This is a genomic window from Kitasatospora sp. NPDC002551, from assembly GCF_040296005.1.
Classification (GTDB): domain Bacteria; phylum Actinomycetota; class Actinomycetes; order Streptomycetales; family Streptomycetaceae; genus Kitasatospora.
In genome coordinates this window covers 1-55,813 of the sequence record NZ_JBEOWI010000011.1, presented here as the reverse complement: position 1 = coordinate 55,813, position 55,813 = coordinate 1, and the positions used below count along the sequence as shown (strand labels likewise).

Genomic DNA, 55,813 nt, shown 5'->3' with positions numbered 1-55,813 from the left:
GCGGCTGGCCGACTGGCGCTCCGGGGCGATCCCTGTGGTGCGCTAGCCACCGATCGTGGTTCGGCTCCCTGCGACAGGAATGGTCCTTGCCGGGTTTCCGGCATAACGTCGGAAACCCGGCGTGTTCGACGTGGGTATCATGCGGCCAACGTCGCTTCAGGATTCGGGAGTTGGCGTATGAGCACACTGGTGGTTTGCCCCCGAGCGCACCCCTCCCGCCCTGGAACGTCTCCGAGCTCACCCTGATTTCTAGGACTCGGGTCCGGTCGATTCAGACGGTGATGAGGGCAGGGGCGGGGCTGAGGGCGGGGGTGATCAGGGCCCAGACGAACTTGCCGACGCCGCCCGCGCGGGGGCAGCAGCCCCAGCGTTCGGCGAGTTCGTTGACGAGGAAGAGGCCGCGGCCGTGCTCGTCGTCGGGGGCGGCGGTGTGGAGGGTGGGGCGGCCGCTGCCGGCGTCGTGGACTTCGAGGCGCAGGCGGGAGTTGATGAGGGCGAAGCGGATCTCGATGAGGCGGTCGCTGGGGGCGTCGCAGTGCTGGACGGCGTTGGCGAACAGCTCACCGAGGAGGAGTTCGGCGATGTCGGAGTAGCGGTCGCCGGTGGGGAGGGCGGAGAGGTACGCGCGGAGGAGTTGCCGGGCGATGGGGGTGGAGGAGGCGCAGGAGTCGAGGCGGGCGGCGAACGAGCGGGGGCGGCAGGAAGCGGGCATGGCGGAGTACCTCGGTGGGGGTGGGGTTGGAGGAGCATCAAGGGGTCGCTTCGGTGCGTAGTGATGTGACTACCCAGGGCGCTTACTGTGGCCTAGCATTGGCGATATCTTCAACCTTTCGGATCGGAAGGGAGAGTCGTCAGCGATCATGAACCGCAAGGAGCTTGACCCCGACTCCTCGCCCACGGCCAGGTTCGGCGTGCTACTTCGCCAGGCCAGGGAGGTGAGGGGCTGGACGCAGGAGCAGTTGGGTGGGCTTGTCGGGTACTCGGCCGTTCACATCTCGGCGGTGGAAACCGGTCGAAAACCTCCAACCAGTCGGTTTGCGAAACGAATTGATGAAGCGTTCGAAACGGACCAGTTCGAGCGGGAGTGGCGTCAGTCCGAACGGCGATTTCTGTTCGAGGGTTTCGACCAGTACACGGTGAAAGAACGGGAGTCCGTGACCGTTCGGATCTTCGAGCTGGACATGGTTCCTGGCATGCTTCAGCACCCGGACTACAGTGCGGCCTACGAGATGGCGCCGGTCCGACGAGGTGAAGCCACACAGGAGCAGGCGGAGGAGCGGCTGAAGGTCCTGGCGGGGCGCCAGCGGCTGCTCGACCGCGCTGTGACGGTCCATGCGGTCCTCGACGAATCGGCTCTGCGGCGCCAAATCGGCGGAACGGCCGTCATGGCCCGTCAGATGAAGCACCTGGAGGACCTGGCGGCACGGCCCCGTGTCATCCTTCAGGTTGCCCCGTGCACTCTGGGCGAGCTGCGCCCCTTCTCGCACTCGGTCACGTTGTTGACCCTGCCCACGCGCACGATGGTCGGGTACACCGAAACGCTCGGACGGGGCCTTCTGGAGCGCGACTCCGAGGTCGTGGCCGGATGGGCCGCCCAGTACGATCGCCTTCAGGTCGACGCCCTCACGCGGCTGGACAGCGTCACCATGATCCGGGAGGCACGGAGGGATTATGAACGGCATGCACAGTAACCACCCGGCCGACGCCGCGTGGCGAAAGAGCTCCTACAGCAACGGGCAGGGCGGATGTGTCGAGGTCGACGACTCGCGCCCCGGAGTGGTGCGCGACTCCAAGGATCCCCATGGCCCGGTGCTCGTGTTCCCTGTGGAAGCTTGGCAGTCGTTCGTTGCGGGCGTTCGAGTCGGCGAGTTCGGCGAGGCCTGACGGAATCCACGAGTCGTCCGAGGCCCCGCCGCCCAAAGCTTTGGGCGGCGGGGCCTTCTCTTGAGGGCTACTTCCGGGCGTTGGTGCGCTTGGTGGGCTCTGCCGTTGTCGGGTCTTCGGGCCAGGGGTGGCGGGGGTAGCGGCCCCTGAGGTCTGCGCGGACGGCGGGGTAGCCGTTGTGCCAGAAGGACGCCAGATCTCCTGTGATGGCGGCGGGGCGGCCGGCGGGGGAGAGGAGATGAACGGTGAGGGGGATTCTTCCGCCGGCCAAGGCGGGAGCGGCCTTCCAGCCGAAGAGTTCCTGCAACTTCACCGCCAGCACCGGGCGGTCGGTGGTGTAGTCGACTCGGATCTTCGATCCTGACGGCACGGTGATGCGCTCGGGGGCGAGTTCGTCCAAGCGGCCTGCCTCGCCGGTGGACCAGGGGAGGAGGCGTTGGAGGGCGGCTGTCGTATCAATGCGGGCCAGGTCGGCGCGGCGGCGGGCGCGGGAGAGTTCGGGTTCCAGCCACTCGTCGGCGCGGTTGAGCAGGGCCTCGTCGCTGACGTCGGGCCAGGGGGCGCCGATGACGGCGTGGAGGAAAGCCAGGCGCTCACGGAGGTTGGAGGGGAACGCCAGGAGGGTGCTGATGCCCTCGCGGGTGAGGCCTTCGAGGAGGGCGGCGCGGACGAGTGAAGGGTCGGGGCGGTTGAGTGGCTTCTCGGCGAGTTCGATGGCTCCGAGGGACTCCACCCGGCGGGAGACGACCTCGCTGCGCCGGGTGTCCCAGTGGACCTCGGCGCGGGTGGTGAGCAGCGGTGCGCCGGCCTGGCAAGCGGTGTCCTCGTCGAGGGCGGCGGCGTGCAGGATCCGCGCCGAGTGCGAGCCGGCCGGGCGGTCGGCGACCGCGACGGCGAGCCAAGAGAGGAAACCCAACGCCGTGCCGGGGGCGAGTTCGGCCGCTGTCCCCGAGGCCATCAGGTAGGGGCTGCGCTCGCCGGGGGCGGGCCGTTCCACCCGGGCGCGGGCGATGCGTTCCGGGAAGGCGAGGGCGACGACCAGGCCGACGGCGGTGGCGTCGGTCAGGGAGGTGGCGGGTTCGTCGGAGGTGGTGCGCAGGAGGCGGCGGACTTCCTCGCGCCAGCGTCCGGCATAGGGGTCGTTGGAGGAGCGGACGAGCCGCCACACCGCGCCCAGGTCATCGCCGAGGGCACGCGGGGGTTCCTCGGAGAGCAGGGCGACGACTTCGGCCGCCCGGCGGGCGCCCACGGCGGGCGCGCCGTCCACCAGGGCGCGGGCGAGGCGCGGGTGGAGGCCGCTCCGGGCGAGGCGGACGCCGCGCTTCGTCGCCCGGCCGTCGGAGGAGACCGCCCCGAGGGCGAGCAGGGTCTCCCGGGCCGCGGCCATCGCCCCCGCCGGGGGCCGGTCGGGCAGGGCGAGCCCGGTGGCGTCCGGGTCGCCCCAGACGGCGGCCTGGAGGGCGAAGGACGTCAGGTCGGCGAGGGCGATCTCGGGAGTGGGGAAGCGGGCGGCGCGGGCGTCCTCGGCCTCGTGCCAGCAGCGGTAGACGGTGCCCGGGGCCTCGCGCCCGGCGCGGCCGGCCCGCTGGCGGGCGGCGGCCAGCGAGGCGCGCACGGTGACCAGGGCGGCGAGGCCGCGCGCGTGGTCGGTGCGCGGTTCGCGCGCGAGCCCGGCGTCGACGACGATCCGTACACCCGGGACGGTGAGCGAGGACTCGGCGACGGCGGTGGCCAGGACGACGCGGCGCTGCGGGGACGGCGTGAGCGCGGCGTCCTGCACGGCCTGCGGGGCGCGGCCGTGCAGGTGGAGGACCTCCGCCGGCACGCCGCCGAGCTGCCCCGCGACCCGGGCGATCTCGCCGACCCCGGGCAGGAAGCAGAGCACGTCCCCCTCCCGCTCGCTCAGCGCCCGCCGGACGGTGGCCGCGACGTGGTCGAGCAGCGCGAAGTCCACCCGGGTGCCGTGCGCGGGGCGCACGGCGCGCGGCGGCGGCGCCCACACCACCTCGACCGGGTGCGAGACGCCGTGCGCCTCGACGACCGGCGCGCCGTCGAGGAGCTCCGCCCAGGCGGCGGTGTCGGAGGTGGCGGAGGCGCAGACGATCCGCAACTCGGGCCGCAGGGCGGCGCGCACGTCGAGCAGGAAGGCGAGCGCGGTGTCGGCGTCCAGGTGCCGCTCGTGGCACTCGTCGAGGACGACGACGTCGACCCCGGACAGTTCCTGGTCGCGCTGGAGGCGCTGCAGCAGCACACCGGTGGTGACCACCTCGACCACCGTGTCCGGCCCGACGCGCCGCTCGCCGCGCACGGTGAAGCCGACCTCGGCGCCCACCGTCGAGCCGAGCAGCCAGGCCATCCGCTGGGCGGCGGCCCGGACGGCGAGCCGGCGCGGTTCGGCGACGAGGACACGGCGAACGGGTCCGGAACCGAGCAGTCCGGCCAGCGCCAACGGCACCAGGGTGGTCTTGCCGGTGCCGGGCGGGGCGGCGAGGACCGCCGCGCCGTGGCCGTCGAGCGCCCGGTGCAGCGCGGGCAGGGCGGTGCGGACGGGCAGCTCGCGCCAGGACGGGTGCACGCGCGTCAGTCCCGCTCGGCGACGAAGATCGCGGTGCCGGGGATGAGCCGGCCGCGCAGCGGCGACCAGCCGCCCCACTCCTGCTCGTGCCCCTGCGGCCACTCGGGCTCGACGAGGTCGAGCAGCCGGAAGCCGGCGGCGACGAGCTCGCGGACCCGGTCGCCGACCGTGCGGTGGTGCTCGACGTAGGTGGCCCGGCCCCGCTCGTCCTGTTCGACGTAGGGGGTGCGGTCGAAGTAGGAGGCGACGGCGGTGAGCCCCTCGACGCCGGGTTCGTCGGGGAAGGCCCAGCGGATGGGATGGGTGACCGAGAACACCCATCGGCCGCCGGGCCGCAGCACCCGGTGCACCTCGCGCATCAGGGCGGCGGTGTCGGCGCTGAAGGGGACGGCGCCGTAGGCGGAGCAGGCGAGGTCGAAGGAGGCGTCGGCGAAGGGCAGCACGGCGGCGTCGGCCTGGACGACCGGCACGGGCGCGGCGCCGCGGGCGAGGTCGATCCGCAGCGAGTGCTGGAGCTGGCGGTGCGAGATGTCCAGGGCGACGGGGCGGGCGCCGCGGCCGGCCAGCCAGCGCGAGCACTGGGCGGCGCCGGCGCCGATCTCCAGGACGGTGCGGCCGGCGACCTCGCCGAGCAGCCGGGCGTCGGCCTCGTCGAGGCCCTCGGGGCACCAGGTGAACCGGTCGTCGCCGAGGAACTCGCCGTGTTCGTCCTGGTATTCGTCGGCGTTTCGGTCCCACCAGTGGCGGCTGGCGCGGCTGCTCTCGCCGGTGCCGGCGGAGCGCCTTACCGCGTCGTCGTCGTCCTCGTCAAGATCAATGGGGTCGGGGAGGGGGGTGCCGGTCACGGTGAGAAGGCCCATCGCGTAGGGTGTCGTCTGCGGAAGCGCCGCTGCCGCGAACCGGACCGAGAGGCCCGGTGTCCCGGCGGTGGCATCCGGGGAAGGGCCTCCCTGCGGCCGCCACCCGTTGAGGTGCGCAATCGGAGGATATGGCCTGTTCCATACCGGGCTCCACCGTCTTGCCGTTTCTGGCGTTGACCGTGCCTGGCCGTCCCCGTATGCTACAAGTTGCGCTGCGGGCCTGCGCGCCTCGGACGGAGCAGGTCGCGCTCGCATCTGTCGAAGACCCCACGGTCGCAAGACGGACGCCGATCTCCCGTTGTCACGGGAATACCGGTGCTCCGTGTTCTTGGCTGTCCGGCTTTCGGTGGGAGCGATACGGGCCCTCCGCGTGGCATTACCTACGACTTTCATGTCCGTACCGGAGCCCTTTTCCTAATGACGAGCCCCACCGACTCCTCCCTCAGCACCACCCCGCAGGTCGCGCTCAACGACATCGGCGACGCCGAGGCGTTCCTGGCCGCGATCGACGAGACCATCAAGTACTTCAACGATGGCGACATCGTCGAGGGCGTCATCGTGAAGGTCGACCGTGACGAGGTTCTCCTCGACATCGGTTACAAGACCGAGGGCGTCATCCCGTCCCGCGAGCTGTCGATCAAGCACGACGTCGACCCGCACGAGGTCGTCGCCGTCGGCGACAACATCGAGGCCCTGGTTCTCCAGAAGGAGGACAAGGAGGGTCGTCTCATCCTGTCCAAGAAGCGCGCTCAGTACGAGCGTGCCTGGGGCACGATCGAGAAGATCAAGGAAGAGGACGGCATCGTCACCGGTACCGTCATCGAGGTCGTCAAGGGTGGTCTCATCCTCGACATCGGCCTCCGCGGCTTCCTCCCGGCCTCGCTGGTCGAGATGCGTCGCGTCCGCGACCTCCAGCCCTACGTGGGCAAGGAGCTCGAGGCCAAGATCATCGAGCTGGACAAGAACCGCAACAACGTGGTCCTGTCCCGCCGTGCCTGGCTGGAGCAGACCCAGAGCGAGGTCCGCCAGACCTTCCTCACCACCCTGCAGAAGGGCCAGGTGCGCTCCGGCGTCGTCTCCTCGATCGTCAACTTCGGTGCCTTCGTGGACCTGGGTGGCGTCGACGGTCTGGTCCACGTCTCCGAGCTGTCCTGGAAGCACATCGACCACCCGTCCGAGGTCGTCGAGGTCGGCCAGGAGGTCACGGTCGAGGTCCTGGACGTCGACATGGACCGCGAGCGTGTCTCCCTGTCGCTGAAGGCGACCCAGGAGGACCCGTGGCAGCAGTTCGCCCGTACCCACCAGATCGGCCAGGTCGTTCCGGGTAAGGTCACCAAGCTGGTTCCGTTCGGTGCGTTCGTCCGCGTGGACGAGGGCATCGAGGGCCTGGTCCACATCTCCGAGCTGGCCGAGCGCCACGTCGAGATCCCGGAGCAGGTCGTCCAGGTCGGCGACGAGATCTTCGTCAAGGTCATCGACATCGACCTCGAGCGCCGTCGCATCAGCCTCTCGCTGAAGCAGGCCAACGAGGCGCTGGGTGCCAACCCGGCCGAGGTCGAGTTCGACCCGACCCTGTACGGCATGGCCGCGTCCTACGACGACCAGGGCAACTACATCTACCCGGAGGGCTTCGACCCCGAGGCCAACGACTGGCTGCCGGGCTTCGAGAAGCAGCGTGAGGAGTGGGAGCGGCAGTACGCCGAGGCCCAGGCGCGCTTCGAGCAGCACCAGGCCCAGGTCATCAAGAGCCGCGAGGCCGACGCGGAGGCCGCTGCCGAGGGTGGCGACGCCGTCGCCGCCGCCGCCGGTGGCTCCTACTCGTCCAGCAGCGACGAGGGCTCCGGCGCCCTGGCCTCGGACGAGGCCCTGGCCGCCCTGCGCGAGAAGCTGGCCGGCGGCCAGAGCTGAAGCTCTGCCCCGCTGGTGCGTGACTAGCGCATAGCGTCATCGATGAACCCCGCTCGGTTTCCGGGCGGGGTTCATTGTTTTCCGGCTTTCATTATTTATTCCTTATCTATGGGATTTTTGTGATTAGGGGCTCATCAAATACGTATGGGCGATTCGGGACCTAGGGCCTACCTTGGGGGGAGTTGCCCGATGGGCCGCTCACCCGGCCCCGCACGCTAGGCACCCCCCGCACATGAGCCTTCGCTCCGCCGTGTCCCCTGCCTCCCCCAGCACGTCCGCCGATCCGCGGGTCGGCGGGCGCCTCGCCGCCCTCGGCCGGTTCTGCTACCGGCAGCGGCGCTGGGTGCTCGGCTTCTGGGCGGTCGTGCTGGTGATAGGCGTGCTGATCGGCGGGCGGGTCTTCGAGGGCTCGGTGGCCGGCGCCTCCTCCTCCGCCTCCGAGGCGGACCGCGGCAGCGCCGTCGTCACCGCCGCCGACCCGGCCAGGGGCACCGTCACCGCCGTGGTGGACGGCCGGCCGGTGGACGACGCGGCCGTCCGGGACGCCGTCACCCGCGCCACCGCCGAGATCGCCGCCCTCCCCGGGGTCTCCTCGGCCACCGACGCCTACGGCCCCGGCCCGGGCGCCGCCGCGCTCCGCTCGGCCGACGGCACCGCGAGCCTGGTCTCGGTGCGGATGGCCGACACCAGCACCTCCGCCCAGACCACCGCCGTCACCGAGCGGCTTTCCGCCATCCAGGCCGACGTCCGGGCCGACGGCGGCAAGGTGACCGTCGGCGGGGATCTGGTGCTCGAGGACGAGGTCAAGAAGCAGACCGAGAAGGACACCCGCTTCGGCGAGATCGTCACCCTGCCGCTCACCCTGATCGTCATGGTCCTGGTCTTCGGCGGACTGGCCGCCGCGAGCCTGCCGGTGATCGGCGCCGTCGCCTCGGTGGGCGGCGCCCTGCTGGCCATGTTCGGCTTCAGCAGGATCATGGACATCGACACCAGCGTGCTGCCGATCGCCACCGTGCTGGGCCTCGGCCTGTCGATCGACTACGCGCTGCTCATGGTGAACCGATTCCGCGAGGAACGCGGCCACGGCGCCACGATCGCCGCCGCCGTCGAGCGGACCGCCGCCACGGCCGGGCGCACCGTCGCCTTCTCCGGACTGACCGTCGCCGTCGCGCTCTCCGGCCTGTTCGTCTTCAGCAGTCCCGTGCTCGCCGCCGTCTCGGCGGCCGGGGTGAGCGTCGTGGTGATCGCGGTCGCCGCCGCGCTCACCCTCATCCCCGCGCTGCTCGGCTTCGCCGGGAGCCGGATCAAGGCCCCCGCCGCGCCCGTCCCCGACGAGGGTTTCTTCAGCCGGACGGTGCGCCGGGTCGGCAAGCGGGCGGTTCCCGTGGCGCTCGCCTGCACCGCGCTGCTGGTCGCCGCCGGTGTGCCGTTCCTGCACGCCGACATGCGCAGCTCCGGCGCCGCCGTGCTGCCCGCCTCCTCGGCCGGCCGGCAGGTCGCCGAGACGATCGACCAGCGCTTCCCGCAGGCCTCCGCCGCCCCGATCACGGTGGTCGTGGAGAGCGGCGCCACCGTCGCCCAGGCCTACGCGGACGACGTGGTGGCCAAGCTGCCGGGCGTCAGCGGCGTGCGCGCCGTCACCCCGGTGAGCGACACCGTCTCCACCATCGACGTGCTGGTGCACGGCGACCCGCAGGGCGGGCAGGCCAAGCAGGTGGTCGAGGAACTGCGCGCCGACCGCGGCGGGCTCACCACCGAGGTGACCGGCGGCGCGGCCTCGGTGGTCGACTTCCAGGACGAACTGCTCACCCGCGGACCGATCGCGCTCGGCCTGGTCGCCCTCGGCACGCTGATCCTGCTCTTCCTGATGACCGGCTCGGTGGTGATGCCGGTCAAGGCCCTGCTGATGAACCTGCTCTCGCTGGGCGCCTCGCTCGGCGCGCTCACCCTGGTCTTCCAGGACGGCTGGTTCAGCGGACTGCTCGGCTTCAGTCCGACCGGCGGGCTGGAGACGTTCATCCCGGTGCTGGTCTTCGCCTTCGCCTTCGGGCTGTCGATGGACTACGAGGTCTTCCTGCTCGCCCGGATCAAGGAGCTGCGGGACAAGGGGCACAGCTGCACCAGGGCGGTGGAGCTGGGCGTCCAGCGCAGCGGGCGGATCATCACCTCGGCGGCGCTGCTGATGGTGATCGTCTTCGCCGGCTTCGCGCTCGGCGACATGCTGATGGTCAAGCAGATGGGCATCGCGCTGGCGGTCGCCGTGGCGGTGGACGCCACCCTGGTGCGCTGCCTGCTGGTGCCCGCCGCGATGAGCCTGTTCGGCGAGTTCAACTGGTGGGCGCCGGCGCCGCTGCGCCGGCTGCACGACCGGTTCGGGCTGAGCGAGCACGTCGAGCTGCCGGAGATCCGGCCGGCGGTGCTGCCGGCCCAGCGGCCCGTCGCGGAGAAGGAGCTGGCCGCCACCGCGCCGTAACCGATCGGGAGTACCGTGCTGAGGCATGCGGATCACCAAGTTCGGACATGCCTGCGTACGCCTGGAGCACGAGGGGACGACCGTCGTGGTCGACCCCGGGGCGTTCACCGACCCCGCCGCCCTGGCGGGCGCGGACGCCGTGCTGATCACCCACGAGCACGCCGACCACTTCGAGGAGGCCCGGCTGCGGGCCGCGCTGGAGGCCGACCCGGGGCTGCGGGTGTGGACCAACCCGGACGTCGCCCGGCAGCTGGACGGGGTGGCCCGGCGGGTCACCGCGGTCGGCGAGGACGACGCCTTCGAGATCGGCGGGATCGGCGTCACGGTGCACGGCGAGTGGCACGCGGTGATCCACCCGGACATCCCGCGGGTGCGCAACCTCGGCTTCCTCTTCGACGGGCGGCTCTTCCACCCCGGCGACGCGCTGACCGTGCCGCCGGACCCGGTGGACACCCTGCTGCTGCCGGTCGCCGCGCCCTGGACCAAGGTCGCCGAGCTGGTCGACTACGTCCGCGAGGCCGGGCCCCGGCAGGCCGTCCCGGTGCACGACGCGGTGCTCAGCCCGATCGGGCTCGCCGTGCACACCCGGCTGCTCGGCCCCGGTGGCCCGGGCACCGGGGCGGAGCTGCGCACCCTGAGCGAGGGGGAGAGCCTCGACCTGGGGTGACCGCGCGGTGAGCCGCGCCGGTAGCCTGGCGCCATGCTGAAGATCGGACTGACGGGTGGCATCGGCGCGGGCAAGAGCGAGGTGTCGCGGCTGCTCGCCGCCCACGGCGCGGTGATCGTGGACTCCGACGTGATCGCCCGCGAGGTGGTCGCCCCCGGCACGGCGGGCCTCGATGCCGTGGTCGCCGAGTTCGGCGAGGGCGTGCTCGCCGCGGACGGCTCGCTGGACCGGCCGGCGCTCGGCGCGGTCGTCTTCGCCGACCCGGACCGGCTGCGGGCGCTGAACGCGATCGTCCACCCGCTGGTCCGGGCGCGGTCCGCCGACCTGGAGGCGGCGGCCGCGCCGGACGCGGTGGTGGTGCACGACGTCCCGCTGCTCGCCGAGAACGGGCTCGGGCCGCTGTACGACCTGGTGGTCGTGGTCGACGCGGCGGACGAGGTGCGGATCGAGCGGCTGGTGCGGCTGCGCGGCATGACCGAGGAGGAGGCCCGGGCCCGGATGGCCGCCCAGGCGGGCCGGGCCGAGCGGCTGGCGATCGCCGACCTGGTGATCGACAACAGCGGCCCGCTGGAGGAGCTCGCGCCGCGGGTCGCCGAGGTGTGGGAGCAGCTCACCGCCCGCCGTTGACCCCGGCCGCCGCGGCCGTCGCGGTGCGGGCGGTCGCGGCGGCGGCGAGGCCGCGGATCACCGGGTGGGCCCGGGTGCCGTCCCCGGCGAGCTCCGGCTGGAACAGCGTGGCCAGGAAGAACGGGTGCGCCTCGGCCGGCAGCTCCAGGATCCGCAGCTCCCCGGAGTCGTCCGCGCCGGTGAACCGCAGGCCGCCCGCGCGCAACCGCTCCAGGTAGGCGTCGTTCAGCCCGTACGCGCAGTGGTAGCGCTCCACCGTGCGCGGCGCGCCGAGCACGCGCTCGGCCAGCGACCCGGGCGTCAGCCGGACGGCCCCCTCGTGCCCCACCAGGGAGCAGCTGAGCGGGACGATCACCAGGTCGGCCTCGCCGGGGTCGTTCTCGCCGTGCGCGGCGGTGCCGATGCCGCAGACGTGACGGGCGTACTCCAGCACCGCGTGCTGGAAGCCGGCGCAGGTGCCGAGGAAGGGGATGCGCCGCTCGCGGGCGGTGCGGACGGCGGCCACCGCGCCCTCCTCGCTGCGGTAGGGGCTGCCGGGGAGCAGCCAGACGGCGTCGAAGCCGTCGAGCGCGCCGGGGGCGGCGGCGTCCCCGGTGGGGATCCAGTAGGCGTCCAGCACGAGCTGGTCGCGGTCGGCGAGCGCGTCCAGCAGGGCGGGGACGCGGGTGTGCGAGCGGACGGCGGCCGAGCGGTCGCCGACCAGGGCGAGGCGGGGGGTGGGGTGCGTCATACGGCTATCCTGACCGGCGGCGCGGGATCAGCGTCAACGATGATTCCTTACTCCTCGATCAGTGGAGCTGATGGCACGTGGAGCCGCAGCAGTTGCGCACCTACGTCACCGTGGTCCGGCTGGGCTCGTTCTCCGAGGCGGCCCGCGCGCTCGGCTACACCCAGTCCGCGGTCTCCCAGCAGATCGCCGCGCTGGAGACGGACCTCGGCACGGCGCTGCTGCACCGGCGCCCGGTCGGCCCGACCGAGGCGGGCGCGCGGCTGATGGAGCACGCCTCCGCGCTGCTGCTGCGGATCGACGCGGCGCGCGCCGACATCGCGCGCCTGGCCGGTGCTCCCAGTGCCCGCCTCACCGTCGGGGCCACGCCGCTGGCGCTCGGGGCGCAGGTGGGGCGTGCACTCGCCGAGGTGCGCCGGTTGTATCCGGCGGTCGACCTGACGGTCCGGGTGCTGGGTCAGGACGCCCTGCCGGCCGAGGTCGCCACCGGCGCCGTGGACCTGGCGCTCGTCGACGGTCCGGCCGCCCCGTCGGATCCGCTCCCGCTGCCCGACGTGGGCCCGCTGGTCACCGTCGCCGTCGCGGAGCAGCCGCTCGCCGTGGCCCTGCCGGCCGGCCATCCGCTCGCCGGACGCCCGGGGCAGGCGCTCGCCGACCTGTCCGCCGCCCGCTGGCTGGACGCCCCGGGCCTCGCCCCGACCGGCGCCCGGCTGCGCGCCGCCACCGCCGTCGACGGCTACCGGCCGGCCGTCCGCTACCTGGGCACCGACGTGCGGGGGCTGCTCGCCCTGGTCGCCGCCGGGCACGGGCTGGCCCTGCTGCCCGCCGCCGTCCTGGCCGACGCGCCGGGCGTGGCGGCCGTCCCGGTCCGGTCGCCCCGGCTGGTGCACCGCACCGAACTCGTCCACGGCGCCCTGCCGGAGGGGCCCGCCGCGCTGCTGGCCCGCCTGCTGGCGGGGGAGCGGGCCGGGGGTGCGGACGGCGTGCGGGAGGGCCTGCCGGGCGGGGATCAGCCGACGATGCGGGCGCCGGGGCAGCAGGGGCCGTCCACCTGGTAGCAGACGTAGCGCAGGCAGCCCAGGCAGACCGAGATGTTCTCCAGCCGCCAACTCTGGCCGTGGCAGGTGCACTCGGCCCGTTCGCGCAGCAGCCTGTCCCAGCCGTCGGCGCCCCCGTTGGCGGCGAAGGCCGCGGCGACGTACGCCGTGGTGGCCGGGTTGTCGTCGGTGGTGCCGCGCCGGGTGGCGTCCAGGTGCCAGCAGTAGAGGGCGAGCAACGCCCGTCCGTCGACCAGGCGGTAGTCGGCCCGCCCGTCGTCCTCCCAGGCCCGGACCAGCCGGGTGACCCGTTCGGAGAACGGGCGCGCTGGGTCGAGGAGGCAGCTATTTCCTTGCAGCCGTGGCGTGTTGGCGGTCATGTGGTCCCCTTTCCGGGGCCCACGGTAGGGCGTCGTTCCGCGAAGTCCTCGACCGGGGTGGAAGGTTGGTGGCGGCTTGTTACGTACACGTGGTGCCGTCGGCGGGCACCACGCCGTCCAGCAGGTACTGGTCGACGACCTGTTTGAGGCAGCTGTTGCCGGTGTCGTAGCCGCCGTGGCCCTGCCCGCGCAGGGTGACGGTCACCCCGACGCCCGTGCCGAGCTGCCGCGCCATCGCGCGGGCCCCCTCGTAGGGGGTGGCCGGATCGCCGGTGTTGCCGATGACCACGATCGGCGCCGCGCCCGGGGCGCTGACGTCGGGGTGCTCGCTCTGCCCGGGCACCGGCCAGGGCCAGCAGGCGGTCAGGCCCCAGGCGGCGAACTCGCCGAACACCGGCGAGGCCTGACGGAACACCGGCAGCTGCTCCTGCACGTCGGCGGAGGTGTAGCGCGGCCGGTCGTCGACGCAGGTGATGGCCCGGTTGGCGGCGATCAGGTTGCTGTAGTGGCCCTGGGCGTCGCGGCCCAGGTAGGCGTCGGCGAGGGCGAGCAGGGTGGTGCCGCTGCCGCCCTGCATCGCCTCCTGGAGGCCGATGGCGAGGGCGTTCCAGCTCGCCTCGCTGTAGAGCGCGGCGGCGATGCCGGTGACGGCGAGGTCCTGGGTGAGCGTGCGGCCGCCGCCGGCGGGCAGCGGGGTGGCGTCCAGGCCCTGGAGCAGGGCGGTGATCCGCTGAGTTCCCCGCTCGCCGCCCGGGCCGGTCGGGCACTCGGCGCCCACCTGCTCGGCGCAGGCCTTCATGAAGTTCTCCAGGGCGAGCTGGAAGCCCTTGGTCTGGCCGAGCGCGCCCTGCAGCGGGTCCTCGGTCGGGTCGACGACGGCGTCCATCACCAGGCGGCCGACCCTGTCCGGGTACAGGTGGGCGTAGACGCCGCCGAGTTCGGTGCCGTAGGAGAAGCCGAAGTAGTGCAGCGTGTCGTCGCCGAGCACCTGGCGCAGCAGGTCGAGGTCGCGGGCGGCCGCGACGGTGTCGACGTACGGCAGGACGCCGGCGGAGTTCTGCTGGCAGGCGGAGGTGTAGGCGGCGTTGGCCTCGTCGAGCGCCCGCACCTCGGCGGTGTCGTCCGGCGAGCCGTCGACGCCGGCCGAGGCGTCCGTGGCGGCGTCGTCCAGGCAGCGCACGCCCGCGCTGTCGCCGACCCCGCGCGGATCGAGGGCCACCAGGTCGTAGCGGGTGTTGAGGTCGGTGTAGTCCTGGGCGAGGGCGGGCAGGGTGGCGACGCCGGAGGCGCCCGGGCCGCCGAAGTTGTAGATCAGCGAGCCGATCCTCGGCTGCCCGCTGTGGGCCCGCATCCGGATCAGCGCGAGGTCGATCGTGCGCCCGTTCGGATCGGCGTGGTCCAGCGGGGCCTTCAGCGCGGCGCACTCCCACGGCGCGCCCGGGGCCTCGCCGCCGCCCTGGGCGGTGGAGGGCGCGGGGCAGGCGTGCCAGTCGAGTTGCTGGCCGGTGAGCGAGGCCGGCAGCGCCGGGACGGTCCGGGCGGCGGTCGCGGTGGTGGCCGGCGAGGCGAGGGTGGTCGCGGGGGTGGACGGTTCGACCTTGGCGGAGCCCGCCGTGGCGCCGCTCTGGCACGCGCCGCCGCCGGCCAGGGCCACGGCCAGTCCCAGTGCTCCGGCGCCGCGGAGGACGGGGTGCATGCGCAGCGCAGGGTGCATGGGGGTTCCGTTCCGAGGCCGCCGGGGTGGGTTCCGCTCCGGAAGCCTAGGCCGCGGCCCGGCGACCCGCCCGCCGGACTGGTCCGTCCGGCGTGGCGAGGGTGATCGCCGCGCGGGGCGGGTTGCCGAAGCCGGGGTGGCTCGTTGTTCCTGCCGTGAGACCTGACTTCGCCGCCCCGGGCGGTTGTGGAGAAACGATTCTGCGCGCCCGGGGGCGGTCATGACGGACGAGGATCCGCGCGTCCCCGCGCAGCGCGGGGCCGAGGGCGGCTGCGCGGTCGCGCTCGATCTGCGCGTCACCGTCTGGCCCGGCCTGACCATCTCCGTTCCCGCCCGGCTGCGCTACCGCACCGCCGACCCGTACGCCGTCTTCCTGGACAACCACACCGACCTCGCCGCGCCGATCACCTGGGTGTTCGCCCGGGAGCTGCTGGCCGCCGGCCTGCTCGGCCCCTGCGGCCTCGGCAGCGTCCGGGTGCGCCCCGGCTCCGGCGGGTCCGCCGGGGCCGCCGGCTCGGTGCGGATCACCCTCGCCGGCGAGGGCGGGAGCGTCGACCTGCACGCCCACGCCGAGCGCGTGCGCGTCTTCCTGGCCCGCACCGAGCGCCTCGTCCCGACCGGGCGGGAACGCGCCCACCTCGACCTCGACGGGCTCCTGCGCCGCCTGCGCGACGGCGGCGCCGCCTCGCCGGGGCCGTGAGGCCCGACCCGCGCGGATGGGCGCCCGGGCACGCCCCGTGTCTGGTTGGCTACGGAGCGGACGCGGTCCTCGCGTCGGTATCCGTCGGCGCGGCGCTGCGGCCCGCCCACGCACACGTCGGGAGAAGAAGTGGCGGACAAGCGGCTCAAGGCCTGGGGCAACAACCGTGCCGGTCAGCTCGGCGACGGCTCCTGGGCCGCCCAGCACACCCGGGCGACCGCCGTGCTCGGGCTGACCGGCACCGAGGTGCTCGGGATCGCCGCCGGCGGGGCCGGTGCGGCCACCGGGCACGGGCTGGCGCTGCTGACTGACCGCACCGTGCGGTCCTGGGGCGCCAACGGCTCGGGTCAGCTCGGCGACGGCACCCTGCTCGGTCACAACGCGCCCGGCCCGGTCCGCCACCTGGTCGACGTCACCGACGTCGCCGCCGGCGGTGCGCACAGCCTGGCCCTGCACGAGGACGGCACGGTGTGGGCCTGGGGCGACAACGCCCACGGGCAGCTCGGCACCGGCAGCGGCACCGGCAGCGGTGTCCCGGTCCGGGTCGCGGGTCTCGACCGGGTGATCGCGATCGCCGCCGGCCTCCACCACAACCTGGCGCTGCGCGAGGACGGCACCGTGTGGGCCTGGGGCCACAACGCCAAGGGCCAGCTCGGCGACGGGACCTCGGCCGGCCGCAGCGTCCCGGCCCGGGTCCCGGGTCTGGGCGCGGTCACCCGGATCGCGGCCGGCGCCCACCACAGCCTCGCCGTGACCGGCGGCACCGCTGCGGGCGGCGGCACCGCCGTGAAGGCCTGGGGCTTCAACGCCGCCGGTCAGCTCGGCGACAACACCACGATCAACCGCTACACCCCCGTGCCCACCCGGGGGAGCTGGTCCGGCGGGGTCGTGCGGATCGCGGCCGGCGGCCACCACAGCCTCGCCGTCAGCGGCGACGACCACCGGCTCACGGCCTGGGGGCAGAACACCTCGGGACAGCTCGGCGACGGCACCACCACCTTCCGGACCACCCCCGTGCCGGTCCCGGGCCTGACCGGCGTGCGCCTGGTGGCCGGCGGCCGGGAGCACACCGTCGTGCTGCTGGCCCACGGCGCGGTCCGCTCCTGCGGGGGCAACGGCTCCGGCCAGCTCGGCAACGGCGGCACGGCCGACAGCAGCACCCCGGTGGCCGCCCTCGCCGACCTGGCCCCGGCCGACCGGATCGCCGCCCCGGTCGGCGGCGACTTCAGCCTCGTCCACTGACGTCCGTACGGGCGTCCGGGGTGCCGGCGGTCTAGCGTCCCGGCGCCGTCTCGGGGCGCAGGGCCCGGACCGCGAACAGGGTGGTGAGGTGCGGCGAGCCGAAGTACAGCGGCACGCTCCCGGTGCGGAAGTAGCCGGCGGCCGGCCAGGAGCCGTCCGGAAGCTGCGCGTCGGCGAGCCGTCGGCGCAGCGCGGGCAGGTCAACGGCGGCGCCCGTGTACTCGCCGGCCAGCACCAGCAGCGCCAGTTCGAGCGCGGTGTCGGCGAACTGGGTGGTCACGTGCTCGACCGCGCGCCGTGCCGGTGCGGCGAGTGCGGGCACCACGGTGGACGCCCGGGCGGCGGCGTGCAGGAAGGCCTCGGGGGAGGCGTGGTACCGGGTGCCGGTGCGCGGGCCGTTCAGGTGCTGCTGGACGTACCGGAGCGTCGCCTCGGCCGCCGGGTGCGGCAACCGGTGCGCCGCGCCCGGCAGGTGGAGGGCGAAGAGGACGTCGGCGGCGATGACGGCGTCGTAGCGGCGGCCGCGCGAGGAGGTGCGGTCGGTGTCCTCCCAGTAGGCCGGTATCGGGCCGTCGTCCGGGCCGATCCGGGTGTCCAGCAGCTCCCGTACGAGGGAGTCCTGTCGGTCCGGTGCGAGCAGTCCGTGCCGGGCGAGCCCGGAGAGCGCGAGCGCGGTGCTGCCGGTGTCGGCGGCGAACGGCACACCGGCCGGGAAGAGGCGGTACCGCGGCCGCTGCGGGTGGGCGTAGGGCTGGAGCTGCCGGGCCAGCGCGGCCACCAGTGCGCGCTCCTCGGGCCGTTCGCCGCCCGGCCGCAGCAGTGCGAGGCCCCACATCGCGGAGAGGCCCTCGCGGTCCGGGTCGAACCCGAGGTCCACCCCGTACCGGGTGAGCAGGTGCCGGCGGGCGTCGGCGCCGGTGAGCGGCGCGCGCAGCTCCGGGTCGGTGCCGGGCCGGGCGGACGGCAGCCCGTCGGGCCCCAGCGCCCCGTGCAGGAAGCCCAGTGCGCGCCCGACGGCGGCCTCCCACGGTGTCTCCTCGGCGGACATCGCGTCCCGTCCCCTCTCGTCGCCTGCTCCACTGGCCGGCCGGCCACCCCGCCCCTACTACTACCCCGGGCCCGCGCCGGCGCAAGCCTCAGCCGGCGGGCGGCCTGCGGAACAGCGCGGTGAGCAGCACGGGCAGGCCGAACAGCGGCGAGCCGGGCTCCTGCGGCACCATCGGGCGGATCTCCGCCTCGGTGAAGCCGCCGAAGATCCAGCGCAGTTCGTCCGGGGTGAAGGCGAGTCCGCCGTCCAGCCGCCCGGTGCGGTAGAGCTCCGCGTCGGGCAGCTCCGAGCCCATCGCGCCGGCCGCGAAGCAGGTCAGCCCGAGGTGCCCGCCGGGCGCCAGGACGCGTTCCAGCAGCGCGAGGTAGCTGATCCGCCGGTGCGGCGGCAGGTGGTGCAGGCAGCCCGAGTCGTACACCAAGTCGTACCGGGCGAGGGGGAGTTCGACGGTGAAGATGTTGCCGTGGTGGAACCGGGGGGAGACGCCCGCCGCCTGCGCGCGCTCGCGGGCCCAGGCGAGGGCGGTCGCGGAGAGGTCGACGGCGTCCACCTCGAACCCGCGCCCGGCCAGGTGGACGGCGTTGCGGCCCGCCCCGCAGCCGACGTCCAGCACCCTTGCGCCGGGGGCGAGCAGGCCGCGGTCGAGGTGGGCGACGAGGTTCTCGTCCGGGGCGTCGACGAAGAACGGCCGGCCGGAGGAGCGGTCGGCGTAGAAGTCGTCCCACCAGTCGGCGGCCCGGTCGGTCCAGCGGTCGGCGGCGGGTGCGAAGAGCCCGTCGAGCAGGGCGAGGACGTCGTCGGTGGAGCGGACGGAGCGGTTCAAGGGCGGCCCTTCCGGGAGGGGGATCGGTACCCCCGAGCCTAGGAGTTCGCGGGCGCGCTCTCACCTCCAAGTGGCCTGCCGCGAAGGGTCTGTGAGGGGTGCTCTCGGTGCGGCCGGCGGCGCTTCGGCGCGTCCCCCGCGGGGGTGGGCCGCAGGGTGGTGGCGCCGTCGCGGACGGCCGGGAAGGGGCCTCCTGACGGCGCGGCCGGGGTGGCGGAACAGGCGGTCGAGATCAAGGTTCGGTCTCGATCCGCGGCTCGGTAGAGTCGGCGGCATGACGGGCGAGATGCTGCGGGTGGTGCTGATCGGCGGGACGTCGCACACCGGGAAGTCGACGCTCGCCCGGGTGGTGGCGGAGCGGCTCGGCTTCGAGTGCCGGTCGACGGACACCCTGGCGCGGCACCCGGGCCGCCCGTGGCCGGTGCCGGGGTGGGAGCTGCCGCCGCACGTCGCCGATCACTACCGCACGCTGTCGGTCGAGGAGCTGATCGCCTCGGTGCTCGGCCACTACGCGCGGCTGCGGCCCCGGATCGAGGAGCTGGTCGCGGGGCGGGTGGCGGACGGCGACGGGCCCGGCCTGGTCCTGGAGGGCTCCGCCCTGTGGCCCGCCGCCGTGGCCGGGCTGGTCGGCCCGGGCACCGCCGCGCTGTGGCTGACCGCCGAGGAGGCCGTGCTCCGGGACCGGATCCGGCGCGGCGGGCGGTACGCGGAGGCGGACGAGGACGGGCGGTACCTGATGGACGCGTTCCTCGCCCGCAGCGTCCGCTACCAGGAGCTGATGCTGGAGGACCTGGACCGGCTCGGACTGGACCGGCTCGACGCCGGGCACGGCCGCACGGCCGAGGAGCTGGCGGACGCCGTCCTCGCGGCGAGGTGCGTGCCCGGGCGTCGCCCGGCAGGCGGGGGTTCGAGGACGGACCCTAGAGGTGCAGGGTGAACGACCCCTCCCCGTGGCGGCGGCCGTTGACCTGAAGCTCCAGCAGGTGCACGCCCGCGTGGTAGCGCCGGGTGCTGATCGGCTTCACGGCGTGCCGGCGGGTGGCCCGCCAGGTCTCGCCGGGGGCGAGCGAGCGGGTGGTGAGCTTGAAGACCTTGGGCGTGCGGCCGCCGTTGGCCTTCACGTGGTGCACGACGTAGTCGACGACCACGCTGGCGGGCTCGTCGTGGGTGTTGGTCACCGCGTACTCGAACACCAGCTCCTCGCCGAGCCGGATCTCGGCGGTGCGCACGTGCGGGCCCTCGACGGTGACCGGGGCGTCGGGGCGGTGCCCGAGCAGGGCCAGCGCCTCGGGGCGGCCGGCCTTGATCAGGGTGCGCAGACCGTGCCGGACCAGCGGGAGGGTGGTCGGCGCCGGGTCGGCGAGCCAGCGGGCGGCGGTCTCGACGGCGGTGGCGGGGTGGTCGCGGCTGATGTCGTTGAGGTGGTTGGCGACCGAGCGGCGGACGTACTCCGAGGCGTCCCGGTACAGCGCGTCCAGCAGGGGCAGGGCGGGCGCCGGATCGGCGATCAGCGCCGGGAGCCGGGGCGCCCACGGCAGCCTCGGCCGGGTGCCCTCGCTGGCGAGGCGGCGCACGTGCGGGTCCGGGTCGGCCGTCCACGGCGTCATGGCGGCCAGCGCGCGCTCCTGGTCGGCGCGCAGGAACGGGCGGACGGCGCTCTCCGAGGTCAGCCGCGGGGTGAGCGCGGCGAGCAGCGCGAGCCCCGGCTCGAAGGCGTCCAGCCCGCGCACGGCGACGGCCTCGCCCACGGGGTAGGTCATCCACCCGGCGAACTCCTCGTCGCGCAGGGCCTCGCGCAGCACCCGCTCGAACGCGGGGTAGCCGGCCGGGAGATCGGCGAGCACGGCGTCGCGGATCGCGGCGACGCGTTGGCCGAAGCCGAGCCCGTCCAGGGACGCGCCGCACGCGCGCAGGGCCTCGGTGCCGACGCCCTGGCCGGCGCGGGCCAGGCACCGGGCGAGTCCGGCGACGGTGTCCGGGTTGAGCATCTCGGCGGCTGAGGGCACGGCGGCGGTCTCCCTGGGCTCGGTGGCGGTGGCCGCGGGCGCTACCCGCTCGCCCCGGCCCGTGCAGCGTGGCACACCCCACCGACATCGGGCGGCCCCCGCCTTGTCGCGCGGTGGATCGGACGGCCGGAAGGGGCGCGACGGTGGCCACCGGTGCACCCGCAACGGCCTCGCGCCGGACGCCTGGCGGCGCGCCCCGGTGGACGGCCCGGGCGGGCGCCGTACGGGGAACCGGAGCCGGGCGACGGCGAGGCCCGCCGCACGGGCCGCCCCACCACCTGGCCGGCCCGGCCGGCCACCCGGCGCACCACCCTGCCGGCCGGCGGCTGACGGGGGCGCCCGAGCTCTGGCGCGCAGGGTCCGTTCCCCGTCGCGGGGAGCGGGCCCGCGGCGTTCAGGAGACGGTCACCCGGCGGTCCGCGTGCTCCGCGGCCAGGGTACCGAGCAGCCGCAGCGCCGTCTCCGACGGGGAGTTCGGCTCCACGGTGAAGGCCACCAGCATGAGCTCCGGCTCCTCGGTCCGCAGGACCTCCTGGAAGAGCGTGAGCTCGCCCACCTGGGGGTGGTGCAGCACATTGGTGAACGAGTCGCAGTTGGCCACCGAGTGGTCCTCCCACAGGGCGGCGAACTCGGCGCTGGAGGAGAGCAGTTCACCGATCAGCGCCCGCACGCCCCCGTCGGCCGGGAACCTCGCCGCCACCATCCGCAGGTGGGCGACCACGGACCTGGCCTTGACCTCCCAGTTGGTGAACAGCGCCCGGGTCGCCGGGTCGAGGAAGATCATCCGGGTCATGTTGGGCAGGCCCTCGTGGTGCCCTCCGAACACCGCTCGCGCCAGCGGGTTCCAGGCGACCACGTCGGCCGTCGGGGAGAGCGCCATGACGGGCACGTCGCCCATCATCGCCATCAGCCGCCTGAGCCCGGCCGGAAGTTGACGGGCCACCCGGGGCGCGCGGCCGGTCGCCGACCGGTTGGGGCGGGCGAGCGCGACCAGGTGGGCGTGCTCGGTGTCGTCCAGGCGCAGCGCCCGGGCCAGCGAGTCGAGGACGGCGTCGGAGACGTTCTGTCCCAGCCCCTGCTCCAGCCGGGCGTAGTAGGAGGCGCTGACGCCGGCCAGTTGGGCGAGCTCCTCCCTGCGCAGGCCCGGCACTCGGCGGCGTTCTCCGTAGCGGCCGAGTCCGCAGTCAGCCGGATGGAGCCTGGCACGGCGGGACTTGAGGAATTTCCCGAGCTCATCCATGAGTCTCATTATGCTGAAAGTAGGACTGCCAAGCCTAGCCTTCCCAGTGAGACGAACGGCAGGTGTCTGGCTAGCCGGCGGGCGATCTCCCACCCTTGCGAGCATGACCACGCTTCCCGACTCGCGGAACCGCATGAGCACCCGGCTCAGGATGACCCTGTTCATCCTGCTGGGCGCGCAGTTCATGCTGTCCGTCGACTTCTCGATCCTCAACGTCGCGCTCCCCCAGATCGGTTCCGGGGTCGGGATATCCTCCGACGACCTGCCGTGGGTGGCGTCGGCGTACGCGCTGCCGGCCGCGGGCTTCACCCTCCTGTTCGGCAGGATCGCCGATCTGTTCGGCCGCCGCCGGCTCTTCCTCGCGGGCATCGCGCTGCTCACCGTGGCGTCGGTGCTCGGCGGGGTGGCGGACAGCGGGGCGCCGCTGCTGACCGCCCGCGTCCTGCAGGGTCTGTCGACCGCGATGGCCACCCCGGCGGCCCTGTCCCTGCTGACCACCTCGTTCTCCGAGGGCGCGATGCGGGAGCGGGTGCTGGGCCTGAACGGCGCGCTGCTGTCCGGCGGGTTCACGGTGGGCGCCCTGGTCGGCGGCACCCTGGTCGGCCTGCTGAGCTGGCGCTGGGCCTTCCTGATCAACGTCCCGGTGGCCATCGCGATCCTGATCTCGACGCCGCGGCTGATCGCCGACAGCCGGGCCCCGGAGAAGGTCCGGCTCGATGTGCCCGGCGCGGTCTCGGTGACGGCCGGTCTGCTCGCGTTCACCTACGGCATCATCGACAAGAGCCTGCTGATCGCCGCCATCGGCGTGGTGCTGCTCGGCGTGTTCTGGGCGATCGAGCTGCGCGCCCCCGCGCCGCTCGCCTCCGTGCGGATCCTCAAGCGCCCCAGCGTCAAGTGGGGGAACTTCGCCGGGCTCGTCGTGTTCGCGATGGAGAGCGCGCTGATCTTCCTCATGACGCTGTACCTGCAGGACGTGCTGCACTTCGCCCCGCTGACCACCGGTCTGATCTTCGGCGTGCCGGGGCTCGCGGCCGTGGCCGCCGGTGTCATCGCGGGCCGGGCGATCGGCCGCTTCGGCACCCGGACCGTGCTGACCGCCGGCCTGTCGGTGCAGGGGCTCGCCACCGCGCCGCTGATCCTGCTCGGTACCGACCGGGTCATGCTGGCGGTGCTGCTCCCCGCCCTGTTCATCGGCTTCTTCGGACACGTCACCTCCATCGTCGCCTACACCGTGACCGCGACCTCCGGCCTCCCGGACTCCGAGCAGGGGCTCGCGACCGGCCTCGCCGCGCTCAGCCAGCAGGTGGCCGTCACGATCGGCATCCCGGTCCTCAGCGCCGTCGCCGCCACCCGCACCGTGCAGCTGGACGGCATCCGGCTCGCGCTCGTCGTCGACGTGGTCGTCACGCTCCTCGCGGTGGCCCTCGTGTGGTTCGGCCTGCGCACCCGTTCCGAGGCGCTGCCCAAGGCGGCGGCCGACCCGCAGTTCGAGGTCGGCGAGCAGGTGGCGAGCCGCTGAGCGTCCGGCGGGCGGGCCGCGCGACGGCCGGCCCCCCGAATACGGCAGCCACGGAGAAGAGGTCCGGGGTCGTCCCCGGGATCATCGGAGAGCGACCGGCGGAGCGGCCCGGCGGAATTCCCGCGGGTTCCGCTCCGCCGTCCGCCGCGCCGCGCGGACGAATTCGATTCGGCCGCCGCGCGCATTTTCCTTCCCGCCGCGAGGAATGGACCCGACTGTGGCTGTCAAGAGAATCACCGTCAACCGGATCGACTTCGCCTACCTGGAACTCGGCGACGGGCCGCTGGCCCTGCTGATGCACGGCTTCCCGATGTCCCCGGCGACCTACCGCTACCTCATGCCGGCGCTCGCCGACGCGGGCTACCGCGCCGTCGCCCCCTACCTGCGCGGCTTCGCGCCCTCGGCGCAGCCGCCGGACGGCGCCTTCGCGATCGCCGACCTGGTGGCCGACATGAACGGCCTGCACGAGGCGCTCGGCGGCGACGGCGACGCCGTCCTGGTGGGGCACGACTTCAGCGCCCCCGCGGTGTGGGGGGCGGGCGCGGACGCGGACCGCTGGTCGAAGCTCGTCGTCTGCGACGTCCCGCCGTTCGCGGTGTTCGGGCCGATGGTCCTCACGCCCCGCGGCACCGACGCGCTGAGCCACTTCTGGTTCTTCCAGACGGCGGTGGCCGAGCAGGTGGTGGCCGCGGACGACCTCGCCTACCTCGACTGGATCTACCGGAAGTTCACGGCGGACGGCTTCGACGCCACCGAGGACCTGAAGCACGCCAAGGACGCCCTCCGGGCGCCGGAGAACCTGGCGGCGGCCCTCGCCCTCTACCGGACGGCCTTCCCGCCCGACCGCTTCGGCACGCCGGAGTGGGCGCAGGAGCACGCCGCCGTCTGGGGTGCCCCGCCGAGCCGGCCGACGCTCAACCTCTTCGGCTCGGAGGACCCCAGCTTCGAGATCACCGACGCGACGCTGGCGGCCATCGTCGAGGGCCTGCCCGAGGGCTCGCACGCCGAGGTGGTCCAGGGGGCCGGCCACGTCGGGCTCGTCGAGCGGCCCGCCGAGGTCAACAGCCTCATCCTGCGCTTCCTGGCCGGGGAACTCTGAGCGGCGGTACGCCGGAACGGCCCGGGTGGCCGGCCGCCAGGGCCGGCCACCCGGGCCGTTTCCTCCTTCGTGCGAACGGTCAGGAGCTGAACTTGTCCTGGCCGTTCCACCAGTTCTCCCCGGGCCCCTTGGCCGCGGCGTCGTCATAGCGGTCGTGGAGGCGCCACCAGTCCCAGGGGTGCTCCAGGCCTTCCTCCTGCCGGCCCAGCAGCGTCATCTCCAGGTAGTTGTAGGTGTTCAGGGTGACCTCGCTGCCCCGGTCGTACACCGAGTTGGTGTGGTAGACCTGGTCGCCCTCGCGCAGGAAGGAGCTCACGCCGGGCAGTTCGCCCTTGTCGGTGGTCACGTTGAAGTCGCGGTTGAAGTCGCTGCCGTGGGAGGAGACGAAGGGCAGGTCCCAGCCCATCCGCACGCGGAACGCCTCGATCTTGGCGATCGGCGCCCGGGCCACCATGACGAACGAGGTGTCGCGGTTGTGCAGGTGGGCCAGGTGCCCCACCGAGTCGGCCTGCATCGAGCAGCCGGGGCAGCCCTCGTCCCAGGCCGGGTCGAACATGAAGTGACGGACGACCAGCTGCCGCCGGCCCTGAAAGAGGTCGAGCAGCGTGGGCGAGGCCCCGGGAGCCTCGAACACGTAGTCCTTCTCGATCAGCACCCGCGGCAGCGCGCGGCGGGCCGCCGAGACCGCGTCGCGCACGCGGGTGAGTTCCTTCTCCTGCTCCAGCAGTTCCTTGCGGGCGGTGAGCCACTCGTCCCTGCTGACGATGGGCGACAGTTCCACTCTGGCCTCCTGGCTGGGGTGCCGCCGCCGGGGAAGCGACGGGCGGGAACGATGTTGGCACCAGGTTGGCAGGCGCGCGACCCGCGTCCTTCCTCGCGATTGCTCAACGCGAAAAGCCGGCCGCCGGGATCCGGCAATTCAGAAGATGTTCCGACGGCCCGCCCGGTGAAATCGTTTCCCGGTGACCGTGCGAATGGGAGATCCGGTCCGGTCACCACTCAACCGAACCGTCCAGGAGGAAATGATGTCGTCCACTGGAATACCGACCCGGGAAGAAATCGTCGAGCGGGTCGCCGCGCTGGTGCCGGTCCTCCGGGAGCAGGCGGTCTGGTCCGAGGAGAACCGCCGGCTGAGCGAGGAGACGATCGCGACCCTCGCCGAGGCCGGCGTCTTCCGGCTCAGGACGCCGGTGCGCTACGGCGGCTACGAGTGCGACACCGCCACGCTGGTGGAGGTGGCCATGGAGCTGGGCCGCGCCGACGGCGCCATCGCCTGGACCTCCTCGGTCCTCTGGATCCCGACCTGGCTCGCCGGTCTCTTCCAGGACAGCGCCCAGGACGAGGTCTTCACGTCCGAGGCCCCCCGGGTCTGCGGCACCAACAGCCCCACCGGCACGGCCGTGCCGACCGAGGGCGGCATCGTGGTCAACGGCTCCTGGAAGTTCGTCAGCGGGGCCTGGCACGCGGGCTGGCAGGAGATCGCCGCGATCCTGATCCGTCCGGACGCCGAGCCCGAGCCCATCATGGCGCTGGTCCCGATGGCCGACCTCAAGCTCGTCGACGACTGGCACACCAGCGCCCTGCGCGGTACGGGCAGTGTCACCACGGTGGCCGAGGAGCTCTTCATCCCGGAGCACCGCGTCATCCCGATGAGCGCCTCCATGCGGCCGCAGGGCCTGTCCCGGGCCAACGCCGGGTCCCCGGTGTGGCGCACCCCGGCCGCCCTGGTCGCGGCGGCCTCCGGGGTCGGCGTGGCGGTCGGCCTGGCCAAGGCGGCCCGGGAGGTCTTCTTCGAGCGGCTGCCCGGCCGGAAGATCACGTACACCGACTACGAAGCGCAGAACGAGGCACCCATCACCCACCTGCGGGTCGCCGAGGCGGTCAACAGCATCGACCAGGCGGAGTTCCACGCCCGCCGCGCCGCGGCCACCGTGGACGCCAAGGCCGCCACCGGCGAGGCGTGGAAGCTGGAGGAGCGCGCCCAGGTCCGCAACGACCAGGGCGAGGCGACGCGGCTCGCCAAGCACGCCGTCGACCTCCTGATGAGCATCAGCGGCGGTACCTCGATCTTCCTCGACGTGCCGCTCCAGCGGATCGCCCGGGACATCCAGGCCGTCGCCCTGCACGCCCTGATCAACCCGGACACCAACGCGGAGCTCTACGGCCGGGCCCTGTGCGGCCTGGAGGCCAACACGCTGTACATCTGAGCGACCGAGGCGCGGCCGGGCCCGCCGCTCCGCGACCGGGGCGCCGGGCCCGGGCCCGCTGTTCGTCAGGGGCCCACCATGCCGCCGGTCAGGTCGGCCGTCGTCCCCGCGGACACGGCGGCCAGGTCCGAGGCCATGAACGCCGCCATGTTGCCGACGTCCGCCAGCGAGGGCCAGCGGCCCAGCAGGTTGCGGGCCGCGGAGCGGTCCTGCCAGCCCGCCATCCGGTCCGGCAGCTCGGGACGGCCCGCCGCCAGCGTGCTCTCCACGCTCCTCGCCGCGTCCGGCGATCCGGCGGAGTGGAGGCAGAGCACCCGTACGCCCTGCGGCCCGAGTTCGGCCGCGAGGGTACGGGCGAAGGCCTCCACCGCCGCCCAGGCCGGGCCGAACCCGGCCGTGTAGGGGAAGGGGACGCGCGAGGGCGCGGCGGTCATCATCATGACGACGCCCCGTCCGCGCGGCAGCATGCGCGCGGCCGCCGCGTTGGCGGTGGTGAACTGCGCCTTGGTGAAGTCGATGATCGGCAGCGAGAAGTCCTCGAAGGACAGCTCGCCCAGAGCCGCGCCCTGCTCCCCTCCCGGCCGCCGGGTGGAGGTCGCGCAGAAGGAGACGTCGAGCCCGCCGGTCCGCTCGACCACGGAGTCCAGGAAGCCGTCGACCGCCTCCCGGTCCAGCGCGTCCACCCGCGCGGTCACCAGCGAGCCGCCCTCGGACTCCACGTCGTGGGCCAGCTGTTTGAGCGCGGCCTCGCCACGGCCCGCCACGAACACCCGGGCACCCTCCCTGACGAAGGCCCTGGCCACCGCGCCTCCGACCGACCCGGCCCCGTAGACGACCGCCGTCCTGTCCGCCAGCAGACTCTCCATCGCGCTTCCCCTTCCCCCGGCGCCGCCCTGGCGCGCGGAACGTCTGATCCACGCTAAGGAGAGTCCGGCCACCCCGCGAGCCGAGCACGTGTCCGCCCACCCGAAGGTGTGTCCGCCGGACCGGCGGCTGACGAACAGACGTCCCTCCCCGCCTCCGCCCGGCCCGTGGGCGTCGGCCGGTTCGCGGTCTCCGGTGGTGCCTGCCCGGCCGGCGGCGGCGCCGGCCGTACGGTCGACCCGTGGCCGATGAGAGTGCGAGCGGGCCGAGCCGCCCGCCGGCGTCCCCGATGGTGGTCGCCGAACGCCTCAAGGAACGGGTCTACGCCACCTTGACCGTGATGGCGGTGACCCTGGGACCCGCCCAGGCCGAGCACCGGTCCGGCGCGTCGGCGGCGGTCGCCGTCGCCGCGTCCGCCCTCTCGCTGATCGCCATGCCCGCCGGCTACGCCGTCGCCGCTCCGGCCGCCGAGTTCCTCGGGATGCGGACGACCCTGCTGACCGCCGCAGCCCTCATCGGCACCCCCTGCCTGCTGCTCAACCTGCTGCCCGGCGTGCGATCGGTGCGGACCTTCCCCGACGGCACCATCGGCATCGCCGGCGAGGGCCGCGGCCGCCCGGGAAGCTCCGCGGATCACGCGCCGATCAGCTCGTGACGGACGCCGGGGTGTTCAGGGCCGGGTGGGGAGTTCGCCGGCCCGCCGGAGCCCTCCGCCGGGATCTCCGGTCGCGCCTGCGCTTGGTGGACCCGGTGGGGTGACGCGGCGCGCGACCGGCTCAACCCACCCCCCAGAAGGGTGGGATACCGCCGCGGCAGGGCTTCTCGTGATGATGGCCGGGGCCCGCCCCCGGTCTGCCGGTGCCGGCGCGGGCCCGCCAGGTCGGGCGCGCACCCGCGCCCCGCACCGACACCGACACCGACACCGAGAAGACAGGTCAACGTGTGAATCGAATCGAACGCCGCGCCCGCGTGATGCTCCTCGCCGTGCTGGCCGCCGTCGCGGCCCTGATCGCCGCACCCGGCACCGCCTCGGCGGACCCGGCGCCGCCCTACACCGTCCTCTTCAACCAGGCGTCCGCCCGCTGTCCGGACGGGACGGCGGGCAACACCCAGAACCCCATCGTGTGCGACCCGGGCCACCGCCCGGGAACCTGGCAGTTCAACGCGGTTCCCGGCGCCCCGGCGGACCACAAGACCCTCAAGCTCGACGACCGCATCGTCAACTACTGCCTTGAGGTCGTCGCCTCGCGCGTCACCACCAACTCCTGCGACCGTTCGCCCGTGCAGGAGTGGATCGTCACGCCGTTCCAGGTCGCGGACGCGCCCTACGATCTCGTCGGCGTCCGTCTGAAGAGCGTCGCCAACGGTCTCTGCCTGGACAACACCACGCGGAACTTCGGCGGGTGGCGAATCTATCTGTTCACCTGCAACGACGGCCCCTACCAGCAGTGGGACATCACCCGCGAGGCGTTCGCCGGCCTCGGGCAGACCGCCCCCACGGAGGGCCATTCGGGCATGACCTGGCGCGTGCTCGAACAGCGCTCGGACAACATCGTGCACGTGGGCTCCGACAGCCGGACCAACCCCTACAAGGGCGACACCTATCCGAGCACCGAGCTCCCGGTGCTCTGCCGCTACCGTGACGGCCGCGCGGCGCCGTCCTGGCTCCCGCTCAGCAGTACGGACGCGTGGGCCTGGGGCGAGGTCAAGCTGACCCCGCCGATCGCCGGTTCCGAGCTGACCAGCCGGGCCAGGGGCGACGAGATCTGCGCATCGAGCCTCGGCGGCGCCAACTGGCGGATGGCGGAGTTCCACAACGGCGGCGGCTGGTCGTTCTGGGCCAACGGCACCCTTCCGAACGTCCGCTTCTGGACGGCGATCGACGACCAGCCCGCGAACCCCTGGGACTGACCCCTTCGGGCCCCGGGCCCCGACCCCCGCGGTCGGGGCCCTTCGTCACTCCGTGAAGTCGCCGCCGGCCGGTTCGGGGCCGGTGGCGGGGTCGCGGGTGAGGAGGTAGCGGGCGCCCGGGCCGGCGGCGCCGGCGCGGTCGGCGGCGTTGTAGAGGCCGCAGCGGGTGAGCGAGAGGCAGCCGCAGCCGATGCAGCCGGTGAGCTTGGCCTTCAGCCGCTCCAGCTCGACGATCTGCTCGTCGATCCGGCTCTGCCAGGACTGCGCGACGCCGTCCCACTCGGCGCCGCTCGGGGCCCGGTGCTCCGGGAGGCGGTCCAGGGCGGTCCTGGCCTCGTCCAGGGACAGGCCGACCCGCTGGGCGGCCCGGACGAAGGCGATCCGGCGCAGCGTGCCGCGGGTGTAGCGGCGCTGGTTGCCCGTGGTGCGGGTGGCGTGGATCAGCCCCAGCTTCTCGTAGTACCGCAGCGCGGAGGCGGCCAGGCCGCTGCGGTCGGCGAGTTGGCCGATGGTGAGGAGGTCGTGCCGGCTGGGGGCGTGGGCGCTCATGGGGGTCACTGTAGCGCTTGACCTGAAGTCGACTTCAGGTTGCACCATCGACGGCATGACGAACCGCATCCCGGCCCTCGCCGGCTACGCCGAGTTGCCGGGCCTGATGGCCCTGATGACCGGCGACGAGAAGCACGGCCCGGCCGCCACCTCCACGCTGGACGCCCTCTGGGTGCTGTACGACCGGGTCCTGCGGGTCACCCCGGCCACCGCCGACGACCAGGACCGGGACCGCTTCCTGCTCTCCAAGGGCCACGGCCCGATGGCGTACTACGCCGTTCTCGCGGCCAAGGGCTTCCTGGACCCGGTCGTGCTGCCCAGCTTCGGCGCCTACGACTCGCCGCTCGGCCACCACCCGGACCGGCTGCTGATCCCCGGGGTGGAGATCAGCTCCGGCTCGCTCGGCCACGGCCTGCCGATCGCCGTCGGCACGGCGCTCGGGCTGCGTGCCCAGGGGCTGACCGGCCCGGCGGTCTGGGTGCTGGTCGGCGACGCCGAGTTCGACGAGGGGTCGAACTTCGAGGCGGTGGCCTTCGCCGGGGCCTACGGGCTGGACCGGCTGCACGTCCTGGTGGTCGACAACTCCTCGGCCACGCACGGCTGGCAGGGCGGCATCGCGGCGCGCTTCGCGGCCGAGGGCTGGTCGGTCGAGACGGTGGACGGCCGCGACCACGACGCGCTGTACGCGGCGTACACCGCCGAGCACCCGGGGCGGCCGCGGGTCGTGGTGGCCCGCGTCGAGCCCAAGGACTCCTGAGCCCGAGGACTCCCGAGCCGAGGAACCCCTGCGCCGAAGAGCGCCTGCGCCGAAGAACCCCTGAACCGGAAAGGGCCCGAACCCCATGGACGCCATGCGCGACCGCTTCATCGAGACCACCTCCCGCCTGCTGGACGAGGACCCGCGCCTCGCCCTCGTCCTCGCCGACATCAGCGCCGCCGGCTTCCGGCCGGCCGCCGAACGGCACCCGGACCGCCTGATCAACGTCGGCATCCGCGAGCAACTGCTGATCGGCACCGCCGCCGGCCTGGCCTTCACCGGCCTGCGCCCGATCGCCCACACCTTCGCCAGCTTCCTCGTCGAGCGCCCCTTCGAGCAGGTGAAGCTGGACCTCGGCCACCAGGGCGTCGGCGCCGTGCTGGTGAGCGCGGCCGGCTCCTACGACTGGCCGGCCGGCGGCCGCACCCACATGGCGCCGGGCGACGTCGCCCTGCTGGACACCCTGCCCGACTGGACGGTGCACGTGCCCGGTCACGCGGACGAGGCCGAGCGGCTGCTGCGGCACGCGGTGGCGGACGGTGACCGCAAGGTGTACGTCCGCCTCTCCGTCCACAGCAACGAGAACGCCGTCGACGTCGAGCCGGGCCGGTTCACCGTCGTCCGCCGCGGCACCCGGGGCACCGTGGTCGCGGTCGGCCCGATGCTGGACGCCGTGCTCGCCGCCAGCGAGAACCTGGACGTCACCGTGCTGTACGCGGCCACCGTCCGGCCGTTCGACGGCGCCGCGCTGCGCGCCGCCACCGAGCGGAACGCGGACGTGGTGCTGGTCGAGCCGTACCTGGCCGGCACCTCCGCCAACGACGCGCACGAGGCGCTCGCCGACCGTCCGCACCGGGTGCTGGCCCTCGGCGTGCCGCGCGCCGAGCACCGGCAGTACGGGTCCGTCCCGGAGCACCTCGCCGCCTACGGCCTGGACGCGCACGCGCTGCGCGAGCGGATCGGCTCCTTCGTCTGGTGACGTGGCGTCACACCCGGAGAACCGCAACGGAGTCCGGCCCGATCGTGAACCGCCCCCCGGCGGCGGAGTGCTCCCCGAAGGCCGCCACCACCTCGCCCGTCAGCGGCCACGCCGCAGGCGCGGCACCGAGGTTGACCGCCACCCGGTAGGGCCCCCGGTGCACCAGCAGCCACCCGGCGGCCTCGTCCGACTCGACCCGCACCGCCGCCAGGTCCGGGTCCGACAGCTCCGGGTGCTCCCGCCGCAACCTGATCAACCTCCGGTACCAGTTCAGCAGTCCGGCGTGCGGAGCGCGCCGGGGCTCGGTCCATTCGAGGACGGAGCGCAGCACGGTGGCCGGTTCCTGCGGGTCCGGCACCGCGTCCGCCGACCAGCCGTGCTCGGCGAACTCCCGTCGCCGGCCCCGGCGGACGGCCTCGGCGAGATGGGGGTCGGTGTGGTCGGTGAAGTACTGCCAGGGCGTGCTCGCGCCCCACTCCTCGCCCATGAACAGCATCGGGGTGAACGGCGAGGTGAGCACCAGCGCGGCACCGCAGGCGAGCCGGCCGGGGGAGAGGCCGGTGGAGATCCGGTCGCCCAGTGCCCGGTTGCCGATCTGGTCGTGGGTCTGCAGGTAGCCGAGCAGCCGGTGCCCGTGGGCGGGCGGGAACGGCCGGCCGTGGTGGCGGCCACGGAAGGAGGACCAGGTGCCGTCGTGGAAGTACCCCCGGGTCAGGGCCTTGGCGACGCCGGTGAGCGGGGCGGCGGCGAAGTCCCCGTAGTAGCCCTGGGATTCGCCGGTGAGGGCGCAGTGCAGGGCGTGGTGGAAGTCGTCGCTCCACTGGGCGGCGAGCCCCTGTCCGCCGGCCTCGCGCGGGGTGGTGGTGCGCGGGTCGTTGAGGTCGGACTCGGCGACCAGGAACAGCGGACGGTTCGTGGCCACCGCCAACCGGTCGACCTCGCCGGCGAGTTCCTCCAGGAAGTGCACGGCCCGGTCGTCGGCGAGGGCGTGCACGGCGTCCAGCCGCAGGCCGTCGATCCGGTAGTCGCGCAGCCAGGCGAGGGCGCTGCCGATCAGGTAGGCGCGCACTTCGTCCGAGCCGGGAGCGTCCAGGTTGACGGCCGAGCCCCACGGGGTGTGGTGGCGGTCGGTGAAGTACGGGCCGAACTGCGGCAGGTGGTTGCCGGCCGGGCCGAGGTGGTTGTGGACCACGTCGAGGACGACGCCCAGGCCCTTGCGGTGCGCGGCGTCGACGAAGCGCTTGAGGCCCTCCGGCCCGCCGTAGGGCTCGTGCACCGCCCAGAGCGAGACGCCGTCGTACCCCCAGCCGTGCTTGCCGGGGAACGGGCAGACCGGCATCAGCTCGACGAAGTCGACGCCCAGCTCGACCAGGTGGTCCAGGTGGCCGGCGGCCGCGTCGAAGGTGCCGGCGGCGGTGAAGGTGCCGACGTGCAGCTCGTACAGCACGGCACCGGCGAGCGGGCGGCCGCGCCAGCCGGTGCGCGACCAGGTGAAGGCGGCGTGGTCGACGGCGCGGCTGGGCCCGTCGGGGCCGTGCGGCTGGCGGGGAGAGCGCGGATCGGGCAGCGGGCGGCCGCCGTCCAGCACGAACGCGTAGTCCCCGGCGGGCGCCTCGCCGTGCCACCACCCGGGGCGGGCGTCGTCGCGGGCCAGCGGGTGGCGCGCGCCGTCGACGGCCACCTCGACCCGCTCGGCGGCGTACGGTGCCCACACCTCGTACCTCATGCGCCGCTCCTGGTCAGCAGGGCCACTGGGAGGCCGGCCAGCAGGTCCTCGAGCAGCACGGGCCCGGCGGGGAAGGGGCGGCCGGTCAGCTCGTCGGTCCAGTCCCCGCCGTCGGGCAGGTGCAGTTCGGTGCCGCGCCAGCCGCCCTCGCGGGCGAGCCCGTACGGCAGGCGGGTGACGGCGGTGAGGACGTCCGGTCCGCGGCCGAAGGCGAGCAGGTGGCCGGCGGCCGGGCCGACGGCGGTGAGCGGGCGGTGGGCGCCCAGCGGGCGGGTGCGGCGCAGGTGCAGGGCGGTGGTGGTGAGGTGCAGCTTCTCCCGGGCGAGGTCGCCCGGGCGGGCCACGGGCGAGTCGGTGAGCCGTACGGCCAGCGCCCCGAGGTCGACGGCGCGCCGGTTGTCCGGGTCGACCAGGGTGTAGAGCGGCTCCTCGCTGCCCTGGTAGAGGTCCGGCACGCCGGGCACGGTGAGGTGCAGCAGTGCGGCGGCCAGGGTGTTGGCACGGGCGTACGGGGCGAGCGCGGCCACGTACCCCTCGATCCGGGGGAACAGCCCGGGGTTGCCGAAGACGGCGTGCACGCGGTCGGCGAGGGCGCGCTCGAAGCGGATGTTCTGGGTCGTCCAGGAGGTGTGGACCTTGGCCTCCCGGGCGGCCTTGAGCACGGCGGCGACCAGCCGTTCGGGGGTGGCCGGCCAGGCGGCGACCATGGTCTGCCAGAGCAGCCAGTCGCTGTCGGGGTCGAAGCGGCCGGCGGGCCCGTGCCCCGCCGCGGCGGACCAGGCGGCGGCCTCGGCGGCCCAGGCCTCCGGCTGCTCGGCCAGCACGGCGAGCCGGGCGCGGGCGTCGGCGCTGCGCTTCGTGTCGTGGGTGGAGAGCACCGTCATGGTGTGCGGCCAGTGCCGCTCCACGTAGTGGCACCAGGCGTGGAAGTCCTCCGGCCGCAGCCCGGGACGGTTTGGCTCGCCGCCGACCTCGTTCAGGCTCAGCAGCGCGTTCCACCGGTAGAAGGCGGTGTCCTCGACACCCTTGGCGGCGACCGCGGCGGCGGTCTGGGCGAAGCGGACGGCGAACTCGTCCTGCTCGGGCCCGCGGCCCAGGGCGCCCTCCGCGAGGCCGGCCACGAAGCGGTCGGTGGCGTCGGTGGGCCCGTCGTCGGCGGCGAGCGCCGCGTGCAACTGCGCGGCAGAGGCCTCCGGCAGCGGCTCCCCGGGCCGTACGTAGGGCCGGTAGGCGGGGTATCCGGTGAGCAGCCGGCGCAGCGTGGCGCGCAGCCGCCACGGCGGGTGGTCGGCGTAGGCGGGGTCGGCGGCGCCGAGCCGGACGGCCAGCCGGACCAGCCGCTCCACCTCGGCGGCCAGCTCGCCCTCGGGGGCGGTCATGTCGGCCCGGCCCCGGCGGGCGGCGGCCAGCGCCGGGTGCGGGTCGGCGCAGGGTTCGCCGCCCGGGGGAGCGCCGGCGAGGAACGCCTCGTACGCGCCGGCCAGCCGGCAGGCGCCCGCGTGGTGGGTGAGCACCCCGTCGATCCGGCGCAGCGCGTCGTACCCGGTGGTGCCGAAGCACGGCCAGTCGGCGGGCAGCCGCTCCTCGCCGGTGAGGATCTTCTCGACCACCGTGTACGTGCCGCCGGTGGCCTCGGCCAGGCGCTCCAGGTAGCCGCGCGGGTCGGCGAGCCCGTCGGGGTGGTCGATCCGGAAGCCGTCCAGCACGCCCTCGCCGTGCAGCCGCAGCAGCAGGCCGTGGGTGGCCTCGAACACCTCCGGGTCCTCGACCCGGACCGCGATCAGCTCGTTGACGGTGAAGAACCGCCGGTAGTTGAGCTCGGTGCGGGCCAGCCGCCACCACGCCAGCCGGTACCACTGCCGGGCGAGCAGCTCGGGCAGCGCGAGCCGCTCGGTGCCGGGGCGCAGCGGCAGGACGTGGTCGTGGTAGCGGAGCGTGTCGCCGTCCACGGCGAGCTGGTCGAGCACGGCGCCGAGCCGGTCGCCGAGCAGCGGCAGCAGCACCCGGCCGCGCCCGGGGGCGTCCGGCGGGCCGGGCTGGGCGGTCCAGTCGATGTCGAACCAGCGGGCGTAGGGCGAGTCGGGGCCGTCGCGCAGCACCTGCCAGAGCGGCCGGTTGAGGTGCTCGGGCGCGGGCACGGCCATGTGGTTGGGCACCACGTCGGCGATCAGCCGCAGGCCGTGCCGGTGCGCCTCGGCGGCCAGGGCGCGCAGGGCCGGCTCGCCGCCGAGCTGCTCGGCGATCCGGCCGTGGTCGACGGTGTCGTAGCCGTGGGCGGAGCCGGGCACGGGCTCCAGCAGCGGGGAGAGGTGCAGGTGGGAGACGCCGAGGGCGGCCAGGTAGGGGACGGCGGCGGTGGCGTCGCGCAGGGTGAAGCCGGGCTGGAGCTGGAGCCGGTACGAGGCGGTCGGGACGCTGCGGGGGGCGACGCTCCGGGGGGTGGTCGGGCGGCGGGAGGGATCGAACGACGGGACGGAGGCGGCCGGGCGGGGCTGCGCGGGCTCGGCGGCGTGGGTCATGCCTCCATGCCTACCCGGCGGGGCGCGGGGGCAAGACCCGCTGCTGGCCCGAACAGGTGAGCGGTGGGCGTCGGGGACGCTCAGTGGCCCCGGCGCCGCCACCCCCGGGGGACGGTGAAGTAGCCCGGGCGCTGCGGGCCGCCGGCCCCGGAGCGGGACAGGCGCAGGATCACCCCGTGCTCGGCGCGGGCGGCCGCCACCAGGCCGGGGGCCGCCGGGTCCCCGGTGTACTGGGAGATCGAGCTGTTGAACATCGTCGCGTTCGGCTCGGGGACCGGCGGCCGGCCCGGCTCGTCCCAGGACAGGGTCGTCCCCAGGGCGTACAGCGCGGGGGTGTTCCGCGGCGAGCCGTCCGGGTGGCGGCCGCCGTGCCGGTAGTACGCCAGCGCGTCGGCGACCGAGCCGGGTGGGTGCGGCTGCCGGGGGTCGTGGCGCAGCCCGCTGCCCCAGTCGGCGACCCCGGCGGCGTCGATGCGGCGCAGCAGCTCCGGGATCTCCAGCGCGGTGGCGAAGTAGGCGGTCGCGGCGAGCTGGCAGACCAGCTCCAGGCGGCGGCCGGGGTCGAGCCCGAGCCCGGGGCCGAGCCGGCGGTCGTCCAGCTGGGTGACGACGTGGACCACCCCGTCGACCGCGCCGAGCCGCCCGATCAGCCCCTCGACGACGGCGCGCTCGGCGGCCCGGGCGGCCCGCGCCCGCGGGGTGCGGGTGCGCGAGAGCACCCACCGGTACGGGGGCGGGCGGCGGATCGTCGCGTCGGCGATCCGGCCGGGGACGGAGAGCAGCGTCCCCAGGAAGAACTCCGTCGCGCTCGGACGATCGCCCGCCATGCCAGCCGCCCCCTCGGTCCCCGGTGCTCCCCGGTGCTCCCCGGTGCTTCCGGGAACCACCGTGGCCCGCGCGACGGCCGGTGCGCAAGATCCGTCGGCGAACCGGGACACCGGTGCGGCCCGGCGCGGACGTTGCTCAGGCGGGGCGCTGCAGCACCATCAGCGAGCGGTCGGTCAGCCACAGGGTGTCCCCGGCCTTGACCCGGGCCTCGGCGCCGGGCGCGGGCAGCCGGGGCCGGGCGGTGTCCACCACCACCTGCCACTCCTGCCCGTGCCCGGCCGGCACGGTGAACTCCAGCGGCTCGAAGTGGGCGTTGAACATCAGCAGGAAGGAGTCGTCGACGATCCGCCCGCCGCGCCGGTCCGGCTCCGAGATGGCGTAGCCGTTCAGGAACACGGTGAGCGACTTGGCGTAGCTGGCGCCCCAGTTGCGCTTGGTCATCTCCTCCCCGCCGGGGGTGAACCAGGCGATGTCGGTGAGGTCCTCGTACTCGCCGCCGCCCCCGCCCTCCCCGGCGGCCCGGCCCGGGACCGGGCGGCCGTGGAAGAAGCGCCGGCGCCGGAACACCGGGTGGTCGCGGCGCAGCCAGACCATCTGCTGGGTGAACTCCAGCAGCCGGGTCCGCGCCCCGTCGTCCTTCGGCCAGTGCACCCAGGTGAGTTCGTTGTCCTGGCAGTAGGCGTTGTTGTTGCCCTGCTGGGTGCGGCCGAACTCGTCGCCGTGGGAGAGCATCGGCACGCCCTGGGAGAGCATCAGGGTGGCGAGGAAGTTGCGCTGCTGGCGCGCCCGCAGCTCCTCGACGGCCGGGTCGTCGCTGGGGCCCTCGACGCCGCAGTTCCAGGAGCGGTTGAAGGACTCGCCGTCCCGGTTGCTCTCGCCGTTGGCCTCGTTGTGCTTCTCGTTGTAGGAGACCAGGTCGCGCAGGGTGAAGCCGTCGTGGCAGGTGACGAAGTTGATCGAGGCGATCGGACGGCGGCCGTCGTCCTGGTAGAGGTCGGAGGAGCCGGTGAGCCGGGAGCCGAACTCGGCGAGCGCGGCGTTCTCGCCGCGCCACAGGTCGCGGACGGTGTCCCGGTACATGCCGTTCCACTCCGTCCACAGCGGCGGGAAGTTGCCGACCTGGTAGCCGCCCTCGCCGAGGTCCCAGGGCTCCGCGATCAGCTTGGCCTGCGAGACCACCGGGTCCTGCTGGACGAGGTCGAAGAACGAGGAGAGCCGGTCCACCTCGTGGAACTGCCGGGCGAGGGTGGCGGCGAGGTCGAAGCGGAAGCCGTCCACGTGCATCTCGGTGACCCAGTAGCGCAGCGAGTCCATGATCAGCTGGAGCACGTGCGGGCTGCGCATCAGCAGGCTGTTGCCGGTGCCGGTGGTGTCCTCGTAGAACCGCTGGTCCCGGGCCAGGCGGTAGTAGGAGACGTTGTCCAGGCCGCGCAGGGAGAGTGTGGGCCCGAGGTGGTTGCCCTCGGCGGTGTGGTTGTAGACGACGTCGAGGATGACCTCGATGCCGGCCGCGTGCAGCGCCTTCACCATCGACTTGAACTCCTGCACCTGCTGGCCCCGGTCGCCGGTGGAGGAGTAGGAGGAGTGCGGGGCGAAGAATCCGACGGTGTTGTAGCCCCAGTAGTTGGCCAGGCCGAGGTCGCGCAGCCGGTGGTCGCGGACGAACTGGTGCACCGGCATCAGCTCGATCGCGGTGACCCCGAGCTTGGCGAGGTGCTCGATGACGGCGGGGTGGGCGACGCCCGCGTAGGTGCCGCGGATCTCCTCGGGGATGCCCGGGTGCAGCTTGGTCAGGCCCTTCACGTGGGCCTCGTAGAGCACGGTGCGGTGGTAGTCGGTGCGCGGCGGTCGGTCGGTGCCCCAGTCGAAGTAGGGGTTGATCACCACCGAGTGCATGGTGTGCGGGGCGGAGTCGAGGTCGTTGCGGCGCTCGGGGGCGCCGAAGTGGTAGCCGTAGACCGACTCGTCCCAGTCGATGTGGCCGCTCATCGCCTTGGCGTACGGGTCCAGCAGCAGTTTGGCGCTGTTGTGCCGCTGGCCGAGGCCCGGGTTGTACGGGCCGTGGACGCGGAAGCCGTAGCGCTGGCCGGGCTGGACGCCGGGGAGGTAGGCGTGCCGGACGAAGGCGTCGGTCTCGCGCAGCTCGACGGCCGTCTCCGAACCGTCCTCGGCGAGCAGGCAGAGCTCGATCCGGTCGGCGCTCTCGGAGAACACCGCGAAGTTGGTGCCGGCCCCGTCGTAGGTGGCGCCGAGCGGGTAGGGGGTCCCTGGCCAGACCTGCATGGTTCCTCGCCTTCCTTGCGTAGAAGGAGAACTGACGGACCGTCCGATGGTCGGGGCCCGGACCGCGGGGGCACGCGTCGCACCCGGCCGGGCGGGCGGGCGCGCGTGCCGGCCGGGCGCCGTGACGTACGGCGCACGGGCGGCACAGACCGCATACTCCCCGACGCTTTCCCCGACGGCGGGGCCATTTGTGCCGTGTTCGCCCGAACGGGTGTCCCCATGGCCGCCCGGGGGCGGCCGCGGAACGCCCCGGATCCGGCGCGGCGGCGTCTGCGGGACGGGGCCCGGCCCCGTCGCGGGGCTTCCGTGGTGCGCGGGGCGGGTGAGACGGTTGGGGCGCACCCCCGGGCCCGGCGGGCGCCGTGGTCCAACCGGCTGCGGGCGGTTCGCGGCGGGCAGTACCCTTGATCGTCCGGCCCGCCCGGGGCTCGTGGCGGTCCATCAGGCGAACCGGCGGCGAACCGCCGGTGCGTCGGGCGGGACGCCGTGCGGCCGACCGGCCGGACAGCAGGCAGACAGCTCCGAGCGGCCGCCCCGGCGGCTCCCAGCAGGAACCAGGTGAGGTGGCGCATGGTGTTCCCCGCCGGCGGTCGTGGCGGTGGGCCCGGCGGCCCCGACCGGGGCGGCGCCCGCAGCGAGGCGCCGACGGTGGTCATGCGGCCCGCGCTGACCGGCGGGCGCTCGCTCGTCCCGGCCCAGGGCGGACCGGTCGAGGTCCCCGCGCTGGCCTGGTCCGGCGCCGAGTGGGAGGACGCCTACCAGCGGGTCCGGCTCTCCGGCCGCGCCTACGTCTGGCTCAACCTGGTCGAGCAGCGGCTGCGCTCGCTCGTCGACGAGGTGCTGCACCCGATCTACGCGCCCGCCCACGGCGAGGACTGGGTCACCGCGGCGGCCGGCCCGGCCGGCGAGGAGTGGGCGCACCGGGCCGGCGCCGTGCGCGAGGTCAGCCGGCGCAAGGGCTACCTGCTCGACCCGGCCGACGACGACCCGCTGGTCTTCCTCACCCTGCCGCAGCTGCGCGAGCTGATGATCCAGCACTGGCCGTGCTTCGAGCCCTACCTGGCCGACCGCCGGGAGATCGAGCTGGCCCTCGACGAGCTGGAGGTCGCCCGGCACGTCGTCTCCCGCAACCGCGTCCTCACCCCGACCGTCCTCGCCCAGACCGAGCGGGCCGCCGCCCGGCTGCTCGCCCTGTTCGACGGCGGCGCCGGCGCCGTGCCCGCCGACGTCGTCGAATCGCTGGTCGCCGGCCGGTACGCGGACGTCGTCGCCGTCCACCCCGACCGGGTCCGGCTCCAGCGCGACCTGCCGGTCGAGGACCTGCTCGACGGCGCCCGGCGGCTGGACGCGCTCGGCATCGGCCTCGGCATGCTCTGCCAGAACTACACCGGCAAGCGGCTGGTGCGCCTCGCCACCGACGGCTGCCGGGTGCGGCTGCTCTTCCTCAACCCGGCCAGCAGCGCCGTGCGCCGCCGCGAGCGCGAACTGGGCATCGGGCGCGGCGAGCTGGGCCGCTCGATCCAGATGAACATCCTGCACGTGCGCCGGGTCCGGGCCGCGCTGCGCGACCAGGGCGGCTTCGAGATCCGGGTGTTCGACGAGACCCCGCGCTTCACCGCCTACCTGGTCGAGGGCGCGCCCTCCGCCGCCCCGGCCCCCGGCGGGCGCCGCCAGACCCGCGACCTCGGCGTCGTCCAGCCCTACCTGCGGCGCGCCCGCGGCATGGAGTCGCCCGCCCTGGTGCTGCGCGGCGGCGCGGGCCAGCAGCCGGGCGGCACGGACGCCGGGCTGCTGGAGGTCTACCGCGAGGAGTTCGAGGGCGTCTGGGCGGACTCCCGGCCGGTCTCCTGAACCGGGGCTCCCCCGGGAGGGGGACGCGGTCCCTCCTCGCGGCGGAGGCGGCGGCCCCGGGGCGGCCGGGAGGGTGGAGGCAGCGGGCCGGCACCGGTCCGGCCGCCTTCGAGGAACGAGGTCCGATCATGCGCAAGCACCTGCTGGGCGCCGCCGCGCTCGCGAGCATCCTGGCGCTCTGCGCCGCCCCGGCCGCTTCGGCCGGTCCGGCGTCCACGCGCCTGCACGGGTGGGCCGCGCTCGCCCCGCTCGGGGGTGTCCCCGATCCGACCCAGCTGCTCACCCTGGGCGTCGCCGCCCACGGTGGCCGGGGCCACGCCACCATCCAGCACGTGTTCGAGCGCGGCACGGACCGCCAGTTCACCGCGCGGGTCGAGGTCCGGGTGGACTGCCTGACCGAGACGGCCGGCACCGTCGTCCTCACCGGCACCGCCGACTCGGTGACGTACACCGCCGGCCCCGCCCTGGAGCCGGTGCCGCCGGTGGCGAGCGGCTGGCACCCCGAGGTGGCCTTCGCCTTCCGTCCGGACGGCCGGGGCGGGTTCCGGATCGCCTGGACGGGCATCCCGAGGACGGTGGACGCCCCGCCCGTGGCCGCCCCCTGCCGGATCCTGGCCGACACCGGTCAGGACCTCGGCGCCGTCCGGGGCGGCTTCACCGTCCGGGGCTGACCGGCCCGCCCCCGACCGGGCGGAGCAGGTACACGTCGACCGGGTCCTGCGCCTCCACCGCGAAGCCGTGCCGCTCGTACAGCCGGCGGGCGGCACTGCCCTGGACGACCACCAGCCGGACCTCGGCCGGCACGGCGTCGGCCTGCGCGAGGACGTGCCGCAGGACGGCGGTCCCCAGGCCCCGGCCCTGGTGCGCGGGGGAGAGGTAGAAGTGCTCCAGCAGCCGGCCGCCCCGTTCGTGCGGCCGGACGGTGACGCAGCCCGCCAGGATGCCGCCGACCTCGACGACCGAGGTGTACCGGGTGGAGAAGGTGTCCCGCAGCCGCCGGCGGACCCGGTGCTCGTCGTAGCGGCCGAGCCGGACCAGGTCGGGGCGCATGACCTCGGCGCGCAGCTCGGCGATCGGCTCGACGTCGGCGAGCCTGCCCGGGCGCAGGGTCCAGGCCGGGGTGTCGGTCGTGTCGGTCACCCCCGCAGTGTTCCAGCCCGCCCGGGCGGCCCGGCGCCCGGGCCCGCCCGGCGGATGCCCGCCCGCCGGGCCGCCCGGGGTTGCCGGGCCCGGAGGTGGTTACGGGACCCAGATCCACAGGTCGTACCTGCCGCCGCCGGCCGAGCGGCACTGCGCCTCGCCGGCGTAGGAGTCCCGCAGATCGACGCAGTCCGCGTAGGAGTAGCGGCCGATCTTCTTCCAGTAGCCCGCCGCGACGCTCACGGCGGAGCCCGTGCCGCCGCTCGGGGCGGCGTGGGCGGTGGCGGCCGTGGTGCCCAGCAGGGCGGCGGCCGTGAGGGCCGCGCCGGAGAGCAGGAGGCGGATGCGCATGGGCCTGTCCCTTCGTCGTCCGCCGGGTGGCGGAGCGGATGCCTGGTGCCACCGAATCCGGGCCGCCCGGTCCGGTTCAACCGCCCGGCGCCGTCCCGGACGGCCGGACGGTGCCGACCTGGGGCGCGCGCCGCGTCCCGGACGCCGTCCCGGACGGCTCGTGCGCTGCGCCGGACGGATGGTCACCGGCGGCCGGGGCGGGCACGCGGGGGTGGGGCGGGGTGCGGATTGCTAGCGTCGGGTTCCTGATCAGCGGCCCGGTACCGGGCCCGCGCCCTCCCGTTCCGCCGCCCCGGAAGGCCCGCCGTTGACCAGCCAGCACACCACCGGCCCGGGCACGCCCGGGCGCCCCGGCGCCTCGCGCCGAGGCTTCGTCCGCGCCGCGCTCGGCGCCGGGGCGATCGCCCTCGGCCCCGGCGGCCCCGCCCCGGCCGCCGCCGCGCCGCGCGCCACCGCCGGGCGGATCCCCTTCCACGGCGTCCACCAGGCGGGCATCCTCAACCCGCCGCCCGGCCACGGCACCTTCCTCGCCCTCGACGTGCGCGTCGCCGACCGGGCCGCGCTGGAGAAGCTGCTGCGCACCCTGACCGACCGGATCCGCTTCCTCACCGGCGGCGGCACCCCGCCCGACCTCGGCCCGGCCGCCGCCCCCGCCGACAGCGGCACCCTGGGCCCCGACGCCCTGCCCACCGACGACCTCACCGTCACCGTCGGCGTCGGCGCCTCGCTCTTCGACGCCCGCTACGGCCTCGCCGACGCCCGCCCCACCCGGCTCACCGCGATGCCGGCCTTCCCCGGCGACGCCCTGCGCCCCGCCGAGTGCCACGGCGACCTCTCCCTCCAGGTCTGCGCCGAGGACCGCGACACCGTCCAGCACACGGTCCGCGACCTGCTGCGCGTCGCCGGCCGGGCGCTCGGGCCGCGCTGGCAGCTCGACGGCCACCAGAACCGCGCCCGTCCGAGCGGCGCCGCCCGCAACCTCCTCGGCTTCAAGGACGGCATCGAGAACCCCGACACCGACTCGGCCCGGCAGATGGACGAGCTGGTCTGGGTCGGCGCGAACAGCGGCGAGCCGGCCTGGGCGGCCGGCGGCAGCTACCAGGTGATCCGCGCCGTGCGCACCCTGACCGCCTCCTGGGACGAGGTGCCGCTGCGCGACCAGGAACGGATGATCGGCCGCCGCAAGGCCGACGGCGCCCCGCTCGGCCGTGCCGGCGAGAACGACGCCCCCGACTACACCCAGGACCCGAACGGCGCCGTGATCGCCCTCGACTCCCACATCCGCCTCGCCAACCCGCGCACCGACGCCACCCGCGCCAGCCGCATCCTGCGCCGCGCCTTCAACTACGACCGGGGCCTCGACACCACCGGCGTCCCCGAACTCGGCCTCGCCTTCTGCTGCTACCAGCAGGACCTCGCCCGCCAGTTCGAGGCCGTCCAGACCCGCCTGGCCCACGAACCCCTCGCCCGCTTCCTCCGCCCCACCGGCGGCGGCTACTTCTACGTCCTCCCCGGCGCCCGCGACGCCGCCGACTGGCTCGGCCGCACCCTCCTCGCCCCCGGCTGAGACCGCCCGCCACCCGCCCCACCGGCCGGATTGTCGGTGGGGCGGGTGATGATAGGGGCTGCTTCGCACCGGAGGACGGAAGGACACACCCTTATGAGCTGGTGGCAGCAGCCACTGGTCGGCTTCGACCTGGAGACCACGGGCACCGACCCGGCCGTGGACCGCATCGTCACGGCCGCCCTCGTGGACACCGTCGGGGCCCGCCGGCTGGGTGCCACCGGGTGGCTGATCGATCCGGGGGTGCCGATTCCCGCCGAGGCCGAGGCGATCCACGGGATCGGGGACGGGCTGGCGCGGGCCGAGGGGCGGCCGGCGAAGGAGGCGGTGGACGAGATAGCCGCGGCGCTGTGCGAACGGCTGGCCGCCGGGCGGCCGGTGGTCGCCTTCAACGCGCCCTTCGACCTCTCGCTGCTCGACGCCGAGCTGCGCCGGCACGGTCTGCCGGTGCTCGCCGAGCGGCTCGGCGGGCCGGTGGCGCCCGTGCTCGACGCGCTGGTCATCGACCGCGCGGTGGACAAGTACCGCAAGGGCTCGCGCACCCTCCAGCGGGTCTGCGAGGTGTACGGCGTCGAACTGACCGACGCCCACGAGGCGGGCAGCGACGCCCTCGCCGCCGTCCGGGTCGCGGTCGCCCTCGCCGAGCACTACCCCGACCGGGTCGGCGGCGTCCCGGTCGCCGACCTCCACGCCCGGCAGGTCGAGTGGTACCGCGACTGGGCCGAGGGCCTCCAGTCCTGGCTGCGCCGCGGCAAGGACCCCGAGGCCGTCATCGACCCCCGCTGGCCGCTGCGCTGAGCCCGGCCCTCGGCGCCTGAGCGCGGATGGCTAACGCGGGCCGTCCGTTCCCGGGCGGGCGGTCCGGTGGACGACCGCGTCCTGCGGGGGATGCGGCGGGTGGACGGAGGCGGAGCCGGTCCCCAGCAGGCGGGCCTTGGCGGCGGCGAACTCGGCGGCGTCCAGGGCGCCGTCGCGGTGCAGGGCGGTGAGGCGTTCCAGGGCGGCGATCAGGTCGAGGGCGGGGGCGTCCGGGACGGCCCCGGCGGTGAGGGAGGCGTGGACGTTCTCCGGGTCGGCGGGGTCGTAGCGGACCTCGGTGAGGGCACCCCGGCGCGGGGCGTCGAAGGCGGGGAAGGCGTCGGTGACGGTGGTCGTGCGGCGCGCTCCGTCGATCGTGGTGAACTCGACGGTGAGCCGCAGTTCCGGGCAGTCGTTGGAGGTGGTCCCGGTAGGGGTGAGGCCGGTGATCCGGCCGGGGACGGTGACGCCGTACTGCTCCAGGCGGCCCTGCCGGTCGGCCCGGCGCCGGGCCTCCAGCCGGAACGCGCGCCAGCGGCGGGCGCCGTGCCGGTCGAGGACGGCGGTGAGCAGGGCGAGCGGGAGGACGGGGACCAGCGGCCAGGGGTGGAAGGAGCCGTTGGCGAGGGCCGCGCCGAGCAGGCCGAGGGCGACGCAGCCCAGCAGGACGCCCCGGTCGGAGGTGGCCGAGGGCTCGGTGGTGGGGGCGTCGCCGTGCGCGGTGGTGGCGGCGGACACCAGGGACAGCAGCCAGAGCAGGATGCCACCGGCCAGGTACCCGGCGGTGCCGAAGCCGTTGCACCGCTGTTCGGGGCCGCAGGCGTCGGTCCCGTAGGCGTGGACGAAGCCGGTGGCGGTGAGCCAGCCGGCGGCCGCGGTGAACCCGGCGACGATGACGAGTCCGATGATCCGACCGCTGCTCAGGCGCGGTCCGAGGGCGGTGGTGTGATCGGTGGCCATGGGGCGGAGTGTAGGGCGCCCGGGTGACGGCCCGGGCAACGGGGAACGCCGTGCGCGCCGCCCGCCCCCGGCACCCCCACCGGCCGGTGCCTGTCGGCACCGGCCGGTGGGGACGGCGTCAGAACGGGTACCAGCGCACCTCCGTGGCGCCCGTCCGCAGCGAGTCCACCCGCCGCCGGAACTCCGCGAGCGCCGCCGGGTTGCCCGGCGCCTGCTGCGCGACCCAGGAGGCGCTCGCCGTCTCCCGCGCGCCGCGCAGCACCGCGAAGCCGGGCCACTCGCGCACGTCCCAGCCGTAGGCCTCGGTGAACGCCCGGTACTCCTCGCCCGGCACGCCGTACCGGTCGTGGGCGAGCGCGAGCACCACCAGGTCGTGCTCGCGCAGGTCGTCGGCGACGAACTCCAGGTCGAGCAGGACCGGCCCGTCCGGCCCGACGTGGACGTTGCGCGGCAGCGCGTCGCCGTGGATCACCCCGGTCGGCAGGCGCGGGACCAGCGCGGCCGCCTCGTCGGCGAAGGCGTCCCGGCGCCGGCGCAGGAAGTCGACGTCGGCCGGGTCGACGTGGCCCTCGGCGGAGGCGAGCCAGCGCTCGACGGGTGCCAGCAGGTCGCGCCGGCCGAGGGTGAACGGCGGCTCGGGCAGCCGGTGCAGGGTGTGCAGCAGCGGGGCGAGGTCGACCGGGCGGGCGGGCCGCTCGGAGGGGGCCAGCCGGTGCCAGAACGTGACGGGGTGGCCGTGGGCGGCCTGCGGTTCGACGGGCACCGCGTCGTACGGGCGGACCACCGGGACGCCGTGGCCGGCCAGCCAGTCGGCGACGGCGAGCTCGCGGCGGGCGCGCTCGTACAGTTCCGGGGCGCGGCCGACCTTGGCGACCACGGCCGGGTCGCCGAGGTCGAAGACGGCGTTCTCGCCGAGGGCGAGCAGCCGGGCGTCGCCGGGGCCGGGCAGGCCGGCCGACTCGCAGGCGTGGGCGAGCAGCAGCCGGGCCCGCCCCTCGTCGAAGGGGAGCATGGGGGTGTCCGTTTCCTTGCATGACAGCCGGGTGAGGGTGGGCGATCATTCTGGCAAACGGGTGCCGGGCCCCGCGTCACGCGGGGCCCGGCGTCGTGCGAGGTCTGCGGGTCCGGGGACCGCGGGGGAAGGGTCAGACCTCGATCCGGCGGTGCCGGGCCTGGTGGGGCCGCGGCTCCTGCCCGGTCTGCGGGGCCGGCGGCGCCTGGCCCGCGGCGGCGGCGCCCAGCGGCGGGACGCTCTCGCCGTGCGAGAGGTCGGGCAGCCAGCCGAGCCAGCGCGGCAGGTACCAGTTGCGCTCGCCGAGCAGGGTCATCACCGAGGGCAGCAGCACCGCGCGGATGATCGTCGCGTCGACCAGCACCGCGACCGCGAGGCCGACGCCCATCTGCTTCATGGCCTGCATGGACAGCGTGCCGAAGACCGCGAACACCGCCACCATGATCACCGCGGCGCTGGTGACCACCCCGGCCGTGGAGCGGATGCCGTGGGCGATCGCGGCCCGGGTCGGCAGGCCGCGGTCACGGCCCTCCTTGATCCGGGAGACCACGAAGACGTGGTAGTCCATCGAGAGGCCGAAGAGGATCACGAAGAGGAACAGCGGCACCCAGGACTCCACCGCGCCGACGCCCTCGGTGCCCAGCAGCGAGGCCCCCACGCCGTGCTGGAAGACCAGCGTCAGCACTCCGTACGCGGCGCCGACCGACAGCAGGTTGAGCACCACGGCGGTGCCGGCGACGGCCAGCGAGCGGAAGGAGGTGAGCATCAGGAGGAAGGCGAAGGCCACCACGAAGCCGAAGACCAGCGGCATCGAGCCGGTCATCTTGGCGTTGAAGTCGTACGAGCCGGCGGTGCGGCCGGTGACCGGGGCCTCGGTACCGGGCACGGTGAGCACGGTGGCGGGCACCAGCTGCTCGCGCAGGGTCTTCAGCGCGGTGTTGCTGACCTTGTCGTTGCCGGTGCCGTTGAGCGGGATGTCGACGGTGGCGACGTTCTGCCGCGGGTGGACGGTGACGTCCACCGGTCCGTGCATCTGCCCGCTGGCCAGGGCGCGGGCCTTGAGGTCGGCGATCGCCGCGGTCATCGCCGGGGAGTCGATGTCGGCGGCCTTGACGACCACGGACGCGGGCGCCGGGCTGCCGGGGAAGGCGGCCTCGATCTTCTGCGAGACGGCGACCAGCTCGTTGCCCTTGGGCAGCTGCTGCTGGAAGGTCAGGTTGGCGGTGTGCATGGTGAGCAGCGGGGCGGACAGGCCGATCAGTACGGCCCCGGCGAGCACGGTGGCGGCCAGCGGGCGGCGCAGCACCGGGGTCAGCACGGCGTTCCAGAACCGGCCGCCGGTGGTCGCGGCGTCGGGGCGGCGCAGCCGGCCGAGGAAGGGCACCCGGCCCTTGCCGACCTTGTCGCCGAGCATCGAGAGCAGGGCGGGCAGCACGGTGAGCGAGCCGAGCACCGCGGTGACGACGACCACGATGGTGGCGTACGCCATGGACTCGAACTCGGCGATGCCGGTGAGGAACATGCCGGCCATGGCGATCACCACGGTGACGCCGGAGACCAGCACCGCCCGGCCGCTGGTGGCGGCGGCGATCCGCAGGGCGGTCTCCAGGTCGCGCCCGGCGGCCCGCTCCTCGCGCTCGCGGCGCAGGTAGAAGAGGCAGTAGTCGACGCCGACGGCGAGGCCGACCAGCAGCATCACCGAGCTGGCGCTGTTGCTGGTGTGCAGCAGGCCGCTGCTGAGCGCGACGAGCCCGCCGGCCGCGATGAAGGCGGTGAGCGCGAGCACCACCGGCAGTACGGCGGCGACCAGCGCGCCGAAGGCGACCAGCAGGATGCCGAGGGCGAGCGGGACGGCGGTCCACTCGGCGCGGGCGAAGTCGTCGGCGAACTGCTCGTCCATCCACTTGCCGGAGCTGGCGTCGCCGAGTTCGACCACGGTGAGGTCGGGGTGCTGCTTCTGGACGGCGGCGACGGCGTCGACCACGGCGGTGACGTTCTTCACCGCCTCCTCGCGCTCGCCCTTCACGGTGAGCTGGACGAGGGCAGAGCGGCCGTCGGCGGAGAGCGCCCCGGTGTCGTAGGGGGAGCGGACGTCGGTGGCCTTGCCGGTGCCGTTGACCGCGCCGACGACCTGGTCGACGGCGGCCCGGAAGGCGGGGGCGTCGGCGGTCAGGCCGGTGCTCTGGACGAGCACGGTCTCGGTGGACGGGGGCTTGAGGCCGGCCTGGTCGAGGATCTCGGCGGCCCGGGAGACCTGGCCGGGCATCGCCTCGGCGTCGGTGACCTTGGTGCTGCCGTGCATGCCTCCGAGGACGGCGGCGAGGACGACGAACAGCAGCCAGCCGAAGACGGCGGTCTTTCTGTGCCGGGCGCTCCACGCGCCCATGGCGGCGGCCATGCCGAGCTTGCTCTTCACGCTTCCCCCTGGGAATGCGGCCGGCGCCGGGATCGGTGGCGGGCGCGGGCCGGGCCTACGGCGGTGGTCGGCCGCCGGGATGTGGGACACCGGGGTGCGGCCCGGCGTCGCAAATGACCCTAGGGAAGCCGCAGGTGACGGGGTATCCGGCTGGCGGGGGAGTCCTCCCTGTGGTCTTCCTCGGGGGCGGGGTGGGGTTTTCCCTACCCGCCTACCCTGATATCTCCTCCTGGGGATCGGGGCGCGGACTCCACCCTGAGGGGGAGCCGGATCCACCCCCAGCACGAGGCCCCGGGGGTCGTGCGGGCGCGAAGATGGGTCAGGGTCGCTTCACGGCGTCCCCGGGGGGTCGGCCTGCGGCAACGGGGTCAGGGGAAAACTGCTTGCCGGTCGGCTAGCAAGTGCCCGTAGGATGGGCCCCCTTCACGTACTTACCTGCCGACCGGCTAGGCCAGTGCCCCCGCACCGGCCGGGCCGATCCTCGATCCGTCGCCCGGCGTCCCGTCCCCCAAGGGCTGCGGTGAACCATGCCCAGGAGGCATTACGAGCATGTTCCACCGACTAGGACAATTCGTCGTCCGTCGCGCCTGGTGGGTGATCGCCGGCTGGATCGTCGCGATGCTCGCCATCGCGGTCACGGCGCCGAAGATCACTGCCCAGACCGACGAGGCCGCGTTCCTCCCGAAGCACTACGAGTCCATCCAGGCCGCGCAGTTGCAGGAGGAGGCGTTCCCGGCGAGCTTCACGCCGTCCGCGCTCGCCCTGTTCGAGCGCAACGACGGCGGCCCGCTGACGGCCGGCGACAAGGCCGCCGCGGCGAAGATCATCCAGGGGCTCACCGACAAGAAGATCGAGCACGTCGAGCAGATCGTCCCGCTCAGCGACCAGTCGACGTCCAAGGACGGCAAGTACGCGCTGGCGCCGATCGCGATCGACAAGACCACCCAGAACTCGGAGAAGTTCGGCGAGGTCGCCAAGAAGGTCCGCGAGGAGGGCAAGGCGCTCGCCCAGGGCGGCGACCTGAAGTTCCAGCTCGGCGGCTCCGCCGCCCAGCAGCTGGACCAGCAGGAGTCCTCCGGCGCGGCCGACGCCGTCATCGGCATCAGCAGCGTCGTGCTGGTCGCGATCATCGTCGGCATCATCTTCCGCAGCGTGCTGGCCGGCCTGCTGCCGGTGCTGCTCTCGCTGGTGATCGCCATGCCGACCGCCAACGGCCTGATCGCCTACGCCACCAAGGCCTTCGACCTGAAGTCCACCCCGGTGCTCTCGGCGATCCTGATCGTCGTGGTGCTCGGCGTCGGCACCGACTACTTCCTGTTCCTCGCCTTCCGCTACCGCGAGCGGCTGCGGGCGGGCGACACCCGGCAGGAGGCCGTGGTCAACGCCGTCGGCCGGGTCGGTGAGGCCATCGCCTCCGCGGCCGGCGCGGTCACCGTCGCCTTCGCGGTGCTGGTCCTCTCCAGCCTCGGCATGTTCAAGGCGCTCGGCCCGGCGCTGGCCATCGCGGTCGTCGTCACCGCCTTCGCCTCGCTCACCCTGGCCCCGGCCGTGCTCACGGTCATCCCGGCCCGCGGGGTGTTCTGGCCCGGCAAGAAGTGGATGCGCGAGCCGAGCGACGCCCGGTTCGCCGCGCTCGGCCGCGTGGTCGAGAAGCGCCCGGCCCTGGTGGCCGTCGCCTCCGGCGGCGTGCTGCTGGCGCTGACCGCCGGCGCCCTCGGCTACAACGGCACCTTCGACCTCGCGGGCAGCTCCATGCCCAAGACCAAGGAGTCGATGGTCGTCCAGGACAAGATGGTCAGCGCGTTCTCGGCCGGTGCCGCGGACCCGACGCACGTCTACCTGACCTCCACCGGCGGCGCCAAGCTCGACCAGAGCGCGTTCACCGGCTACGCCGCCAAGCTCGGCGCCGTCCCCGGCGTCGCCGAGGCCGAGGCCGAGCCGCAGGTCAGCAAGGACGGCATGACGGCGGACTTCACCGTCCTGCTCAAGAGCGAGCCGTCCGGCAACGAGGCGATCGACACCGTCACCGAGCTGCGCAAGGTCGCCCACGACCAGGCGCCGTCCGGCAGCGAGGCCAAGGTCGGCGGCATCACCGCGATCTACAAGGACATCAACCTGGCGATGAGCCACGACTACAAGCTGGTGTTCCCGATCGCGGGGTTGCTGATCCTGCTGATCCTGGCCCTCCAGCTGCGCAGCGTGGTCGCCCCCTGGTACCTGATGGCCTCGGTCGGCCTCGGCTTCACCGCCACCCTGGGCTCCTCGACCCTGCTGTTCCAGAACATCAAGGGCGAGCACGGCATGATGTTCATGCTGCCGATCCTCATCTACCTCTTCGTGGTGGCGATCGGGACCGACTACAACATCCTGATCATCGCCCGTCTGCGCGAGGAGGCCCGCGCGGGCCGCAACCCGCGCGAGGCGGCCCGCGAGGCGGTGCGCCACGGCGGCCCGACCGTCGCGGCGGCCGGCTTCATCCTGGCGGTGTCGTTCGCGACGTTCATGCTCGCGGGCAACATCTTCATGCTGGAGTTCGGCTTCGGCATGGCCTTCGGGATCTTCCTGGCGGCCTTCGTGATGGCGATGTTCTTCACCCCGGCGCTCACCGCGCTGGTCGGCAAGGCCGCCTGGTGGCCCGGCCACGGCGGCGACGCGACGGGCGGCCACGGCGGCCCGGCCGGCGCGCCGGCGAGCCCGTACACCGCGCACGGCCTGCCGGAGTCGGCCGGACGGCACTGACCGCTCCGCCACCCCGGTGACGGCAGGGCGACACCCCGGTGCCGCCATGGACGGCGCCCGCTTCGGCGGGCGCCGTCTGCCCGTTCCGCGGGGCCCGCAAACGTGATCTGTCGGGCAGAAAATCCCCGGTCAATCGGGGTGCGGCCGTGCTACAGTCGAGTCAGTTGCAGTTTTGGTTCCCATGAACGCTTGTGTGCGCCTGCTGGTCCCAACCAACAGGCGCATTTGTTTTGTCCGGTGTTTCAGTCTCCGGATGGGGATCGCGGCTACTTGGGGTCCACGAGGTGTGGGCTCCGATGCCCCAGTTAGAGGAGACGGTTATGGCTACCGGCACCGTGAAGTGGTTCAACAGCGAGAAGGGCTTCGGCTTCATCGAGCAGGAGACCGGCGGCCCGGACGTGTTCGCGCACTACTCGAACATCGTCGCGCAGGGCTTCCGTGAGCTCGTCGAGGGCCAGAAGGTCGAGTTCGACGTCACCCAGGGCCAGAAGGGCCCGCAGGCCGAGAACATCCGCGTCATCTGAGTCCAGCCTCCGAGCTGACTCGCGATCTCGCGTAGCGAGGGCCCGCACCGCACGGTGCGGGCCCTCGCCCATGCCGCCGAACGGCCGGGGCGGCGCACTTCCTCCCGACGGCCGACCAGCCCCGACCGGGGCTGCCGTGCTACAGACGGAGAAACCCTGTGACCACCCCTGCCCAGCCGGCCCGCGACGGCGGCCGTACCCGCAAGCCCCGCGGCCGCTCCGGCGCCCCGCGCACCGGCGCCGCCACCCCGCGCACCGGCACCCCGCGCGCCGGCGCGTCCTCCCGGCCGCCGCGCCGCACCACCCCGCGCGTCGCCGAGCCCGCCGACTTCACCGTCGTCCAGGGCACCCCGGCCCGGCCGCCGGCGGCGAGCTTCGCCGAGCTGGAGATGCCCAAGGCGATCCTGTCCGCGCTGACCCGCGAGGGCGTCACCGAGCCGTTCCCGATCCAGGCCGCCACGCTGCCCGACTCGATCGCCGGCCGTGACGTGCTCGGCCGCGGCCGCACCGGCTCCGGCAAGACGCTCGCCTTCGGCCTGCCGCTGCTCGCCCGCACCGCCGGGAAGCGCGCCGACGCCCGCCACCCGCTGGCGCTGGTGCTGACGCCCACCCGCGAGCTGGCCCAGCAGGTCACCGAGGCGCTCACCCCCTACGCCACCGCCGTCAACCTGCGGATCGCCACCGTCGTCGGCGGCATGTCGATCACCCGGCAGGCCAACGCGGTGCGGCGCGGCGCCGAGGTCCTCGTCGCCACCCCCGGCCGGCTGGACGACCTGATCGGCCGCGGCGACGTCCGGCTCTCCGACGTCGCGATCACCGTGCTCGACGAGGCCGACCAGATGGCCGACATGGGCTTCCTGCCGCAGGTCACCAAGCTGCTGGAGCAGGTCGCCGAGGGCGGGCAGCGGATGCTGTTCTCCGCCACCCTGGACCGCAACGTCGACCGGCTGGTCAAGCGCTTCCTGAGCGACCCGGTGACCCACTCCGTCGACCCCTCGGCCGGCGCGGTCACCACCATGGACCACCACGTGCTCCAGCTCGACCCGGCCGACAAGGCGTCCACCACCGCCCACATCGCCTCCCGCGACGGGCGCGTGATCATGTTCGTGCACACCAAGCACGGCGCCGACCGGCTCGCCAAGCAGCTGCTCGCCAACGGCGTGAAGGCCGCCGCCCTGCACGGCGGCAAGTCCCAGCCGCAGCGCAACCGGGTGCTCGACCAGTTCCGGGACGGCCACGTCACCGCGCTGATCGCCACCAACGTCGCCGCCCGCGGCATCCACATCGACGGCCTGGACATGGTCGTCAACGTCGACCCGCCGATCGACCACAAGGACTACCTGCACCGCGGCGGCCGCACCGCCCGGGCCGGCGAGTCCGGCACGGTCGTCACCCTGGTGCTGCCCGACCAGCGGCGCGAGGTCGGCCGGCTGATGACGGTGGCCGGGATCCGTCCGACCACCACCAAGGTCCGCCCCGGCGACGCCGAGCTGAGCCGGATCACCGGCGCCCGCACCCCGAGCGGCGTGCCGGTCGCCCTGACCGTGCCCGCCCCGGCGGCCACCGCGGCCCCGGCCGGCGAGGAGCCGGGTCAGGCGAAGACCTCCGGCGGCCAGCGCCGCCGCTCCGGCAAGCGCTCGGCGCTGCCGGCGGACGTCGACATGAACGGCAACCCGCGCCGCCCCCGGCCCAAGCAGCGCCTCGGTGGCGGTGGCGGCGGCGCGGCCGGCGGCCAGGGCGGCGGCGCGTCGCGCCAGGCGGCCGGCTTCATCGGCCGCTCCGCGGGCCGGGCGAAGCCGGGCAGCGGCTCCAAGTCCGGCGCCAACTACGGCACCGGCCGCCAGCGCCGCAAGGCCGACTGAGCGACCGGCACGGCCTGACGTCCGACGGCCCGGTTCCCCCGCACGGGGGAGCCGGGCCGCGGTGCTTTCCGGCCGGATCGCCCGGAGCCCCGGCCTGCCGCTGTCTCCGCCCGCCCGCCCGCTCCGGCCTCCCTCCGTGGACGGACCGTTGGCGTGATCGTTCCCCCGCGTTGTTGACCGTGGCCAGGCATCCCCCGACGCTTTCACGCGGCCCGCACAACTGTCGCACCGTCATCACGGTTCCCTGTCATGCGGGTCGTCCGGTTCCCCCGTCTCCGGAAGGACCTTCCGATGCGTCGTACCGCCGCCCTCCTCTCCACCGCCGCGCTGCTGGGCGCCGCCGCCTCCCTCGCCACACCGGCCGTCAGCGCCCAGGCGGCCGGCGGCTGTTACACCTACACCGGCAGCTGGAACGCCTACGGCGTCTGCTCCGGCATCGACCCGCTGCAGGTCTGGTGGGTCACCGCCACCTGTCAGTACTGGAACGCCGACCACACGGTGCAGTTCTCCCGGCCCGTCAACGGCTACGCGGTGGCCGGCGACGGCACGTCGGTCGGCTCCTGCGGCATCAACGACACCGTCGTCTTCCCGCACGTCGTCTACGGCGGCCGGCTGCCCACCCAGCCCGCCGGCCCGGTCGGGCAGATCACCGGCTACGCGGACAAGTGCGTCGACGTGAAGGGCGCCGGCAGTTCCGACGGCACCCCCGTCCAGATCTACGACTGCAACGGCACCAACGCGCAGCAGTGGAAGATCGCGGTGGACGGCACCGTCCGCGCCTTCAACAAGTGCATGGACGTCTCCGGCGGCAACACCGCCAACGGCACCAAGATCCAGCTGTACACCTGCAACGGCACCGGCGCGCAGCAGTGGCAGGTCCGCGCCGACGGCTCGATCCTCAACCCGCAGTCCGGGCGCTGCCTGGACGACCTCGGCTTCTCCACCGCCAACGGCAACCAGCTGGGCATCTGGGACTGCAACGGCGCCGCCAACCAGGTCTGGCACGTGCCCGCCTGACCCGTCGGGCAGCGGTCCGGCTGCCGTCCGGTATCCGTTCAGTCCCGGCCCAGCACGCCGTGTGCCAGGGCGGCGAGGGCCGCCGTGATCCGTTCCGGGGTGAGGCCGCCGTCGCGCTGGTGGCGGAAGAGCTCGGGGGCGAGCGGGGCGAGCAGCTGGTCGGCCAGGACCTCCGGGTCCGGCCGGCCGGCCTCGCGCGCCAGGTGGGTGACGTGCAGCCGCCAGAACGCGTAGGCGCCTGTGCGGTAGCGGGCGGCGCCGGTCTCCGCGCCGAGCACCAGGTGCACATGGGTCTCCAGCAGCTCGACCATCGCCGCGTAGAAGGCGGCCAGCCGCTCGGCCGGGGCGGGCGCGGCGCCGTCCGCGCCGCCGGGGCCGAGCGGCGGGGCGCCGCGCCGCAGCCCCGCCAGGGGGGGGCGCGCGTGCG

The 55,813-nt window shown here is 74.3% G+C and carries 47 protein-coding genes and 2 pseudogenes (1 of these 49 cut by a window edge); 26 read left to right on the top strand and 23 right to left on the bottom strand.

The genetic code is table 11. From position 1 onward, the window contains the following. A pseudogene (locus ABT093_RS13145) lies at positions 1–46 on the top strand (NUDIX domain-containing protein); it begins 420 nt to the left of the window's first position. Positions 47–271: 225 nt separating this feature from the next. Here ABT093_RS13145 and ABT093_RS13140 read toward each other — a convergent pair. Next, complete coding sequence (locus ABT093_RS13140; protein WP_350563570.1) at positions 272–712, bottom strand: ATP-binding protein; 441 nt, start codon at positions 710–712, stop codon at positions 272–274. Between the two features lie 148 nt (positions 713–860). Between ABT093_RS13140 and ABT093_RS13135 the strand changes: the two genes are divergently transcribed. Together ABT093_RS13135 and ABT093_RS13130 are read left to right on the top strand one after the other, a co-directional pair. After that, positions 861–1,691, top strand: a complete 831-nt coding sequence (locus tag ABT093_RS13135) for a helix-turn-helix domain-containing protein (RefSeq protein ID WP_350563568.1) — start codon at positions 861–863, stop codon at positions 1,689–1,691. Continuing rightward, positions 1,672–1,884 carry a DUF397 domain-containing protein gene (locus ABT093_RS13130; protein WP_350563566.1) on the top strand — a complete coding sequence of 71 codons (213 nt, stop codon included), beginning with the start codon at positions 1,672–1,674 and terminating at the stop codon, positions 1,882–1,884. Before ABT093_RS13135 ends, ABT093_RS13130 begins: the two co-directional genes overlap by 20 nt. Before the next feature lie 67 nt (positions 1,885–1,951). Here the strand turns inward: ABT093_RS13130 and hrpB are convergent, their stop codons facing one another. Next, positions 1,952–4,459 carry an ATP-dependent helicase HrpB gene (gene hrpB, locus ABT093_RS13125; protein ID WP_350563564.1) on the bottom strand — a complete coding sequence of 836 codons (2,508 nt, stop codon included), beginning with the start codon at positions 4,457–4,459 and terminating at the stop codon, positions 1,952–1,954. Positions 4,460–4,464: 5 nt separating this feature from the next. Further along, the gene (locus tag ABT093_RS13120; RefSeq protein ID WP_350563562.1) at positions 4,465–5,319 is read right to left on the bottom strand and encodes a class I SAM-dependent methyltransferase; all 855 of its coding nucleotides are present in this window, start codon (positions 5,317–5,319) and stop codon (positions 4,465–4,467) included. A 417-nt stretch (positions 5,320–5,736) separates the two neighbouring features. Here ABT093_RS13120 and rpsA point away from each other — a divergent pair, with 417 nt between their 5' ends. From rpsA to coaE, 4 genes are all read left to right on the top strand, one after another. Further along, positions 5,737–7,227 carry a 30S ribosomal protein S1 gene (gene rpsA, locus ABT093_RS13115; protein ID WP_350543883.1) on the top strand — a complete coding sequence of 497 codons (1,491 nt, stop codon included), beginning with the start codon at positions 5,737–5,739 and terminating at the stop codon, positions 7,225–7,227. Positions 7,228–7,459: 232 nt separating this feature from the next. Beyond that, a complete protein-coding gene (locus ABT093_RS13110) occupies positions 7,460–9,700 on the top strand; it encodes an MMPL family transporter (RefSeq protein WP_350563560.1) in 2,241 nt (746 codons plus the stop codon). Positions 9,701–9,725: 25 nt separating this feature from the next. Then, positions 9,726–10,367: an MBL fold metallo-hydrolase gene (locus ABT093_RS13105; protein ID WP_350563558.1), complete on the top strand. Its 642-nt coding sequence runs from the start codon at positions 9,726–9,728 to the stop codon at positions 10,365–10,367. Between the two features lie 33 nt (positions 10,368–10,400). Further along, positions 10,401–10,994 carry a dephospho-CoA kinase gene (coaE, locus tag ABT093_RS13100; protein WP_350563556.1) on the top strand — a complete coding sequence of 198 codons (594 nt, stop codon included), beginning with the start codon at positions 10,401–10,403 and terminating at the stop codon, positions 10,992–10,994. Here the strand turns inward: coaE and ABT093_RS13095 are convergent. Continuing rightward, a complete protein-coding gene (locus ABT093_RS13095; protein WP_350563554.1) occupies positions 10,978–11,724 on the bottom strand; it encodes a CTP synthase C-terminal region-related (seleno)protein in 747 nt (248 codons plus the stop codon). The two genes, coaE and ABT093_RS13095, sit on opposite strands and share 17 nt — an antisense overlap. 77 nt (positions 11,725–11,801) lie before the next feature. On the opposite strand from ABT093_RS13095, the gene ABT093_RS13090 reads away from it, so the two are divergent. Then, complete coding sequence (locus ABT093_RS13090; protein WP_350563552.1) at positions 11,802–12,779, top strand: LysR family transcriptional regulator; 978 nt, start codon at positions 11,802–11,804, stop codon at positions 12,777–12,779. Here ABT093_RS13090 and ABT093_RS13085 read toward each other — a convergent pair. Further along, positions 12,731–13,138: a hypothetical protein gene (locus ABT093_RS13085; RefSeq protein WP_350563550.1), complete on the bottom strand. Its 408-nt coding sequence runs from the start codon at positions 13,136–13,138 to the stop codon at positions 12,731–12,733. The genes ABT093_RS13090 and ABT093_RS13085 overlap by 49 nt on opposite strands. 79 nt (positions 13,139–13,217) lie before the next feature. Continuing rightward, on the bottom strand, positions 13,218–14,852 hold the full coding sequence (locus ABT093_RS13080) for an alpha/beta hydrolase (protein ID WP_350563548.1): 1,635 nt from the start codon (positions 14,850–14,852) through the stop codon (positions 13,218–13,220). A 220-nt stretch (positions 14,853–15,072) separates the two neighbouring features. Here ABT093_RS13080 and ABT093_RS13075 point away from each other — a divergent pair, with 220 nt between their 5' ends. Continuing rightward, positions 15,073–15,552, top strand: a complete 480-nt coding sequence (locus tag ABT093_RS13075; RefSeq protein WP_350563546.1) for an SsgA family sporulation/cell division regulator — start codon at positions 15,073–15,075, stop codon at positions 15,550–15,552. Between the two features lie 129 nt (positions 15,553–15,681). Further along, on the top strand, positions 15,682–16,794 hold the full coding sequence (locus ABT093_RS13070) for an RCC1 domain-containing protein (protein WP_350563544.1): 1,113 nt from the start codon (positions 15,682–15,684) through the stop codon (positions 16,792–16,794). 31 nt (positions 16,795–16,825) lie between these two features. On the opposite strand, the gene ABT093_RS13065 is transcribed toward ABT093_RS13070, so the two are convergent. Together ABT093_RS13065 and ABT093_RS13060 are read right to left on the bottom strand one after the other, a co-directional pair. Further along, complete coding sequence (locus ABT093_RS13065; RefSeq protein WP_350563542.1) at positions 16,826–17,842, bottom strand: hypothetical protein; 1,017 nt, start codon at positions 17,840–17,842, stop codon at positions 16,826–16,828. Positions 17,843–17,930: 88 nt separating this feature from the next. After that, the gene (locus ABT093_RS13060; protein WP_350563540.1) at positions 17,931–18,665 is read right to left on the bottom strand and encodes a class I SAM-dependent methyltransferase; all 735 of its coding nucleotides are present in this window, start codon (positions 18,663–18,665) and stop codon (positions 17,931–17,933) included. A gap of 274 nt (positions 18,666–18,939) precedes the next feature. Between ABT093_RS13060 and ABT093_RS13055 the strand changes: the two genes are divergently transcribed. Continuing rightward, positions 18,940–19,602 (top strand): hypothetical protein, encoded by a 663-nt coding sequence (locus ABT093_RS13055; protein WP_350563538.1) that lies wholly within the window; start codon positions 18,940–18,942, stop codon positions 19,600–19,602. Here ABT093_RS13055 and ABT093_RS13050 read toward each other — a convergent pair. After that, positions 19,586–20,671, bottom strand: a complete 1,086-nt coding sequence (locus ABT093_RS13050; protein WP_350563536.1) for a DNA alkylation repair protein — start codon at positions 20,669–20,671, stop codon at positions 19,586–19,588. The two genes, ABT093_RS13055 and ABT093_RS13050, sit on opposite strands and share 17 nt — an antisense overlap. Positions 20,672–21,065: 394 nt before the next feature. Then, positions 21,066–21,911, bottom strand: coding sequence for a helix-turn-helix transcriptional regulator (locus ABT093_RS13045; protein ID WP_350563534.1), 846 nt, complete (start codon positions 21,909–21,911; stop codon positions 21,066–21,068). Positions 21,912–22,014: 103 nt separating this feature from the next. On the opposite strand from ABT093_RS13045, the gene ABT093_RS13040 reads away from it, so the two are divergent. Both ABT093_RS13040 and ABT093_RS13035 read left to right on the top strand, forming a co-directional pair. Further along, on the top strand, positions 22,015–23,430 hold the full coding sequence (locus ABT093_RS13040; RefSeq protein ID WP_350563532.1) for an MFS transporter: 1,416 nt from the start codon (positions 22,015–22,017) through the stop codon (positions 23,428–23,430). A 217-nt stretch (positions 23,431–23,647) separates the two neighbouring features. After that, complete coding sequence (locus ABT093_RS13035; protein WP_350563530.1) at positions 23,648–24,529, top strand: alpha/beta fold hydrolase; 882 nt, start codon at positions 23,648–23,650, stop codon at positions 24,527–24,529. Between the two features lie 79 nt (positions 24,530–24,608). Here ABT093_RS13035 and ABT093_RS13030 read toward each other — a convergent pair whose 3' ends face one another. Continuing rightward, positions 24,609–25,310: a DUF899 domain-containing protein gene (locus tag ABT093_RS13030; protein WP_350563528.1), complete on the bottom strand. Its 702-nt coding sequence runs from the start codon at positions 25,308–25,310 to the stop codon at positions 24,609–24,611. Between the two features lie 244 nt (positions 25,311–25,554). Here ABT093_RS13030 and ABT093_RS13025 point away from each other — a divergent pair, with 244 nt between their 5' ends. Then, on the top strand, positions 25,555–26,736 hold the full coding sequence (locus ABT093_RS13025; RefSeq protein ID WP_350563526.1) for an acyl-CoA dehydrogenase family protein: 1,182 nt from the start codon (positions 25,555–25,557) through the stop codon (positions 26,734–26,736). A gap of 65 nt (positions 26,737–26,801) precedes the next feature. Here the strand turns inward: ABT093_RS13025 and ABT093_RS13020 are convergent, their stop codons facing one another. Next, positions 26,802–27,602 (bottom strand): SDR family NAD(P)-dependent oxidoreductase, encoded by an 801-nt coding sequence (locus tag ABT093_RS13020; RefSeq protein ID WP_350563524.1) that lies wholly within the window; start codon positions 27,600–27,602, stop codon positions 26,802–26,804. Between the two features lie 239 nt (positions 27,603–27,841). Between ABT093_RS13020 and ABT093_RS13015 the strand changes: the two genes are divergently transcribed. Together ABT093_RS13015 and ABT093_RS13010 are read left to right on the top strand one after the other, a co-directional pair. After that, complete coding sequence (locus ABT093_RS13015; RefSeq protein WP_350563522.1) at positions 27,842–28,255, top strand: hypothetical protein; 414 nt, start codon at positions 27,842–27,844, stop codon at positions 28,253–28,255. Positions 28,256–28,542: 287 nt separating this feature from the next. Beyond that, positions 28,543–29,511 carry a ricin-type beta-trefoil lectin domain protein gene (locus tag ABT093_RS13010; RefSeq protein ID WP_350563520.1) on the top strand — a complete coding sequence of 323 codons (969 nt, stop codon included), beginning with the start codon at positions 28,543–28,545 and terminating at the stop codon, positions 29,509–29,511. Between the two features lie 45 nt (positions 29,512–29,556). Here the strand turns inward: ABT093_RS13010 and soxR are convergent, their stop codons facing one another. After that, positions 29,557–30,060, bottom strand: a complete 504-nt coding sequence (gene soxR / locus ABT093_RS13005; RefSeq protein WP_350563518.1) for a redox-sensitive transcriptional activator SoxR — start codon at positions 30,058–30,060, stop codon at positions 29,557–29,559. Between the two features lie 55 nt (positions 30,061–30,115). On the opposite strand from soxR, the gene ABT093_RS13000 reads away from it, so the two are divergent. Both ABT093_RS13000 and ABT093_RS12995 read left to right on the top strand, forming a co-directional pair. Further along, positions 30,116–30,817, top strand: a complete 702-nt coding sequence (locus ABT093_RS13000; RefSeq protein WP_350563516.1) for a thiamine pyrophosphate-binding protein — start codon at positions 30,116–30,118, stop codon at positions 30,815–30,817. Positions 30,818–30,902: 85 nt separating this feature from the next. Then, positions 30,903–31,796, top strand: a complete 894-nt coding sequence (locus ABT093_RS12995) for a transketolase family protein (RefSeq protein ID WP_350563514.1) — start codon at positions 30,903–30,905, stop codon at positions 31,794–31,796. 7 nt (positions 31,797–31,803) lie between these two features. Here the strand turns inward: ABT093_RS12995 and treZ are convergent, their stop codons facing one another. The 4 genes from treZ to glgX all read right to left on the bottom strand — a co-directional run bounded on the left by treZ (position 31,804) and on the right by glgX (position 39,152). Further along, positions 31,804–33,522: a malto-oligosyltrehalose trehalohydrolase gene (treZ, locus tag ABT093_RS12990; RefSeq protein ID WP_350563512.1), complete on the bottom strand. Its 1,719-nt coding sequence runs from the start codon at positions 33,520–33,522 to the stop codon at positions 31,804–31,806. Beyond that, complete coding sequence (treY, locus tag ABT093_RS12985) at positions 33,519–36,041, bottom strand: malto-oligosyltrehalose synthase (protein ID WP_350563509.1); 2,523 nt, start codon at positions 36,039–36,041, stop codon at positions 33,519–33,521. Before treY ends, treZ begins: the two co-directional genes overlap by 4 nt. 80 nt (positions 36,042–36,121) lie before the next feature. Next, the gene (locus ABT093_RS12980) at positions 36,122–36,868 is read right to left on the bottom strand and encodes a hypothetical protein (RefSeq protein WP_350563507.1); all 747 of its coding nucleotides are present in this window, start codon (positions 36,866–36,868) and stop codon (positions 36,122–36,124) included. A gap of 136 nt (positions 36,869–37,004) precedes the next feature. After that, positions 37,005–39,152 carry a glycogen debranching protein GlgX gene (glgX, locus tag ABT093_RS12975; RefSeq protein ID WP_350563505.1) on the bottom strand — a complete coding sequence of 716 codons (2,148 nt, stop codon included), beginning with the start codon at positions 39,150–39,152 and terminating at the stop codon, positions 37,005–37,007. A 570-nt stretch (positions 39,153–39,722) separates the two neighbouring features. Between glgX and ABT093_RS12970 the strand changes: the two genes are divergently transcribed. Both ABT093_RS12970 and ABT093_RS12965 read left to right on the top strand, forming a co-directional pair. After that, the gene (locus tag ABT093_RS12970) at positions 39,723–41,003 is read left to right on the top strand and encodes a DUF5919 domain-containing protein (protein ID WP_502884214.1); all 1,281 of its coding nucleotides are present in this window, start codon (positions 39,723–39,725) and stop codon (positions 41,001–41,003) included. A gap of 128 nt (positions 41,004–41,131) precedes the next feature. Continuing rightward, positions 41,132–41,674 (top strand): hypothetical protein, encoded by a 543-nt coding sequence (locus tag ABT093_RS12965; RefSeq protein WP_350563503.1) that lies wholly within the window; start codon positions 41,132–41,134, stop codon positions 41,672–41,674. Here the strand turns inward: ABT093_RS12965 and ABT093_RS12960 are convergent. Continuing rightward, complete coding sequence (locus ABT093_RS12960; RefSeq protein WP_350563501.1) at positions 41,658–42,143, bottom strand: GNAT family N-acetyltransferase; 486 nt, start codon at positions 42,141–42,143, stop codon at positions 41,658–41,660. The two genes, ABT093_RS12965 and ABT093_RS12960, sit on opposite strands and share 17 nt — an antisense overlap. A 99-nt stretch (positions 42,144–42,242) precedes the next feature. After that, entirely contained in the window at positions 42,243–42,494 is a 252-nt protein-coding gene (locus tag ABT093_RS12955) for a hypothetical protein (protein ID WP_350563499.1), read from the bottom strand. Positions 42,495–42,801: 307 nt separating this feature from the next. On the opposite strand from ABT093_RS12955, the gene ABT093_RS12950 reads away from it, so the two are divergent. After that, positions 42,802–44,061 (top strand): Dyp-type peroxidase, encoded by a 1,260-nt coding sequence (locus ABT093_RS12950; protein WP_350563497.1) that lies wholly within the window; start codon positions 42,802–42,804, stop codon positions 44,059–44,061. Positions 44,062–44,154: 93 nt separating this feature from the next. Then, positions 44,155–44,856 (top strand): exonuclease domain-containing protein, encoded by a 702-nt coding sequence (locus ABT093_RS12945; protein ID WP_350563495.1) that lies wholly within the window; start codon positions 44,155–44,157, stop codon positions 44,854–44,856. A gap of 30 nt (positions 44,857–44,886) precedes the next feature. Here the strand turns inward: ABT093_RS12945 and ABT093_RS12940 are convergent, their stop codons facing one another. From ABT093_RS12940 to ABT093_RS12930, 3 genes are all read right to left on the bottom strand, one after another. Next, positions 44,887–45,816, bottom strand: coding sequence for a DUF3592 domain-containing protein (locus ABT093_RS12940; RefSeq protein ID WP_350563493.1), 930 nt, complete (start codon positions 45,814–45,816; stop codon positions 44,887–44,889). Between the two features lie 118 nt (positions 45,817–45,934). Next, positions 45,935–46,828: a phosphotransferase enzyme family protein gene (locus ABT093_RS12935; RefSeq protein WP_350563491.1), complete on the bottom strand. Its 894-nt coding sequence runs from the start codon at positions 46,826–46,828 to the stop codon at positions 45,935–45,937. Positions 46,829–46,961: 133 nt separating this feature from the next. Then, on the bottom strand, positions 46,962–49,226 hold the full coding sequence (locus ABT093_RS12930; protein WP_350563756.1) for an MMPL family transporter: 2,265 nt from the start codon (positions 49,224–49,226) through the stop codon (positions 46,962–46,964). A gap of 567 nt (positions 49,227–49,793) precedes the next feature. Between ABT093_RS12930 and ABT093_RS12925 the strand changes: the two genes are divergently transcribed. The 4 genes from ABT093_RS12925 (at position 49,794) to ABT093_RS12910 (ending at position 55,386) form a co-directional block, all read left to right on the top strand. Then, entirely contained in the window at positions 49,794–51,983 is a 2,190-nt protein-coding gene (locus ABT093_RS12925) for an MMPL family transporter (RefSeq protein WP_350563489.1), read from the top strand. Positions 51,984–52,303: 320 nt separating this feature from the next. Further along, positions 52,304–52,507 (top strand): cold-shock protein, encoded by a 204-nt coding sequence (locus tag ABT093_RS12920; RefSeq protein ID WP_327676217.1) that lies wholly within the window; start codon positions 52,304–52,306, stop codon positions 52,505–52,507. Positions 52,508–52,665: 158 nt separating this feature from the next. Then, positions 52,666–54,369 (top strand): DEAD/DEAH box helicase, encoded by a 1,704-nt coding sequence (locus ABT093_RS12915; protein ID WP_502884213.1) that lies wholly within the window; start codon positions 52,666–52,668, stop codon positions 54,367–54,369. A 291-nt stretch (positions 54,370–54,660) separates the two neighbouring features. Continuing rightward, on the top strand, positions 54,661–55,386 hold the full coding sequence (locus tag ABT093_RS12910) for a ricin-type beta-trefoil lectin domain protein (RefSeq protein ID WP_350563487.1): 726 nt from the start codon (positions 54,661–54,663) through the stop codon (positions 55,384–55,386). A gap of 38 nt (positions 55,387–55,424) precedes the next feature. Here ABT093_RS12910 and ABT093_RS12905 read toward each other — a convergent pair. Beyond that, a pseudogene (locus ABT093_RS12905) lies at positions 55,425–55,813 on the bottom strand (TetR/AcrR family transcriptional regulator); the annotation flags it as partial.

Excerpts from the sequence above, each read along its gene's own strand:
- ABT093_RS13075 (WP_350563546.1), top strand. The coding sequence starts at position 15,073 with ATGACGGACGAGGATCCGCGCGTCCCCGCGCAGCGCGGGGCCGAGGGC.
- soxR (WP_350563518.1), bottom strand. The coding sequence starts at position 30,060 with ATGAGCGCCCACGCCCCCAGCCGGCACGACCTCCTCACCATCGGCCAA.
- ABT093_RS13110 (WP_350563560.1), top strand. The coding sequence starts at position 7,460 with ATGAGCCTTCGCTCCGCCGTGTCCCCTGCCTCCCCCAGCACGTCCGCC.
- treZ (WP_350563512.1), bottom strand. The coding sequence starts at position 33,522 with ATGAGGTACGAGGTGTGGGCACCGTACGCCGCCGAGCGGGTCGAGGTG.
- ABT093_RS12925 (WP_350563489.1), top strand. The coding sequence starts at position 49,794 with ATGTTCCACCGACTAGGACAATTCGTCGTCCGTCGCGCCTGGTGGGTG.
- ABT093_RS12945 (WP_350563495.1), top strand. The coding sequence starts at position 44,155 with ATGAGCTGGTGGCAGCAGCCACTGGTCGGCTTCGACCTGGAGACCACG.
- ABT093_RS13120 (WP_350563562.1), bottom strand. The coding sequence starts at position 5,319 with ATGGGCCTTCTCACCGTGACCGGCACCCCCCTCCCCGACCCCATTGAT.
- coaE (WP_350563556.1), top strand. The coding sequence starts at position 10,401 with ATGCTGAAGATCGGACTGACGGGTGGCATCGGCGCGGGCAAGAGCGAG.
- ABT093_RS13000 (WP_350563516.1), top strand. The coding sequence starts at position 30,116 with ATGACGAACCGCATCCCGGCCCTCGCCGGCTACGCCGAGTTGCCGGGC.
- ABT093_RS13140 (WP_350563570.1), bottom strand. The coding sequence starts at position 712 with ATGCCCGCTTCCTGCCGCCCCCGCTCGTTCGCCGCCCGCCTCGACTCC.
- ABT093_RS13130 (WP_350563566.1), top strand. The coding sequence starts at position 1,672 with ATGAACGGCATGCACAGTAACCACCCGGCCGACGCCGCGTGGCGAAAG.
- ABT093_RS13135 (WP_350563568.1), top strand. The coding sequence starts at position 861 with ATGAACCGCAAGGAGCTTGACCCCGACTCCTCGCCCACGGCCAGGTTC.
- ABT093_RS13105 (WP_350563558.1), top strand. The coding sequence starts at position 9,726 with ATGCGGATCACCAAGTTCGGACATGCCTGCGTACGCCTGGAGCACGAG.
- ABT093_RS13055 (WP_350563538.1), top strand. The coding sequence starts at position 18,940 with ATGACGGGCGAGATGCTGCGGGTGGTGCTGATCGGCGGGACGTCGCAC.
- ABT093_RS13040 (WP_350563532.1), top strand. The coding sequence starts at position 22,015 with ATGACCACGCTTCCCGACTCGCGGAACCGCATGAGCACCCGGCTCAGG.
- ABT093_RS12940 (WP_350563493.1), bottom strand. The coding sequence starts at position 45,816 with ATGGCCACCGATCACACCACCGCCCTCGGACCGCGCCTGAGCAGCGGT.
- ABT093_RS12980 (WP_350563507.1), bottom strand. The coding sequence starts at position 36,868 with ATGGCGGGCGATCGTCCGAGCGCGACGGAGTTCTTCCTGGGGACGCTG.
- glgX (WP_350563505.1), bottom strand. The coding sequence starts at position 39,152 with ATGCAGGTCTGGCCAGGGACCCCCTACCCGCTCGGCGCCACCTACGAC.
- ABT093_RS12965 (WP_350563503.1), top strand. The coding sequence starts at position 41,132 with ATGCGCAAGCACCTGCTGGGCGCCGCCGCGCTCGCGAGCATCCTGGCG.
- ABT093_RS13045 (WP_350563534.1), bottom strand. The coding sequence starts at position 21,911 with ATGGATGAGCTCGGGAAATTCCTCAAGTCCCGCCGTGCCAGGCTCCAT.
- treY (WP_350563509.1), bottom strand. The coding sequence starts at position 36,041 with ATGACCCACGCCGCCGAGCCCGCGCAGCCCCGCCCGGCCGCCTCCGTC.
- ABT093_RS12935 (WP_350563491.1), bottom strand. The coding sequence starts at position 46,828 with ATGCTCCCCTTCGACGAGGGGCGGGCCCGGCTGCTGCTCGCCCACGCC.
- ABT093_RS13095 (WP_350563554.1), bottom strand. The coding sequence starts at position 11,724 with ATGACGCACCCCACCCCCCGCCTCGCCCTGGTCGGCGACCGCTCGGCC.
- rpsA (WP_350543883.1), top strand. The coding sequence starts at position 5,737 with ATGACGAGCCCCACCGACTCCTCCCTCAGCACCACCCCGCAGGTCGCG.
- ABT093_RS13085 (WP_350563550.1), bottom strand. The coding sequence starts at position 13,138 with ATGACCGCCAACACGCCACGGCTGCAAGGAAATAGCTGCCTCCTCGAC.
- ABT093_RS12930 (WP_350563756.1), bottom strand. The coding sequence starts at position 49,226 with ATGGCCGCCGCCATGGGCGCGTGGAGCGCCCGGCACAGAAAGACCGCC.
- ABT093_RS13065 (WP_350563542.1), bottom strand. The coding sequence starts at position 17,842 with ATGTCCGCCGAGGAGACACCGTGGGAGGCCGCCGTCGGGCGCGCACTG.
- ABT093_RS12920 (WP_327676217.1), top strand. The coding sequence starts at position 52,304 with ATGGCTACCGGCACCGTGAAGTGGTTCAACAGCGAGAAGGGCTTCGGC.
- ABT093_RS12910 (WP_350563487.1), top strand. The coding sequence starts at position 54,661 with ATGCGTCGTACCGCCGCCCTCCTCTCCACCGCCGCGCTGCTGGGCGCC.
- ABT093_RS12955 (WP_350563499.1), bottom strand. The coding sequence starts at position 42,494 with ATGCGCATCCGCCTCCTGCTCTCCGGCGCGGCCCTCACGGCCGCCGCC.
- ABT093_RS13025 (WP_350563526.1), top strand. The coding sequence starts at position 25,555 with ATGTCGTCCACTGGAATACCGACCCGGGAAGAAATCGTCGAGCGGGTC.
- ABT093_RS13080 (WP_350563548.1), bottom strand. The coding sequence starts at position 14,852 with ATGCACCCTGCGCTGCGCATGCACCCCGTCCTCCGCGGCGCCGGAGCA.
- ABT093_RS12995 (WP_350563514.1), top strand. The coding sequence starts at position 30,903 with ATGGACGCCATGCGCGACCGCTTCATCGAGACCACCTCCCGCCTGCTG.
- ABT093_RS13020 (WP_350563524.1), bottom strand. The coding sequence starts at position 27,602 with ATGGAGAGTCTGCTGGCGGACAGGACGGCGGTCGTCTACGGGGCCGGG.
- ABT093_RS12970 (WP_502884214.1), top strand. The coding sequence starts at position 39,723 with ATGGTGTTCCCCGCCGGCGGTCGTGGCGGTGGGCCCGGCGGCCCCGAC.